Below are 57,671 nucleotides of genomic sequence, written 5' to 3' on the forward strand. Positions count from 1 at the left end.
AATAGTGAGTCCAGTTAGTAATAAGACTTGTAGGATTTTTCCGCCGTTGTCCTGAAAGATATCATTTATACCATGCTTAACAGCAAACTCCTGATACTTCCGTATATGAGGAAATATATCTTTCAGACATTTTCTGTCTTGATCCTGATTTAGAAGTGCAGTAGGTTCAACACCAAGGGCATCTGCTATGCGCTCAACATTATCTATAGAGATATTTCTCTCACCACGTTCAACGGAGCCTATATATGTTCTGTGTAATTCACATAAATCAGCAAGAGTTTCTTGGGAAAGCCCTTTATATTTCTTATCTTTCGTATATTCTGGGAAAGAAGTAACCGCAAAGATTGTTTTTTTATTTTTGTCATCTTTGTAAGATAATAGTTGACAATTATAAGTCTACAGACTATAAGTATCTTTCATATGGCACATATATTGGAAAAATTTAAATTTAATAATAAACCCACATATACTACAGACAGGGGAGCTGCATATTGTGGAGACTCTCTTAACCTATTGCCGCAATTACCAGATAATAGCTTAGATCTCGTAATCACCAGTCCACCGTTTGCTTTGCAAAGAAAAAAAGAATACGGAAATGAATCCCAAGCCGAATATGTTGCATGGCTTAGTCAATTTGCAAAATTAGTACATAGCAAACTCAAAGATACAGGCAGTTTTGTACTTGATCTAGGTGGGGCTTATGAAAAAGGCGTGCCATCCAGAAGTTTATATAATTTTAGAGTGCTTATACATTTCTGTGATGACATAGGCTTCTTCCTTGCAAAAGATTTCTATTGGTATAATCCTTCTAAATTGCCAAGTCCAATTGAATGGGTAAATAAGAGAAAAATCAGAGCAAAAGATTCTGTTAATACAGTATGGTGGTTCAGCAAAACTGAGTGGCCTAAAGCAGATGTCACAAAGGTGCTAGTGGAATACAGTGGCCGCATGAAAAAACTTATCGAGAACCCAAAGGCTTATTATACTCCAAAAGAACGACCATCAGGACATAATATTGGTAGTAGCTTTGGTAAAGATAATGGAGGAGCTATTCCATCAAATCTTTTGCAGATTCCCAATTCAGAATCTAACAGCCAGTATCTTGCTGCATGTAAGGAACTAGGTGTAAAAGAGCATCCAGCTCGATTCCCTGCTAAATTACCTCAATTTTTTATTCAGTTTCTAACACAACCAGGAGATGTTGTTTTAGATATTTTTGCTGGTTCTAACACAACAGGTTTTGTATGTGAGCAAGAAGACCGTTACTGGTTAGCATTTGAAGAAAATAGAGAATATCTTGCTGCATCTGCTTTTAGGTTCTTAAAAAAAGAATGCTCAAAAGAAACTATTTATCAACGCATTGTTCATGGTGAAGAGCAAGTGTTAAAGGCTAAGCAGTCTGTATTGGATCTTAAGTTCACTCAGCAGTCATTAGTAGTTTAGTTATGCTCTTTGTTCATGGTTTTCCCGTTTTTAGCAATAATTTTTTATATAAGCATTTTTGTTGCCTATCCTCAACACTTTCCACATTAGCGTTACTAGTAGAAGTTACTCTTAAATATTTGTTCATGTTAGCTATAAACATTAAGAAATTTACCAAATGAAAAAAAAGGCAAAAGAAGCCCCGGTTAACATCTATTTAAAAACATTGGCGTTTTTTTATGTTTTAAACGTTTAATAACCGCGACTCAGCTGCTTTTAAATGCAACTCACCTTAGTTTAAATGTTTAAGAAATTTACTAAGCGAAAAAAAAGGCAAAAGAAACCCCGTGTTAGCTAGTTGTCACTCTCTAATCCTGTAAATCGGCGTTCTATACTGTCTTAAACGACTTATAAGCGCGTTTCAGCTTGTGTAGGTAAAAACCCAGAAATGTTGTGAAGACATAAGGTGCACATAGTGCAAAAAATTAAAAATAAGACGCCAACTACGTTGTTTTTTGCTGTTTAATCTGCACAGATGAAGATAACTGAATACCTTCAGTATCATGATAAGGGGACTGGGGGAATTTGTCAAGTAGTTTCTACCTGAAACCACAATATTCGCACAGTTGGAAAATGGTTGCGGGAGTAGGATTTGAACCTACGGCCTTCAGGTTATGAGCCTGACGAGCTACCGAGCTGCTCCATCCCGCGTCGTTGTTTATTTAGCTATTATACTTGCAATTATAGGATATACAAGGATAAAATCCGCTATGGGTCGTATATTAGTATATTTATTAACTTTTTTTGACATAATAGTTAGCTATATACGTCATAACCTACATAATGAAAAATATAACTTGATACTGTGGTTTCCTGTGTGCCAGTGTGTAGGGATTTTAACCTATTTTTCCCTAAGTTTTGAACCAAGCTGCATTTTCACTATATCTATTTTTCTTTTGCTTCCACCTACACTAACTCTGATTGCGATACTGCACAAAAGGTATACAATACTATGCATTGCTTTAATTGCAGTGCTCATAGGATTTACAGCTAGTAAATTAAGAACAGCTTTAGTTGATACTCAAATTCTTGATAAAGAGAGATACGTAAAAGATATAATTGCCACAGTGAAGGACATTAATGACAGGGGCTCATACAAACAATTTCTGCTTTCTGTCTCTACTATCTCAAAATCCTCTCCTGTCATCCCAGCACCCCCTTTTGTCATCCCAGCACCCCCTTTTGTCATCCCAGTACTTGATACTGGGATCCAGAAAAAAAAGATATGGATTCCAGCGTTACGCGCTGGAATGACACCGGATAGAGCTCTAGATAACATCAGAATATCAGTTAGAACCAAAGTGGAAAAAGGCATTAAAATAGGCGATCAAGTAAAATTATCAGCAAAACTCTTCCCTCTAAAGATTGCGCCCTCGGAGCATGCATATGATTTTGCAAGAATAGCATATTATCAGAAAATAAGTGCAACAGGTTTTGCAACAAGCAAAATAGCTTTGCACAAAAAGGCTGAAGCAAGGAAATTTCAAGAATATATAGAATCTTTCCGTCAATACATTTATGAAAACCTGCAGCAAAATATTAAAAAACCACATGCAGACATAATTTCTGCATTACTAATCGGCAAAAAGGACGGAATAGACCAAAAAACTATGGATGCGATAAGAGATTCAGGTATAGCACATTTGTTTGCCATATCTGGTTTGCATTTATCATTTGTTGCTGGCCTGTTTTTTATAGTGTTTCGTAATTTATTCGCAATATCTGAAACTTTGACTCTTAAGTATAACACCAAGAAAATATCTGCATTCCTTACTATCTTGCCAACCACGTTTTATTTGTTGATTACCGGTATGCAAATTTCTGCTCAGCGTGCCTACATCATGGTGATTTTAGTACTCGTTGCAATAATGATAGAGAGAAAATATCGAGGGTTAATAGCAATTGCGTTTGCTGCTGCAGTGATACTCTCAGTAGAACCAGAAGCAATTTTAAAGCCAGGCTTTCAGATGTCATTTTCTGCGGTTTTGGCACTGGTTGCCAGTTATCAAATTAATGCTAATAAATTGTTCAAAATAAAAATAATGAAATATTTTGTGTCGATAATGATCAGCTCAGTAATAGCAAGTTTAGCAACTGTTCCGTACACGATATACAATTTTAATTATTTTTCAATTAGTGGTATTATCACAAATTTAGTTGCTATATCAATAGTTACATTAATTATTATTCCACTTGGAATAATTTATGTCTTATTGATTCCTTTAGGTATTGAATGGATTATAGCGCCATTTATAGAGCGCCCAATTGACAGTATCTTGTATATAACAAATGCAATCGCTAGTCTTCAGTATTTGGTTATTCCCATTCGTACTTTTCCTGCCTCATCAATTATTATCATAACACTTGGTTTATTGTGGCTGTGCTTGTGGGAAAGAAATTGGCGTTTCTTCGGAATTTTCTTTATTGTACTAGGTATTTGCTTTAGCAACGCATATCAAACCCCCGACATCCTAATAAATGCTGATAATGTTGCTGCAAAGGAGAGTGATAACTTACTATATTCTCTCACCAGAAAAAATAGGAACTTTGTTGTCAAAACATGGGCGAAACAAAATGGGCAGAACCAAATTTTGAATCATACAAAATATAGCAATCCAGAAAAAAGACTAAAGTGCAACGATTATGGCTGTATATATAATAAAGGAAATAATAAATCAGTACTGCTTGCTTATAAAAAAGAAGATATTTCAGAAAATTGTGATAAAGTTGATTTAATAATTCAATTAAGTGAATTCGACTATTCAGTTTGTAATACTAGAACTATTAAATACACCAATCTAAAAACATATGGCACACATTCAATTTGGTTAACAAATCGTTACGTAAAGATTAATACAGTGCGCTCTAACCGGCCTTGGCACATGTTGAAAAATTAAGAAACTTGATTTTAAGGTTTGGTTAATGTATACCTAAATAAATTAAAACTAGAAAAATGTTATGGTTATAGACACTAAAGATCCTTTCAAAGACTATTTTGATTTTTTAGGATTTAGAAAACTTGCTGACCAGCCCAGTAGAATTTTGAGCTCTATAAGAAAGTATTCTGGTACTATATCGATAGCAAGTACCATTGCTACTCTTATAGCATTTACTGCCTTTTCTATTCAGCCTGTTACAGTAAGTATTGCTGGGTTTACGTTCACGCCAGCACCTCTTGCCTTTATTCCTCTTGCAGTTCTCTTATTTACTGCTGTTATAAACTTTATAAATACACAAAAAATAAAAGAGAATGAGATAGATAAAAAAGTAGGAAACTATCAAGTTGATGAACAGTACAGCCAGATTGTTCAAGAAGCCGAAAAAATTGAAATTGTAACAAATTTAGATCGTAAGAGGAAAAAGCTTTCAATAGTTTTACCAATTTCTAAGATGCAGAGAGAAATACTAGAAGATATAAAAGCAGAAAATAGAAATAGGATTTTCTTGTTTACTGGATCATATGTATTTGGTGCTATTATAGTAGTTTCAGCAATATCACAATCCATTAATGTTTCAATAACATTAATATCTTTATTAGTTGTTATTCTTGTATGCATCATATCAACACTTAGCAATCTAATAAGTAATAGCGTAGATTATGAAAATCATACTATTAGAAACCACAGTACTTTAGGTCTTCTACTTCCATACTGGTCTGGAAAGGGCATGGTTGTATCAGTAATAGAAAATAAGCTTGGTAAAAAGGAAAATGAACTAATATCTCTAATGAAAGAACTGTTTGGTCCGTTTTGCGACTCATTTCGCAGTAACCTTAAAAAAGCTTGCGATTTACTTGATAATAGTCTTTTAAAGCCTGCAAATATTAACATTAAAGAAACGCTTGGCAGTATAGGGAAGAATTTCAAAGCTTTACTTGATAAATTAGAAAAAGATATAAAGAAAAATGTGGATGAGGTGAAAACAACTGCTAGTAAAGAAATAACTGACTGCCTGAAAGATATTAGTAAAAGTGTGGATGTTCTGTGTAAAAAAGTTAGCGGAGACGTAAAAGGTAAACTGAGTGAAGTGGATGTAAAGGAGGTAATGGACACAATAAATGTTATTAAGAGTGCAGTAGAGACTATTGACGATAGAGTAGCTAGACTTAAACCTGGAGCCCGTATGGGATTATCCGGAGCAACTTTTGCAGATGAAAGACTGCCTAACGCACCTAATAACCCCAACCCTCAACAAAATGGGCAAGGAAGCAGTAGTCAATCTAATACTGATCGATCTGCAAATAAAGATATGCAAACTAGTACTAATGAATCTGCAGATCAAGAGATACAGACACAGTTATTAGAAGAACACAACCGACCAAGTGAGCCTGATAATGAAGATAATACTGATCAATTAGTAGATGAAGAGAAGAAGCTACAAGAAAAAATGGCAGTCTTAGAAAAACAAGACAGAGTAAGGCAGCTGAAAAAAGATTTATTTGAACGAGAAAGAACAGATGAATGGAAAGAAAAAATCAACGGCAAACCAAGTGACTTTCTATATTATTTATTAGAATCTATTAAGCTAGAAGAAAAAGATAATAAAGAAAAAAAGGTTGAGGCAACATTACGGAATTTTGATAACAAGATAATAATTCACTGGAAAGATGGCTCTCAAACAATTTGCCATATTAAAAAACAAGGTGATCTCCAAATTGAGTCTAGTGCAACAATGTTTACAGACCCAAATGTTCAAGCAGCATGGAAAATGGCGCGGGGTAAATCACTATAGATCACTCAGTAATAACCTTAAGTGTTAATAATGATAAGGAGAAATTAAGGCTAGATATCTACGTAGCTGAAAAGTGCAACATATCACGCAGTAAAGCGCAAAGATTGATACAAAATGAGCAGGTGAAATTACTTGGCATACCGATAATTAATAATGATCACATAGTAAAACCAGGTGAAGAGTATATAGTACATCTCGTTCAACCTGACATATCCACATCAATTGAGCCTAATTATGACATAAAACTTGATATCGTCTATGAAGATGAGGACATTATAGTTCTGAGTAAACAAAGTGGATTAACAGTGCACCCTGGTGCTGGGACAAACAATGATACGCTCTTGAACGCAGTTATCGCTCACCTTGATGTAAGACCAGGAATTGTTCATAGACTCGATAAAGATACTAGTGGGCTGATGGTAATTGCAAAAAATGAGGAAGCCCATAGTTTTTTGTCTGAATTGTTATCAAATCGTAAAATAAAGCGAGAATATTTAGCAGTAGTTTGGGGAGCATTATCTTCCCAGCAGGGAACTATAAAAACTAACATTGCTCCCAAACGCGGTAATAAAGAAATGATGTGTGTAACAAAAATCACAGGCAAATTAGCAATCACTTACTACTTAGTGCAAAAAGTTATAGGACAAGCAAGCCTGGTTAAATGCACTTTAGAGACAGGCAGAACACACCAAATTCGAGTCCACATGAGCCACATAGGACATTCCATAGTTGGTGATCAAGTTTACGGAAAAAATAGTAGTAAAAGCACAAAATATGCTAAAAACTCTAGTTTTATTCGTAATTTCAATAGGCAAGCACTACATGCTTACAAATTAGGATTACACCACCCAAAAAGTAAGGAATACATGGAATTTGTCTCTGATTTACCGCAAGATATAAAAACTTTAATTGGTGAGTTTGAAAATATACCTAAGAAAGGTTTACCTGATTTTTGAAGTATAAACCGACAATTTGAAAAACCGTCATTCCGCTATTAGTTAGCGGATGAGATACCGCGGGTGTTGCTTGGGTCAGCATAAATTGGCTATAACATTTTTATCATTTGTTCACCCTATTGGTTTTGAAATTAAGATTTATTGCAACTACAATTAGTACTCTTATCATCACATTTTGGTGTTAAGTCGGGATAGAACGTGAGTATAGCATCATTCTTTCTTACAAACACTGATTGATAATTGTCATCTTCCATTTCATATAGGCACATTCCATCTTTTCCTAATTCCTTGAACGCCTTAGTTGCAGAAATTAAAATATCATCGGCATGAAGGTTATATGCGTATCCATTTGGGCATTTAACTTTCACTTCCCCATCCTTACCCAAATATTTCATTCCAAATGTATAAATTGGTGGCTTAATATCTGATTTATTGCATAGGGACTTATCATTCCAAATTGCACCTGCCCATTTATCTTCTTGAGCTTCAACATATCTGCCTACAAAATGCATACCACCTAATTTATCGTTTGGCTCACCACAAAAAATATGTCCAAACCCTATAGTTTCTTTTTCACTTTCACTATTTGTAAACCAAATGTTAGCCAGTTCATCTTTAAATAACTCCAAATCCGCATCTGGCGTAATCACTTGATGATCAAGCTTATCATATATTCCTTTCACTACTTCTTGATGCTGCGGACAACTAAGTAAAATTTTGAAATCTTCTTTATCTGGATGTGCTCCCCAATCTCCACAAACTTTCAACACTCCTCTATCGAAGTCAGTTAATTCTGGAAACGGTGGTATATAACCTGGTTGTGAACTGAAAAATGGTTCAAAATTGACCTTAACATTTTCTTCTACATAACTGGTGTGAAAATAATGATCCCTAATATAAAAAATAAATCCTATTATTGGTATTATTAAACACAAAATTAGTTTAACTGTCTTCGACATAATCACGTTCACAAAAAAGCTAGCTTATAAGAAACAATTTAAAAAAGTTTTAATCTAATGTTGAGTGCATTTTTGCAGAGCAGCAACTCCCGGCATTTCATCACCACCCAGCCAACTTAAAAACGCTCCTCCACCAGTGGAAACATATGTAAAATCCTTATCGGTAAGGCCTGCAGCGCTTATTGCAGATAGACTATCACCTCCCCCTATTATGCTGGTTAACTTTCCTTTGTGCGTTAAGTCACTTACGACTTTCATTACCCCTATTGTACCACTTGCAAAAGCTGAATGTTCAAAAACACCAATAGGTCCATTCCACAGCAGAGTCTTACTGCTTGCTATTATACTGCTTATTGTACTCAAAGTTTGTGGTCCGATATCCAAAATTATATCACCGTCCAAAATGGACTCAGTTCTTCTTGAAATACTAGTGCTGTAATCAGAGTTTACTGCAACCAGAACGTCTTCTGGCACAACTATTTTGCAATTGTTTTTATTTGCTGTTTCAACAATATTATGTAGAAGGTCGTCAACACCATTTTGAAAGAAAGATTTTCCTATATTTACTTTGCTAAATAACAAAAAATTATTAGCAATTGCACCTCCGAGAACTAGGTAATCAACCTTTTCTGTTAGCTTTATAAGCATTTTTATCTTAGTTGACATTTTGGCTCCCCCAACTATCGCAGTAATAGGTTTAGCTTTAAACGATACAGCTTTTTCAAGATACTTTAGCTCATCTTGTAAGCAAAATCCCGCGTAGGAAGGTAAAAACTCTGTAATGCGTGAAATAGAAGCGTGAGCTCTGTGAGAGCAAGAAAATGCATCATTTACATATATATCCGCTAGAGATGCTAGTTGTTTGGCAAAATTTGAGTCACTCTGCTCTTCCTCTTTATAAAATCTTAGATTCTCTAGTAATATTATATCTCTTGCATCCATAGCACTCACTGCTTTTTGCACTTTTTCACCAACGCAATCATCAATGAATTTCACTTTTTTATTTAGTAACTGCGATAAAGTGTCAATTACATTTTTTAGCGACAGATTATTGTCTCTGGTCTTTGGGCGTCCGAAATGCGATATAATAATAATCTTTGCACTTGCATTCACTAAATACTCAATAGTAGGCAATGCTCTCAAAATACGAGTGACGTCACGAATTTCTCCATCTTTTATAGGAACATTGAAGTCAACTCTGAGTAAGACGGTTTTATTGTGAAGATCACAATTTTCTATACTAGGTATATTCATTGTAAAACTAAAGCTATAAAGCCACTATACAGCAGTTTGACCTAAAGTAAAGTTTTAAGTTTACGAACGTTTAAGGAAATTTGCATCCAGATGGTGTCATGAAAGTAGCTGACACTGGTTCACTCTATAATGGTGTCATCCAAGTAGCCGACACTGGGATCCAGGTTGCTTACAAGCAAATTAGCATAGAAAGTGGTTACAACGTTTTCGATGAGATTGCAGGAACCAGTGTCAGCTACTTGGATGACACCATTCTTTTTTCTGGATCTCAGTGTCAGCTACTTTCATCTGCCACCTGCAAATTGCAATGTTCGTACAGTTATGTGTCACGCTACTTGGATGACACCGTTGAAAGAAATGAACCGCCTTTTCAAAATTGTTTTGAATAGAGGAATAACATTCACAAGTAAAATTTCATATTACCATTTTTTAATTTATGTATTATAATAAGCTTAATCTATAAGAAAAACAAAGTTGGAAAAGTTGGAAGAACTAAGCAAAAACTGGGTGATAAGAACGGGAAGATTTTTATCTTCATTGTTTTTTTTACTGTTGATTGCGCTATCAATACGTAGTTTTTTATTCGAGCCATTTCATATACCTTCTGGTTCAATGAAAAGCACCCTACTTGAAGGGGATTACATTTTTACTAGTAAATATTCATACGGTTACAGTAAACACTCATTTCCATTTTCTCCAAACATTTTTAGCGGCAGGATTTTTTATACCCCTCCAAAGCGTGGCGACATAGTAGTTTTCAAACCCACAAGAAATGACAGCATCAGGTTTGTTAAGCGAGTAATAGGAACACCAGGTGACAAAGTGCAAATGATAGAGGGAGAATTATACCTAAATGATCAGAAAGTAGAGCGAAGGCAAATTGAAAGTTTTTTTGATTATGAGTCAAATCGTAACATACCAAGATATATAGAAACGCTTTTAAGTGGCAAGGAGCATGAGATTTTGGTAGATAACATTTCTAATAAGCTATCATATAACACTACGGTTTATTATGTACCTAACGATCAATTTTTTGTTATGGGAGACAATAGAAATAATTCTTTGGATAGCAGGTTTCCTGAAGTTGGTTTTGTACCAATGGAAAATATCATTGGGCGTGTAAGCATAGTTGGTTTATCGTTTAAATTGGGGAAGGTCGATTGGTTACCATTTAATTTCAGGTTACCTGTTGCTCTGAGATTAAATAGAGTATTGCACAAGGTTGTGTAAGCTTTTTCTACCTATCTGTTAATTCACACAACTCTAAAGAAGAATTTTCTAACTCGGCGATAGCGTTGTTAATTTCATTCAAGTCATTGCCTTGTAAAGCGTTTTTTGCGTTTTGTAATAGGTTTTTCAACTTTTGATCAGTGGAAACATTTTCAACTAGATGTATGAGCTTGTTACCGTTAATTTTAGCCTCTGCAAGGGAACGAGCCTTCATATCTTCATCAAAGCTGTTTATTGACTGGTTAACCATATTTTGAACATCAGCTTCACTCAAGCCAAAATTTGAATTTACTTCAACTGTCTGCTCAATTCCAGTAGCTTTTTCTCTTGCAGTAACAGTCAAGATTCCGTCAACGTTAACTGTAAATTCTATTTCAATTCTTGCAGAACCTGCAGGTAGTGGTGGTATACCTTTTAGTTCAAACTGTGCTAGAGATTTGTTATCCTCGATCATTTCACGTTCTCCCTGACAAACGTGAATTTTCATTGCTGGTTGCCCATCAACATAAGTTGTAAACTCTTTTATCTCTGAAACTGGTAGTGGTGTATTTCTTGGTATGATTTTTTCAACTATGCCTCCCATAGTTTCTATGCCAAGTGATAAAGGTAGAACATCAAGGAGAACAGAATGAGCCTGCAAAGCTGCTCCAATGACCACTGCTTTATCTGGATCTGCGTCACTTAGTACTTTATTTCCAAAGAGCTTGACTAGTGAATTTTGAACCAATGGTGTTCTAGTTGCACCACCAACTAAAATTACTCCTTTTATATCATCAATTTTAAGATCTATATCGCTTATAGTACGAGTGACTATATTGATAGTCTTATTAACTAAAGGACTTATTGCCTGTTCGAACTCTTCTCTGGTAATTTCACATTCAAATAATTCGCCACTAACAACTCGGTTAGATGTCATTTCAGCGCGTGACGCTGAAATCCACATATTTTTTTCTTCCTGGATCCCAGTGTCACGCACTGGGATGACAGGGTAAGGTCTAATGTTGAATTCAAAAGTACCTACAGTGTTTTTGCTCAGATATTCTTTCACAGAACGTGCTTCAATAAATGATGGCCCTGTCATTCCAGTGCTTGACACTGGAATCCACATATTTTTTTCTTCCTGGATCCCAGTGTCAGCTACTTGGATGACATCAAGGTAGGCTGATTCTTTACTTAAATATTGGTAGCCTACCTTTTCTCTATACTTATTAAGCACTATTGAACTTAATAAATGATCAAAATCATCACCGCCGAGTTTGGTGTCACCACCAACCGCAAGGACTTGAAACACTCCTTGATGTAATTTCAATATTGAAATATCAAATGTTCCTCCACCAAGGTCGTAAACTGCATATATTCCGCTGCTGTTGTTCTTTTCAATGGAGTAAGAAAGTGCAGCAGCAGTTGGTTCATTAACGAGACGAAGAACTTCTATGCCAGCTAATTTTGCTGCATATTTAGTTGCGTTACGTGCTGAATCGTCAAAGTAAGCTGGCACAGTGATCACTGCTTTTTTTACTTCCATTCCTGTAGACTTTTTCACCCTCTCGCATAAAGCTTTTAATATCTCAGCAGAAATCTCAACAGGAGTAAGATACTTTTCCTCTGAGCATTTTACTCTAATAACTTTTTCACTTTCGTTATCTATTTCAAAATTGAGGCCTTCTTTATTTAATTCTTCAACACTTTCACCCATTAAACGCTTTATTGAGTAGATTGCATTTTGACCGACGTCACAGCCAGTTTTCAATGTATTATTTTCATACGAAATAACAGAAGGCAGTAGCTCTCTTCCCTGCTCATCTTTAAATATCTCCACGTTGCCAGCTTTATTTACCATAGCAATTAAAGAGTTAGTAGTGCCAAGATCTATACCAAAAACTACTTCACTTGAATTTGGTTCAGAAATTTGAATTGGTTGCATTCTTTTTCACCTCCTCAAATGACTTATATAAATATTTCAATCTTAAGACTTGTGTAGCAGCTCCATCAAAATTCTTTACAGCAAAAGTGTTAATTAGGTTTTTAACGCAATCTTTTATTTTTTCATCAACCATCCTACTTGCAAATTGTAGATCATCGCAGTCCAGCAAATATTCTCTTATTTCCATTGATTCATTTAATATTTCAGAATTTGGATGATCCTTTGGGCTTTCCACACCAAAAAGATTCAACAAATGCTCGGCACGTTTTAGAGGTGACTTTAGCACCTGATAAGCTTTGTTAATATTAATTATATTTTTAGATTGTCCTTCGTTTATATCAGTCCTGCTTAGCTCAATATATTTTTTCTCTAACTCATCAAAGCTGATATTGAAAGTTGGTTCAATTTCAAACAATGTAAAATAGCTGCTAGACATGAAAACTCTCTCCACAACCACATTTTCCTTTCTCATTAGGATTTTTGAAAACAAAACCCGATGAAAATTTTTCTTCTACATAATCCATTTCAGAGCCAAGAATAAACATGACAGATTTTGGATCGATCAACACTTTAACTTTTTGGTCATCACTGCAGTTTTCCTCAATTATCGACTCTAAAGGACGAGTATCATACGCATATTCAATATCATATTTTAAACCAGAACATCCTTTTTGTTTAATTAGCACTCTTATTCCTATTGCTTCTTCCGGTTTCTCAAGGTTAATATGCTTCTTTTGGTCCAATAAATACCTTATCCTTTCTACTGCTTTCGCAGTTATAGTAATAAGTTTTTTATCTTTCTTTATAGCGTTTACTCCTTGATATTCACTCATGCTTTAGTTCTCAATGTCCACCTTTACTTTGTTTGCTTTGATAATCATGAATAGCAGCCTTTATAGCATCTTCAGCAAGCACCGAGCAGTGTATCTTCACTGGAGGTAAAGACAACTCTTCCACTATTTGAGTATTCTTTATCTGTGTAACGTCACTGATGGTTCTTCCCTTTATCATCTCTGTTAACAAGGAACTTGAAGCAATGGCAGAACCACAACCAAAAGTTTTAAATTTTGCATCTTCAATAACACCTTTGTCATTGACCTTTATCTGCAATTTCATTACATCACCGCACGATGGTGCACCAACTAAACCAGTACCAACATTTGGATCATTTTTATCCAGAGAACCAACATTCCTTGGATTTTCGTAATGATCTAAAATTTTTTCATTATAACTCATAAAATTACCTATAAACCACTGTCCTATATTATAACATATTTAGGTTAAAAACTAAAGTGAAATACACTAGCAAACGGTATATTTTACTCACAGAATAACACAAAAGTGAGTGTATTTAACTTTACAAATACACGTAGTGCATGTCATTCTTTATATTGTCATTAAGTTTATAATTTAAAAAGGAGTATTCCCTTGAGTTTGTTTAGTAACCTTTATAAAGGCTTGTTAAAAACTTCTTCTCGCTTTAGCGACGGGGTGAAAAGTATTTTTTCTGGCAAAAAAAAATTAGATCAGTCGCTTTTAGATGAGCTGGAAGAATTGCTAATTAGCATGGATATTGGTCATAAAACTTCTAAATTAATTATTGACAGGCTCGCAAGCATCAAATTTGACAAGGAAGTTGAGCATAATATCATCACACAGCAGTTAATGAACGAAATAGAAGCTATATTAAACCCTGTCGTGCAACCGTTAATTTTAAACAGAAAACCACATATAATAATGGTATGTGGAGTAAATGGTAATGGTAAAACCACAACTATAGGTAAGCTCGCATATAAATATAAGGAGATGGGAAAATCCGTTATGCTTGTTGCATGTGATACATTTAGAGCTGCTGCTAGTGAACAATTAAACATTTGGGCAGAACGTTCTGATTGCTTGATTGTTACTGGAGAGCATGGTAGCGATTCTGCGAGTGTGGCATATAGAGCTGTAAGTCAAGCTATAAAAGATAATGTTGATGTTGTTCTAATTGACACAGCAGGAAGGCTGCAAAATAATGTGAACCTTATGGAGGAGTTATCAAAAATATATAGAACGATAAAGAAATTGGATGACACTGCCCCTCATGATGTTATTTTAGTTCTTGACGCAACTACCGGCCAAAATGCTTATAGCCAATTAGAGGCATTTAGTAAGATGGTTAGTGTTACAGGGTTAATCATAACAAAGCTAGATGGCACTGCTAAGGGCGGAGTAGTAATTGGACTTGCAGAAGCTTATAAGGTAAAGTTACATGCTATAGGAATTGGTGAAAGTATAGAGGACTTAAAGGAGTTTACTAGTAAAGAGTTTGCTGAAGCATTATTTAATTGTAATTAAAAATTTCTCTTAATTCCCTTACGTGACCAAGCTTGATTATCTCAATATCATGAGAAGAGTAATTACCATTTTTAGGCATAATTGCTTTTTTGAATCCTAACTTTTGTGCTTCTTTTAGTCTAAGATCAGCATGCGAGACATTCCTAATTTCTCCAGAAAGTGCAACTTCACCGCAGATTATTGAAGAAGTTGGCAGCGGTAAATTTACTACACTTGAAATAAGGGAAGCAGCAACAGCAAGATCAGCCGATGGTTCCTGTATTTTGAGTCCCCCTGCAATGTTTAGGTATACCTCTTTATCATGCAAAAACATTTTACAGCGAGCATTTAGCACCGCGATGATCATAGCCAATCGATTAATATCCCACCCAACTACTGCCCTTCTTGGGGTTGCCATATTAGTTCCTGCTATTAACGCTTGAACTTCCATTAAAATTGGTCTTGAGCCTTCAATTCCTGCAAATACGGCGCTGCCAACTACTTCTCTGTCATGGGCCATCAGAAACAATGATGATGGATTATCAACAGGCACAAGTCCTGCTTCAGACATCTCAAAAACACCAATTTCATTTGCAGGGCCAAATCTATTTTTAATAGTGCGTAAAATGCGATATTGATTACTATTTTCACCTTCAAAATATAATACCGTATCTACCATATGCTCCAAAGTTTTAGGTCCAGCTATTTGCCCATCCTTAGTTATATGACCAACTATTAAAAGAGAAACACCATATTGTTTCGCAAGAATGGTTAATTCATGGGCACAAGTACGAACCTGAGTTACAGTTCCTGGTGCCGATGTAATTCTGCTATCATACATTGTTTGTATAGAGTCAATTACTAAAAATTTAATACTTTTATTTTCCTTTATTGTTGCTACTACATCAGTTAAAGACACTGTAGATAAAAGCTTAATTTTAGGTTCATTTATCTTAAGACGCTTTGCTCTGAGGCTCACCTGCTCTAAAGATTCCTCGCCAGATACATAAAGACATTCAAAAGAGGAAAGTTGCACAACATTAGCTGCAATTCTAAGCAAAAGGGTAGATTTTCCAATACCAGGTTCGCCTCCAATTAGAATGCTAGCACCTTGAACGATACCCCCACCAAAAACTCTATCTAATTCTTCTACTCCTGTTAGAAAACGACTTGGAGTGATAATTTCGCTACCCGATAACGCCTTTATTAAAATTGGCGCAGATATACTTCTTTTGCCCGTTTTTACTGCTATTTCTTCAACAACTGTATCCCAATTGTCACATGCAATACACTTTCCTACCCACCTACCAGTGCTATGACCACAGGATTGACATACATATACAGTTTTCATCAAAGCCAAAATTATTTTGTTATAATTGTAATAAAAATTAGCTGAATAGGCGAAGTAAATCTAACCACTGAGTCTCACAAACGTTTTGGTGCGAAGATAATTGTCATAAGTTGTGCCATTTAAATTCATGCACAATAATTGCACGAACGCTTCCCTCTAGGATCCAAGTAGCCCATTCTCCTGTCATTCCAGTAGCATCCTTTTTTTGTCATCCGAGTACCCCTTTTTTGTCATCCCAGTGCCCTGACTACTTGGATCCAGGAAAAAGAATGGTGTCATCCCAGTGCCCCGACACTGGGATCCAGAAAAGTTTGCTTGTAAGCAAGCAAACTAGCATAGAAAGTGGTTACAACATTTTCGATGAGATTATATGGAAAACTGGATCCCAGTGTCTGGGCACTGGGATGACAGCAGTCCTACGTCATACCGCGATTCATTCCTACGTCATACCGCGATTCATTCGCGGTATCTCTTAACATAGATCCCGCTAACAAGCAGCGGGATGACGGTTGTCAGGGTGTCATCCGAGTAGCCTCTTTCTTGTTATCCGAGTAGCCCCTTCTCCTGTCATCCCAGTGCTCTTTTTTTGTCATCCGAGTAGCCCCTTTTTTGTCATCCGAGTAGCCCCTTTTTTGTCATCCCAGTGCCCCGACACTGGGATCCAGGAATTTTATTAAGTTGGTAAGCATAAAAATAGATGTTTTACGTTAAAATACAACGTTTTCGATGAGGTTATATGGAAAACTGGATCCCAGTGTCTGGGCACTGGGATGACAGCAGTCCTACGTCATACCGCGATTCATTCGCGGTATCTCTTAACATAGATCCCGCTAACAAGCAGCGGGATGACACCTCTCTTGGGCTCTTTTAGCTACAAACGTTAAGAAATTTACCAAACGAAAAAAAAGGCAAAAGAAGCCCTAGTCATTGTCTATTTTCAGTATTGGCGTTTTTTAAGTCTTAAACACCGCAATTTAGCTGCTTTTAAATGCAACTCACCTTAGTTTAAATATTTAAGAAATTTACTAAGCAGAAAAAAAGGCAAAAGAAACCCCGTGTTAGCTAGTTGTCACTCTCTAATCCTGCAAATTGGCGTACTATACTGTCTTAAACGACTTATAAGCGCGTTTCAGCTTATATAGGTAAAAACCCAGAAACGTTGTGAAGACATAAGGTGCACATAGTGCAAAAAATTAAAAATAAGACGCCAACTACGTTGTTTTCTTGCTGTTTAATCTGCACAGATGAAGATAACTGAATACCTTCACTATCATGATAAGGGGGCTGGCGGAGTTTGTCAAGTAGGTTTTTTCTTTTCTAACGGTTGTTGCCAAAAACTATACAAAAAGTCTAATGAGTTAACTTCCATATATCCTGAGTAGTTCTTGTGCATTAGCTTTGATTAGGATAGGGCATTTTCTGTCATTTAATAGGGAACGCAATATTTCAGTTGCACCTTTAATGTCGTTATTATGTATCTTTACTACAGCGATAGCTTCTTGGCTTGAATAAGGATACACTGCACTTGATTCTAAATTATCAATTTTATCTTTATTTATTTTTTCACCGTTGGAGTGAAGTAAGCTCATTACCTCTAAGTATTGTGCTAACTCACGCAAAACATTAGGAGCATCTTTATCATCTGCCAAATCATTATAAATAGATGCTGTGTTTGTTGGCATTGAATCTGAGATATGATTGAATGCGTGTTCAAAATTTGCTAAATACCCCCAATTTGAATCTATTTCTTCTAGCAGCGGCTTATTATCTTTTTTAAAGAATAATACTTCGTAAAACTTGTCACCCGCAGTTATAGATTGTTTTGTGTTATCAATGTTGCGCAATAAGTATAATGTGATGCCAACTAACATTGGTGCGAGTGCAAGCAGAAAGATGTATTTTTTCACGGTAATATTCCAAATAGTTATATATTTATACATTAATGCTTTTGATTTGCAAAAACATATTGACATAGTGATTATATCACATAATAATATTCTCAAAGTTGTTTGAATAGTTGGAGATTAAAATATTTCTAAAGTAGAAATAAAGACAGCAGTATTAAGCTAAATTATTTTTTGTCGGATTTATCCGATGTACCCTCAACCTTTTATAGGTTGAAGTCTAAATTTGAGAGTTTGATCCTGGCTCAGAATGAATGCTGGCGGCAGGCCTAACACATGCAAGTCGAACGGAGTTATATTGTAGCTTGCTATGGTATAACTTAGTGGCAGACGGGTGAGTAATATATAGGAATCTACCTAGTAGTACGGAATAATTGTTGGAAACGGCAACTAATACCGTATACGCCCTACGGGGGAAAAATTTATTGCTATTAGATGAGCCTATATTAGATTAGCTAGTTGGTGGGGTAATAGCCTACCAAGGCAATGATCTATAGCTGATCTGAGAGGATGATCAGCCACACTGGAACTGAGATACGGTCCAGACTCCTACGGGAGGCAGCAGTGGGGAATATTGGACAATGGGCGAAAGCCTGATCCAGCCATGCCGCATGAGTGAAGAAGGCCTTTGGGTTGTAAAGCTCTTTTAGTGAGGAAGATAATGACGGTACTCACAGAAGAAGTCCTGGCTAACTCCGTGCCAGCAGCCGCGGTAATACGGAGAGGGCTAGCGTTATTCGGAATTATTGGGCGTAAAGGGCGCGTAGGCTGGTTAGTAAGTTAAAAGTGAAATCCCGAGGCTTAACCTTGGAACTGCTTTTAAAACTGCTAACCTAGAGATTGAAAGAGGATAGAGGAATTCCTAGTGTAGAGGTGAAATTCGTAAATATTAGGAGGAACACCAGTGGCGAAGGCGTCTATCTGGTTCAAATCTGACGCTGAGGCGCGAAGGCGTGGGGAGCAAACAGGATTAGATACCCTGGTAGTCCACGCTGTAAACGATGAATGTTAAATATGGGAAGTTTACTTTCTGTATTACAGCTAACGCGTTAAACATTCCGCCTGGGGACTACGGTCGCAAGATTAAAACTCAAAGGAATTGACGGGGACCCGCACAAGCGGTGGAGCATGTGGTTTAATTCGATGCAACGCGAAAAACCTTACCACTCCTTGACATGGAAATTATACCTATTCGAAGGGATAGGGTCGGTTCGGCCGGATTTCACACAGGTGTTGCATGGCTGTCGTCAGCTCGTGTCGTGAGATGTTGGGTTAAGTCCCGCAACGAGCGCAACCCTCATCCTTAGTTACCATCAGGTAATGCTGGGGACTTTAAGGAAACTGCCAGTGATAAACTGGAGGAAGGTGGGGATGATGTCAAGTCATCATGGCCCTTATGGAGTGGGCTACACACGTGCTACAATGGTGGCTACAATGGGCTGCAAAGTCGCGAGGCTAAGCTAATCCCTTAAAAGCCATCTCAGTTCGGATTGTACTCTGCAACTCGAGTACATGAAGTTGGAATCGCTAGTAATCGTGGATCAGCATGCCACGGTGAATACGTTCTCGGGTCTTGTACACACTGCCCGTCACGCCATGGGAATTGGTTTCACTCGAAGCTAACGACCTAACCGCAAGGAGGGAGTTATTTAAAGTGGGATCGGTGACTGGGGTGAAGTCGTAACAAGGTAGCAGTAGGGGAATCTGCAGCTGGATTACCTCCTTGGGCCTTGCGCATAACTTACCATTTTTAATGATGGTGTTGTTATGTGCTATACTGCTGTCTTTACTTCTACTTTATTTTAATTTCCCAATAACGGAATTTTATGAGTGATAGGCCTCTTTCTCCACATTTACAAATATATAAAGTACAAGTTACTAGTTTTTTCTCTATTATGCACAGATTGACTGGTATCTTGCTATTCCTTTTATTAATGATACTTTCTTGGTATTTCATATTACATGTTTACTTTCCTGAGTTACTTATAGTAAGGTACTTAAATGCATTATTATTCACTCCTGTTGCTAAATTAGCTTATGTCTTATGTTTTATAAGTTTTGTATATCATTTTCTTAATGGTATTCGTCATTTATTGTGGGATGTTGGGCTTAATTTAGAAATTACTGGCGTTTCAAGGAGTGCTATACTGCTGACAGTAACGCTACTTCTTTCTACTATTGCTTTTTTATTTATGTTTATATGAGTCAATCTGGAAATTCAGTACATCATTGGTGGGTCCAGCGTGTTTCTGCGGTAATTTTACTGCTCCTGTTTCCTTGGTTTATCTATTCATTTTCTTGCGCATTTTATACTGATAGCTCTTTGTCTTTTAGTGAAAAATTTATTAATCACCCTCTAGAGCTTTTATTTTTTGTTGTATTGTTGTTTTGCATTTTTTGGCACGCAGTTCTTGGAATGCAGGTAGTGTGTGAAGATTATATACACAGCGTATCTCTAAGGATTTTCACAATTACATGCATAAAGTACTTATCAAGCATTACTTATATAACCCTCGCTTTTACAATCTTTGTCTTCTACAGGCATATTTTCTTGTAAAATTGCCAATTCTGTGTTAATATATTATTAGTGTACTAGTTTTATCATTGAACTATAGCGATTTTGGTTTAGCAATATGTTAGAGACATTGAAAAAGTGGGGAATAGACCTTACGCTAAAGGTGAAGGATCTATTTAGTTCATCTGAGTCTCAAGTTTATGTCAAAGACCTTAGAAAGGTAATGATATATGAGGATGGACGAAAGTGTCAATATCCAAAAAATTATGATCAGATTGTAGATTCTGGGAGAGTTGTAAAAAATAAAGACGGAAATCCAGAGTACCAGCTTATATATAATGAATACAAATTTGATCTAGCCTTGGTTAAGGAAATTGATAAAAAATCTTACTTTACTATTGACTTTTTAGTTAGTAAAGGTAGGCGTGAGGTTAATGATTATAGTAAATTTTATAAGCCATTTAAGTTTTCAAAAATAGATCTTGAAAAACACTTGCCGGTCTTTGAGGTTGATACTAAGTTACTTAGATTAACTAATTCTTCTTTTCTTGCTAAAAAAGGTTGCTTCATCAATGATGACACGGGAGAAGTTGATGAGAAAGATAGAGATGAAAAAGGAAGAAATGGAAAATTACTATACGCTAGTGATTACAAGAAGCTAAGCACCCATTTTTCAGAAATTAGAGATCAGGATGGTAATCTAGAGCTAGATAAAAGTCTTATATCTGTTCCTATCGTTTTTGCTACAAGCTTGGCTAAAGTTTGTACTAAATTGTTGACCTCTCTTCCTATAAAGTTAGGGGAGTATTTAATAAGCGAACAAAACCCAATTGCAAAGTCTTTTGGCTATCTTTTGTTCACCCCTGCAATGGCAGTAAAAAATTTAGTGAATATGGGAGCTACCATACTTAAGGCTCCAATTTTATTATTTGTAGCAGATAAGAAGAAGTATGGTGATGCTTACTTCACTATGTGGAAACACCAATTGAAAGGATGTTGGGAAGAAGCAAGAAGTGACTTTAATGTTATTAAAGGTGGAGAAAGGCTAAAGCCAGGGCAAAAGGATCATAAGCCACTTAGTATAGTGGGCACATGGGATGAGCTTAACGCTAGAAGGCCAGGTATTGAAAAAGACTTAGAGAAGCCGTCAAATAAAAGTAGTGAAAGTATAGATAAATCTAGAGAACCAGATATTGGAAAAAGCTTAAAGAAGGAGAAGTTGCAAAACAAAAGTAATGAGAAAATAGCTGCGTCTAAAAAAGCAGATGTTGAAAAAGTGAGTGATACTCCTCATGTTAATGAAGTACTAAGCAGACGGAGTTCATTGCAAGACGAAAAATTTCAATTACCTCCTCGCTAACCGGCCACTACTTTAAATTAACATTTACTTTCTTTATTAACTATTCCACAACAAAAACTTGCATGCATTTTACTATTAGCATAAGATGTTAATTATTTAATTAATTTTCTTAACCGAGGTAGTCTAAATGACTCCATCAATGATTTGACCGTTCCTTCCAAAACCATGCTTGCATACGGGCACTTAGGCACCATTGAAAATGTCGGTCATAACTGCAGAGGCGCTCCCTGTACAACTATACTTGAAAACTACTAAAAACTTAAATTTGTGTGTTTCTTTCTGATTTGACAGATTTCGTCTGTTCGATGCTTGCATACTTTACCTTTATGCACTAACCTCTACATGCACGCTAAGAAGGGGCATACTGGTAGAGCACTTTCATGCCTCACCACTTTTGTAGTTGCTCTACCAGTATTGTTATGCTGCAACGACTTTGATTAATATTCCTGGGCGATGGCACATTGGTAAAGGATTTGACTGAGTATGTAAATCGGTCCCTCTATCAAACCTTCTTGGCTCTTGTTTTGCATATAACGGTTGTCCTAGTGTATTTACCGTCTCATTAAAGTCTGCTGGCGCAAAGTAAGTAGTAAATGTGCTTGCTGTACCAAGTGGAAAACAATGTCCGGTATTTCCTTCAATAAATCTTCTTACGTTTCCTTCAGGATCAGTTGCTTGCCCTCTATATTCCTCAAATGTTATTCCACAGAATGTAAATCCTGACCTCATGTCGTTCCGGAGTGCTGCTCCTTCTTGCCATCTCTCGTATGCTTCTTTTACTTTGGCATGAGAAGTTAAAGCATCAAAAAACTCAGGACTATGAATCCCCGTCATATATTCACCACTTAAGTTGTCCTCAACATGGCGCAATACTTCCAGACACTTACGCTTGACATCGGTGGTTGCTGTTCCCAGTGCAAAATTTACTACTTTCGGTGTAATTTCAAATTCGTTATACAGATTTAATAACTCACTGCCATCTGCGTCCAAAATTATTCCTTTGAGCGCCCCCATTCGCAAATGTTCTAACGTTATTGCGTGTTTGTTTCTCATCAACTCCAGATGATCTGTTACTACACTCGCCAGTGCCGTAAGTTCGCTTTCTGACCCAAATGCCCTTATCCCTTGTACTTCCTCAGGCAACACTACGTCATCATGAGGAATATGCGGAATGGTAAAAGTTCTTATTTTCCTTTTTCCTCGTTTTCCTACTGTTGCTGGTGCTCCCGGAACTTGCGTTGGTAATAAACTCAATACCCCGTTTTGCTCTTCTATGGTAATATGACGAACTTTTACTGATTTACTTGGAAATAATTTTAAATTTTCGACGCGACCATAATTTATCGGCAATATGTTTATTGCTTTAGTTAATTCCGTCATACTAAATGCTGGATTTGTAAATGGATTTTGCATTCTTTCCCCCTTTCCCTTTAATGCTGTGTGTTTTAAGTTGTTTCTATGTAATACCAATTCCTAAAAATAAATAGACGAATAAAGAAAAATTTCTAAAATAGAATAATTTAAGAATTAGTGGGGAGTTATGGCAGGAAAAAGTAAAGCAATAGGAGAAGAATTATATAATAAGTGTAACCTGGAATTAAAGAAGCACGGCATAAGAGGAGAGATAGGAAGAAGATTACAGGCAATAATATCTGCAAAAGAATATGGAATAACAAAAGTTGTTCAAATATACCGAATTACTAGAACTACATTGATGAAGTGGATTACAAGATTTAAGGAAGGAGGAGTCAATGCGTTTAAAATACAACCAGGACGTGGAGTAAAGCCGAAGTTGAGCTACAAGCAGCAAGAAGAAATTAAAAATGTCATAGCAGAAGAAGGAGCCAACCTAACGGCTAAGAAATTAAAAATCATAATTGAGAAAATGTTTTCTATTGAGGTAAGTAAGTCTACAGCACATAGACTGATGCAAAAGTTAGGTTTTTCGTATATTACTCCAAGGCCTGTGCACAATAAACAGGATAAAAATAAACAAGAAGAGTTTAAAAAAAAATCTTAATGAAACTATTGTCACGTATCCCGAAAAAGAGCTATTTTTCTTCGATGAGTCGCGGTTTGGCACACATTCAAAGATTGGACACGGGTGGTTTAAAAAAGGCATTAGGACACAGGTTAAGGTAAAATTAGGTAGGCAAAACTTTTATCTCTATAGTGCAGTTAATCCTAGAAATGGAGAGAGTTCTAGCTTATTCGTACCAAACGTCAATACTGATTGTATGAATATATTCCTTGAGCAGATGTCACAATATTTAGGAACAAGGGAGGCATTTCTTGTTGTGGATTGTGCAGGATGGCATAGATCCAAAGGTTTAAAAATACCACAAAATATTACCTTAATCTATTTACCTCCATATTCACCAGAGTTAAATCCAGTAGAGCGTTTATGGCAATATTTGAAAGACAATCTCATTAAAAATAGAATATATGACTCTGTTAGTTTATTGGAGGATACTGTATGTGCATTCATTCGTAATATTACGGAAAGTTCGATCAAAACCATTTGTTCTGTGAGTTATTTGCCTACTTATTTATGAGATTTGGTATAAGTTGCTGAGTCTGGTAGCTCGTTAAACTCCCTTGCGGATGATAACGCCTCGTGCTTCAAGTTGCTTTATTGCTGCAGCTTTCTGCTCTTCGATGATATTTGCTGGCCACACAACTGCATGATCTGCTAACATTGCAATACGAGTAATGATTACTGCTTTGATGGTTTCCGTTGCGTTTACATCACTTGTTATTACACCTATCGCTGTTTGCGTCCCATCCGTGGCTGTCGGATTTATTATCTTAATCATGTTATCTTTATCATAGCCAACAACTGTTCCAAGTTTGAGGTTTTGTCCTTTGGCTACGGTTATTTCCTCTCTTGTATAATCTCTATATACTTCATATTTCAGAAGATCACCTTATATGTTAAAAACAAGTTCATAAATATTACAAAGTGGTAATATTAAGAACATGCAGAGAAGAGGAACCGTAGATCGCCTTGGTCATAAAGGACCGTAATTTAGCAAGGTTCTCTTCCCTGATTATTTATACTGAAAAGTTCCGAACAACTGATTGAGCTAAATTATTTGTTTCAGTTATACTTGTCATGTTTTTTCTCCTATATTTGTTACTTAAAAAAACTGCTTAAGTTTTTCTAAAATTTTGATGTTAAGTTAAAATAAATCTTCTAACGTAATCACTTTGTTGATTATATCTTTCAAGTGCTGGTTTTCAGTCGCTCCATTTGCAGCAATAAGTACCCAAAATATTTGTTTCTTTGACCTAGTTTTCTCTTTATAAATTGCCTCTTTTTTTCTTAACTGTTCTATATATTCTTTTGTTATCGTATAAGGCTTATCACTGTATTTTATTTCACAAAGTGTCGTACATCCATCCTCTCGATCAAACACCAAGTCTATCTGAGCACCACTTTCTTCGCTGTCTTTCTCTGGGTGATATTGCCACTCACCACATACAGTTAGTATATGTTCCATCTCTAGTTTTCTTTTAATCGTATTGGCATGTTTAAAACACACTGCTTCAAATGCTTGTCCTGTCCATGTTAGCCAAGCTGGTTTTTTTATTGCTAACTCCCAATAATGAACATCACTTGTTATTGCCTTTTTCATTACTTCTCTGAATGGTTCAATCCACGTTAGATAAAATAACACATATTCGTCCATTACCCTGTAATATACTCCTCTCTTTGCCTTATTCAGTGGTAAAAAACCTCCAATAAATCCTGCTGCTTCTAAGCTCCTTAGTTTAGTAGTTAAGTACCCACCTTCAGTGATTTTAGTTGCTTTTATAAGTTCTTTCCTGCTGATCCCTTTTGGCTTTCTTGCAATCGCACGAATAATATTTATATATATTTCTGGTTCTTCATACAACGAGTGGAACAACATATCAAATTCATCAAATAACAAACCTTCCTTCTGAAAACAGATCGCATTAATATTTTGTGCTGCTGATAATCCTTGACTTACTTCCTTAAGGTAGTGTGGTATCCCTCCCATGGCCATATAGATCTGTAATATCTGCTGGTGATTAAGATTGACTCCTGAATACCTTAGATACTCTTTAGTTTCACTTAAGTTAAAAGGCTGCAAAGGTATTCTTGCAGTAATACGGTTATGTAATCCTCCTTTATTATAGATTAAATTTTCTAACATCCATGATGCTGCTGAACCACACACGATCAATATAAGCCTTTTTCGATATGTCCAATATACATTCCAGTAGTGTTCCAGTGCTACTAAAAATCCAGATTTTCTTGCAGCAAGCCATGGCAACTCATCAAAAAATAAAACAACCTGCTCATTTCTATGAATATCAATCGAAAGAGTTAATTGATGCAATGCATCCATCCAGTTTTTAGGCAAAGCCATTCTTACACCATTGTAAAAAGATCTAGATAATGATTCTGCAAAGATCTCAAGCTGCTCCTTCAAAGCACCTTTGTTGAGACCTGTCTGCTCAAATAGGATTACATCACGTTTGTTGAAAAATTGTTTTATTAAATATGTTTTTCCTACACGACGTCGACCATACACTGCGATAAACTCGGCTGATTGGGAAAGAAGCTTATTTTCTAGGATGGCTATTTCTTTTTCTCTACCAATTATTGGTTCACTCATACAATTTACCGCGGCGTATGTTAGCATTATATACCGCGGTTATAAGATGATCAACTTTATTTTACCGCGGCGTATGTTAGCATTATATACCGCGGTTAAGAGTAGACCACCATCAAATGCCCGATTTTGCTCGACTTTTCGCTACCTGCATCATCAAGTCTTCTGGTGTATTTTGCGGTATTGTACTCAAAATCTCTGTCTTCTTCGTTCTCTCCGCCAGTATCGACATTAATATTTCTTGGGCTTGTTTTGCATTTACACCTTGCTCAATAAATTCTCCTATTTTCTCTGGCATCTTTGATAAATTACATAATCTTATCACCTCTAATACTTCCGTGCGGCAGCTCTCGTACCCTAAACATCTTCCTTGCTCAATTAGATCATCAATATCTATTGCTTGTTCTTTTATCTCAGTTTTAGTCATATTATTTCTCCTATAATTATCTATAAATTCAGAAAACGTTGTGATTCCATCAGCAAGACCTATTTCTATTGCTTTCTCACCAAAATATAGCCCTGCTTCTGTTGATCTGATCTTTTCCGTTGAAAGACCTCTATTTCTTGCTATAAGCTGCAAAAACATTTCATATAGACGATCTACTTCTTTTTGTAAGCTTTCCACACTTTCTGATGTTATTGGCTCATGCGGATTTAAATCGTTCTTTCGACTTCCTGCAAATACTGTGGTATATTTTATCCCTTGTTTTTCATCGAACCCACTTTGATCTATATGACTTGCTATTACTCCTATACTTCCAACTCCTGATGTTCTTGTTACCAATACTTTTTCAGCACTTGACGCTATCGCATACGCCGCAGAATATGCATCGTCATTTGCTATTGCTACGATCTTTTTTAATGCCCTTGCTTCGTAAATAAAGTCAGAAAGGTCGAATAAACCGTTTACTTCCCCTCCGGGGCTGTCTATGTCCAGTAAAATTGTCTCTATACTACTATTTGCTAATGCTTGTTTAATTTGTTCTTCTATTTGCTCATACGATGTCATTCCCAACATGTCATCAAAAGCTCCTGGTTTCTTGGTCAAAATTCCATGTATTGGTATTATTGCTATTTTTTCTACGTTGTTTTCTGCAGTGTGTTTTATGTTTTTAAACGTAGGGTGTTTTCCAGCATGTAATGACAATAATTCAAAACTCCTTTGCTCTATCATCATCGGCTTATTCATCCAATTTATTTGTGTCGTCATATGTTTTTAAAATTTTTTATTTGTGTCTGGGGCAATAAAAACCCATTTGTCATAGAAATAGAATTTTATATCATTTCAGCATTAGAATTCACATCAGAATCAAAATTTAAGCCCAGTTCACTAGCACGTCTTTGATCTTCGGCAATTTCTTGGTCCGACTTCTTCTACATCATAACCAAGTTCTGATACTACTTCTGACCTGCTCTTAAATCCATTTCTTACTGCCATTTGCTGTGCTTGCTGGTCTTTTAGCGGATCCACCCAATCAAATCCTTGTGCTATCCATTTTACTTCTTCTTTTCCCCCTTTTTTCGTCCATTCTTTGCCTATATCAAGTTCTTCTGAGAGTAGGGCTAATTCTAGCCACCTATTCCATACTGGTCGGCAAAGCTGAAATACTACCACGTTATGCTGTAACATTCCGCACCTTCGGCGAAACTCTATTAACCCAGCTCGGATTGATGAATAATTGACACCACTTAGATCTCCTGTTAGCTGCTCATAAGTTATTCCCATGCCTACTGCTATTGCCCTGAGCTGCTGTTTCATGAATGCTTCATAACTTCCTCCAACATCTGATGGTTCTGAAAATTTTATATCCTCTCCCGGGTCTAAAAGCTGCATAGTCCCAGGTTCTAAACCTGATAGTGCTACTCCATGCTCATTTGCTTGCGCCTCACCTAAAATATTTGCTTCTGGATCAAGTCTCGTAATAAACCCCGCAAACATCGCTGCTGTCCTCTTTCTCACCAACTCTGCATCATCATATTGATCAAGTTCATAGAGCTTTAACAGTACACTGGACAACCATGGTACTCCTCGAATCTGCCCAGGTCTTAGCGGTCTATAGATATGCAAAACATCGTTTGCTGGCACTCTCACTGATTCTCCAAATGATCCTTCACCAGGGTGCTCTCGAAAAAGGTAATACGCCTCTCGTTGTCCAAGTCTGTTAAACTCAATGCCACTGCGAATAATATTACCATTTGCAAGGGTTTGATTGCTCTTATTGCCTAAATGCTCTGATTCCAGTACTTGCAGTTGCAACGGCACACAAAGTCCATCTTCTCGTTTTCTTGTTCGGAGTCTTACAAAACATTCTCCTCCTTCTATCATGCTCCTACAAACCAAAGCTTGTAATCCATAAAAATCACTCACTCCGCTACTGTCTGCTTCATCTGTCCATCTCAGCCATAATTCTTGAACTCTTTTGCGAAACTCTGCATCTTTGGCTTTTGACTGCGGTTTTATTCCTGTCCCAACAGAGTTACTTACTATCGTATCGATTATGTTTGCTGCATAGGAGTTCTTTCTTACCATATCACGAGACCGACTGCGTAAGTGTTCAAGGCTTTGGGAAAGTAAGCTATTTATACTTCCTGACTCTGGTTGAAAGTGCAATAATCTCCTTCCTGAACCTGATGCATCCCAGGCTGAGCTCTTGATTTTTGGTTTGCGGAATAATTGTTTGAATGATTTTAGTAGCATCATGATATCTACCGTATTAAACATCAAGATAAAAATTATTGTTTTTTATCATAGCATTTAAACAAATGATGATTTTTCTCATTATAGCAACTAGAGCGACTTTGGCGGCTTTACCAGAGTCAACTAAACGCTGGTAAAGTACTTTCATTTTTCTGTTATGACGCATTGCAACCACAGCAGACATGTATAATGCTTTTCGAGCATAAAATCTGCCACCTATGATCTGGGCTTTGCTCATTTTCCTTCCGCTTTCATTAGTTTTTGGTGCAACCCCAACTAAACATGCTATTTCCTTATTATCTAATCTGCCAAGTTCAGGTACTTCTACAAGAAGAATACTTGCAATTTTTTGTCCAACACCTTTGTAACTAGTTAGCAGTTTGCTTTTTTCCTTCAAATCAGGGTCAGAGTTTATTATGCCTTCTATATCTTTCCTAACTTGCTCTGATTGCTTTTTTGCAAATTCTATTTGCTTTCCTAGATATTCTCTGGCTTTTCCTGTAGCAGTGTGTAAGCGGCACTTGTTTGCGTGAATCTCATCGCCTAGATTTCGCTCAATTGTTCTTAGCTCTTTTAATTCCTCTTGCTTTTGTGAAACCATACACTCTTTTACCCCATCGTTTTTTGCGATGAATTCAACATATTTTTCCAACAGTTTTGCATCTAATTTATCGGTCTTTGCAAAGTGATTGCAGGCTTTTGCAAATGCATATACCCGATTTGGATGAGCTCTATGGACAGCTATGTTATGCTCTTGCAACAGTTTTACGACAAGTCTTTCATAACCGCCTGTTTACACATAACTTAACAAATACGTTAGCCATTTTTGACTTTATAAACTCAGATATAGCTGTCTCTACATTTTCTATACGCTGATGTTTATTGTTGATTGAGATATCAAGTGTTTCTTTTGAAACATCAATACCCATAAAAACTGTTCTAGCCATTTTTGTACCTATAAATATAATCAAATAATAATGTAAATGCTGTACAGGATTGTGATTCGATCTTTTAGATCCCCCTACCGTTCGTACTACATTTCTTAAAGCTAGGAGTGTACTGAGATACCTACGATTTCTATCAATCAATCCAATTGACAGTATCACTCCTTGCTCATTATAGCCTTGCGGCTTTGATTTAATATACAATCTAAAAGAGAAGAAAGAGAAGTTTTTGCTTTTAGTAAATTACTTGATAGCTTTGAGAGAAAGTTAGGTTCTTCTACAAGTAGCCTACCTTCAGACTTAATCCATACCAAGGGCTACAAAACACTTAGTGATTTATCAAATTACATAATTGAAGTTAAGGGCGATTTTGCTATTCACTTAGTAACAAGTAATCATGTTGTTGCTATTTATAGAACTGGTAATAATTATGCTTATTTTGATAGTAATACGGCATTTGTTCCTGGATTAAAAAGCGTTGATCAGCTTATGAAAGTTGTAGAAAAAGCAGTAGAGTCTGCTGGCTATGAAGTAGAAGAAAAAGGCTTTCTTGTTGAGCATTTTGATGTTGAGCGAGCTAACGAGCTATTATCGAGTGGAGATAAGCAAATTCTAACAAAAGAAATTAAAACAGAACGTCAACTTTTAGCAGAGCAAGATAAGGAGTTTGGTCTTATAAAAGTTAATGGTCAAGAAGTATCCAGAGTACAGTTATATGACTTTGGAATTAAAATTAATGTGGAAGGTAGTGTACCGTTACTTATTAACGCTGATATGAATTTAAGTAGCAAAAAGTTCCAAGATTATCTAGGTAAAAAAGAAGTAAGTATGACAGCTAGAGAATATCTTGATAGCTTGAAAAATAGTAAAAATATAGAAGAAGTGATACGAGCAACTAAAGTAATTCCTTTCATGGGTTCAAAACGTGAAATAGAAGAAGCAGAGCAAACACGCAAGCCGAAACAACCTTTATTAGAACAGTTGGTTAAAGGAACAATTAATTCTATACTTGCTGCTGTTTCTCTTACTAGCGCTAGTCGGTCAAAGAGTCAGTTACCAGAAAAAGCAGGCAATGAACCTCAAACTTATTTAAATGATCCAACAGTAGACAAGCAGCTACAAAGATCTTGTTTAGGCTAATTCTTCCTGAAGTTGCTCTATTTCAGCTTTAGGAAGGCCAGTAGATTCAGCTATTAAGTCGACAGATACGCCAGCTTTGAGCAGGTTTTTAGCCACAGCAATTTTAGCTTGTTTTTCGCCCTCTTCCCTTCCTTCCGCTCTGCCTTTTTCATGTCCGATTAGGATGCCTTCATTAAGTTTTTCTTCAAGGGTAGATAAATAATCATCGGTACGTTTCTTAGCTTGATCATATGCAAGACGTTCTTCTTTACTCCAATTATATTGGTATAACTCATCATAAGCCCTACCAATAATTACATCACTACCTATTATTTTTTTTAGATCCTCTTCGCTCGTTTCATCTGCGTGCTGTTGTCTAAGTGAAGAAGGTCGCCCCTCTTCACTCGACTTCAAAACCGTACGTGAGACTTTGCGCCTCATACGGCTTCTCTCTAATTTGGTGCTTGTCATGCACACCTCCTGTGTAATTCATCGTGACAATGCCCATGTAACAAAGATAAATTTTTGATCATATTGTTTCGTCTATTCCGGTCTTTATGATGTATTTCTATTATATCATCACTTTCAAACCATAGTCTACAATTACCGCATTTACTTTGTTGTAACTTCAATAGTTTTATTACTCTTGATGGCTTATCTGGTATTTCTCTAAGACGATTACCCCAATAAACCCAATCACCATCATATGGAGATCTGGTTTTTTGCACTTTGATATGTCGTTTAATAACATGATCGCTGTGTATAATAAGATGTATCTTGTTACTTGTCATAAAACGCCAGTTATCGTTATTATACTTTTTAAAGTATTTTCTTTTTATCCAGCATTTCCCTTTGTTTGGGTGCCTAAAGACTGCCCACTTCCAGAGCTTTCTATGTATAGTATTATCCAATGAGCTAAAGATTTTACATGAAACTACTGAAGAGTAATATTGACTCCACCCTCTAATGATTGGATTGAGATTCCTTATTACTACTTCCTGTGGCGCCCCACGCATTTCTCTAAGTTTATGTTTAATAGCAAATATATGCTGCTTTATAGAATTACGACTTGGTTTTATTAATAATTTGTAACCTTTCTTACTTTCTTTTGTTGGATATTGTCTTATTGAAAATCCAAGAAAATCAAATCCTGGTTTTATTCCATTAATGATTTTTAATGTATGAGAAACTTTTGTCTTAGAAGGCTTTAATTCTAATCCAATGGTTTTTAACCATTCTTCAACTAGAACTTTTGCCCTAAGAATAATTTCTTCACTTTCATGTATGACGACAAAATCATCACAGTAGAAAATTACACTAATAGACTTTTGCGCATTTTTATGCGATATCCTACCATATTTTCTTTTCATGCATTGAAAGAGTTCGTTTGTTAATGCTTTTTTGATATGTTGCTCTAATCCGTGTAATGCAACACAAGCTAGCAACGGTGAGATCGTCCCTCCTTGAATTGTACCACGTTTTGTGGATTGAAACTTTCCATCTTCCATAACGCCTGCCCTTAACCATCCTCTTATGATTTTCTTTAACGTTGGTGTGGTATTGAGCTTTTCAAGCAGTTTATTATGGTTAATATTGTCAAAACATCCAGAAATATCAGCATCTAATACATATGCTGTTTTCTGTTTTAGCACATCAAATATGGCTTCAATTGCATCATGACATGATCTACCAGGTCTAAAACCATAAGTGTTTGGCTCAAGTTTTGCCTCCCATTCTGGTTCTAAAGCCATTTTTACAAGTGTTTGTTTTGCTCGACACGATATAGTAGGTATACCAAGCGGGCGATGCTCCGATGGCTTACCAGGTTTTGGGATCCAGACGCGTCTTGATGGCTTTGCTTTTTCTTTTATATCTAAAGAATATGATAGTTGTAATCTTTCTTTTTGATTAAGATTAGCCTTTCCATCAATACCTGCAGTCTTCTTCCCCCTATTGTCCTGTGTTACTTTCCTAACAGCGAGTGTTTTTGCACTTGTTGATTTGAGTAATAATCTCTGAAGATTATGCATCTTTCTGATATCATTACATTTAGAAGCTTGGTAAATTCGTTTTTGTAGCTTAAATGAAGATTTCTTCAGCTTTCGCCAAGGAATTCCATTCCATTCATACCTAGCTTTTTGCTGGTCCATAACATATTCACTACTATTCACCACTTTACCTTCCAAATTAAAGTGTTTACGTCTGCGTATCCCAGATATTACTTTGGGCATTAGCTTCTTAAACAATCCTTCCACATAGCAGCTTGTGGTTGGCTACCTACTTATATTTTTATGAATATAAGAGCTTTTATGTGGTTACTCCGTTCCATGGCTTCGTTTCACGTTAAACTTAGATTCCTACTATTTGCCGGAAGCTGGGAACATCAATAACTAAAGTCTTCAATCTTTAGTTCCCCTTTTGCTTCGTACCATTTTGGTCTATGCGTAGTTCAACCTCTTTTCGCATACTATGCTTTGACGACAATTCAAACATAGGTTCCTCTCGTAATCATATCTAACTCTGTTTGCAGGGATTCACCATGAGGTTTAGTGTTACCTGCTTTTATCTCATGCTTGCATCCCAAAGGTTGCCACCCTTTAAAATGTGAGATATACATTATCCCCGATGTCTAGGGAAAGTGGAATTTAACCACCACAAAACCACGACTTTCAGGGTCGCACTAAAAAAATAGATCCATTTTTCAACAATATTTTCTAATTGATCTTCTTTTGTTTTGTTAAACTTTGGTAGCTCTATGAAAGTGAAACTAAAGTCTTTGAGATCATGTTCAAAGGTCATCTTATCAAAAGTCACGTGATCAGACTTATAAGCCAGCTTATTAGGAAATAGGATAAAATCAGCAATAGCAATAAAGATAACCCCTTTAAGGTCATGATACTGGTCACCTACATCAGCTTGACTTGAATAAGCTTTGGCAGCGTAGTATTGGGCACATACTGTAATTGCTGTTGAATGATGGAGAGACATACTCCATTATTTTAACACGAAGTAACAAATTCAGTAGAATAAGTTCTTCAAAAACAATTTAAACTTTTACAGTAGGAGTAGTCTCATGAAATATTATAGCGGATTAGATGTCTCACTCAAAGAAACTTTCATTAGTATCGTTGATGAGAAAGGAAAGATTGTTAAAGAAGGAGTTGTTGCAAGCGAAAGCAAGGCAATAGCAGAGTACTTGCTTGAACAAGGCAAAAATTACGAAACTATAGGAGTAGAAAGTAGACAACTTTCAATATCAATGTGCAAAAAATTAAGGAGTTTTGGCTTGCCAGTAGTTTGTGTAGATGCAAGACATATGGCAGCAGCTTTGTCTGCAAGAATCAATAAAAATGATAAGAATGATGCAAGAGGTATAGCTCAAATGATGAGGGCTGGGCTATATAAAGAAGTACTAGTAAAATCGGATGAATCTTGTCAAATTAAAATAGCACTTGGAAGTAGAAGACAGTTAACATGCAGCTACCAGCAGATTGTTGGGACAATAAGAGGGTTATTAAAAATATACGGGATAAAGCTCGGTCAAGGGTCAAAATTTGAAAGCTTGTCTTTAAGAATAGAAAAAGCAATTAAAGATTTGGATGAAATAAGTAAGGCTTCAATTGGAGCATTAGTTTGTAGTTTAGAGGCAATAGAGAAGTCATTGGAAAAACTTGACAAGATGCTCTTAGAACAAGGCAAAAAAGATGAGGATTGTAAATTATTAACTACTGCTCCAGGTGTTGGTACTATAGTAGCAATGACATATAAAGCAACAGTGGATAACCCAAATAGATTTGAAAGATCTAGTACAGTTGGAGCGTATATGGGGTTAACACCAAGACAATATGCTTCTGGAGAAATTGATCGGCATGGTAGTATATCAAAAATGGGGCCCATGGAATGTCGAAGTATGTTATATGAAGCTGCACAAGTCTTACTTACAGTTAGTAAGAAAAATTTTAAGTTGAAAAGCTGGGGGTTAAAACTTACAAGGAAAAAAGGGATGAAGAAAGCAATTGTAGCAGTAGCAAGAAAATTGGCTGTAATTATGCACAGGATGTTGGTCAATAAAACAGAATTTTGTTATTACAATTAAGAGGAGCATAAACAATAATTTTACTCGAGGTAGTAATGCCGATGGAAGGGATAAGCAAGAAAAAACCTTGAAGCCTAGACTTCGTTGGGCACATGTTGCCGTCCACTTCCACCTAACAAGTATAGTGCGGCTTGACAAGTTTGTTGTCATATCAGACCGCGGAGAGAACCATGGAAGCACACTGCTCTTGTATGTAAAATTATTAAAGATTATGTAGGAAATATGTTATTTTGGTTTATATAAAAATTATTGTTGACTTATGTGCAATTAGAGAACGTTTTTCAAAACCTCTTGTTTTAGCGACTTGCATCTCAATTATGGTTTTGACCCCTGTAGAATCAACACAGAGAACATCAACAATACTTTGCTTTTGAGAGGCAATAACAGGGTCTTGAATGGGACTGAGAAAGGAGACATCTTTAATCTGGTTGTCATCAGTAAGATCTAATATATCATTAAGAAAGTGAATAAGAATGTCTTTGTTCTTTTCAGTACCAAATATTCTCTTAAATGCATAATCATTTCGCACATTGAGAAATTTAGAGAGAGCCATGAGAAAGTAAGTTAAAAAGCATTAATAATTATACACAATTCTGAAGAAATATTCAACGTTTTTATGCTGAGGTCTATTAAAGTGGTAAATTTAGCTAAATTTCAAGAGTTGGCAAAAAAACTACCTTCATAGATGACCCTAGAATGCTACTACGCACCTTAGATCCTTTTGTACATCTTTTTATAACCCCCTCATAAAGTGCCTAAAACCCCCAGCAAATGGATATCATGAATTTGGAGCTGTAGGAGACATCAAAGATACGCTTTTTGGTGTGTAAAAATACGAATCTACAACGACATCACCACCTTGGTAAACCATCTGAAGCTTATGACCAAGAATTTAGCTTTAATAGCGTGGGTATCAAGTTATACCAAATCTCATAAATAAGTAGGCAAATAACTCACAGAACAAATGGTTTTGATCGAACTTTCCGTAATATTACGAATGAATGCACATACAGTATCCTCCAATAAACTAACAGAGTCATATATTCTATTTTTAATGAGATTGTCTTTCAAATATTGCCATAAACGCTCTACTGGATTTAACTCTGGTGAATATGGAGGTAAATAGATTAAGGTAATATTTTGTGGTATTTTTAAACCTTTGGATCTATGCCATCCTGCACAATCCACAACAAGAAATGCCTCCCTTGTTCCTAAATATTGTGACATCTGCTCAAGGAATATATTCATACAATCAGTATTGACGTTTGGTACGAATAAGCTAGAACTCTCTCCATTTCTAGGATTAACTGCACTATAGAGATAAAAGTTTTGCCTACCTAATTTTACCTTAACCTGTGTCCTAATGCCTTTTTTAAACCACCCGTGTCCAATCTTTGAATGTGTGCCAAACCGCGACTCATCGAAGAAAAATAGCTCTTTTTCGGGATACGTGACAATAGTTTCATTAAGATTTTTTTTTAAACTCTTCTTGTTTATTTTTATCCTGTTTATTGTGCACAGGCCTTGGAGTAATACCAATTCCTAAAAATAAATAGACGAATAAAGAAAAATTTCTAAAATAGAATAATTTAAGAATTAGTGGGGAGTTATGGCAGGAAAAAGTAAAGCAATAGGAGAAGAATTATATAATAAGTGTAACCTGGAATTAAAGAAGCACGGCATAAGAGGAGAGATAGGAAGAAGATTACAGGCAATAATATCTGCAAAAGAATATGGAATAACAAAAGTTGTTCAAATATACCGAATTACTAGAACTACATTGATGAAGTGGATTACAAGATTTAAGGAAGGAGGAGTCAATGCGTTTAAAATACAACCAGGACGTGGAGTAAAGCCGAAGTTGAGCTACAAGCAGCAAGAAGAAATTAAAAATGTCATAGCAGAAGAAGGAGCCAACCTAACGGCTAAGAAATTAAAAATCATAATTGAGAAAATGTTTTCTATTGAGGTAAGTAAGTCTACAGCACATAGACTGATGCAAAAGTTAGGTTTTTCGTATATTACTCCAAGGCCTGTGCACAATAAACAGGATAAAAATAAACAAGAAGAGTTTAAAAAAAAATCTTAATGAAACTATTGTCACGTATCCCGAAAAAGAGCTATTTTTCTTCGATGAGTCGCGGTTTGGCACACATTCAAAGATTGGACACGGGTGGTTTAAAAAAGGCATTAGGACACAGGTTAAGGTAAAATTAGGTAGGCAAAACTTTTATCTCTATAGTGCAGTTAATCCTAGAAATGGAGAGAGTTCTAGCTTATTCGTACCAAACGTCAATACTGATTGTATGAATATATTCCTTGAGCAGATGTCACAATATTTAGGAACAAGGGAGGCATTTCTTGTTGTGGATTGTGCAGGATGGCATAGATCCAAAGGTTTAAAAATACCACAAAATATTACCTTAATCTATTTACCTCCATATTCACCAGAGTTAAATCCAGTAGAGCGTTTATGGCAATATTTGAAAGACAATCTCATTAAAAATAGAATATATGACTCTGTTAGTTTATTGGAGGATACTGTATGTGCATTCATTCGTAATATTACGGAAAGTTCGATCAAAACCATTTGTTCTGTGAGTTATTTGCCTACTTATTTATGAGATTTGGTATTACAGGCTCAATCTTTAGTTGAGAAGCAAGATTCTTTACCATTTCAACATTATCCTTTTCAGAGAAGAAAGATATTAATGAATCTATAATCTTTTCGCCCACACCGATTATGCTCATTAATTTATTAGGAGCTTCCTTATCGTAAGGTAATTGAGCCATCCAATTTTCATATGAGCCATAATGTTTTGCTAGTAATTTTGCTACGTGTGGTCCGACGTATCGAATCCCTAGAGAAGATATAAATCTGTCAAGGGTTATGGTTTTTCTACTATTGATAGAATTCAATAAATTAGATATTAATTTTTCACCCCACCCTTCTTGTTCACTTAAGTTGAAATTTTTTAGTTTTTCTTCGAGAGCAAAAATATCAGATATTTTCCTTATCAAACCAAGGTCATAAAAGAACTCCTCTTGTTTACCACCAAAACCTTTAATGTCAAGAACTTCCACAAAATGTTTTAACTTTCCTATTTGCTGTGCTGGGCAAACGTTTTCTCCGGTACATCTAATCGTAGCTTCCCAGTCATCAACTCTACTGCCACATTCCGGGCAAATATCAGGAAAAACAAACTTTGGTGCTTTTCGAGAACGAGCACTTTTATCTACATCTATAATTTTAGGAATCACATCTCCTGCCCTTTTGATTGTTACAATATCTCCTTCCCTTATGTCCTTACGCTTAATTTCATCTTTATTATACAGATTTGCCCTGCTAATGAGTACCCCCCCTATATTTATTGGAACTACTTTTGCAACCGGATTCAATTTACCCGTTTTGCCTACTTGTATTAATATTTCAACTATCTTAGTTTTTGCATGAGCTGCTGGAAATTTGTGTGCTATGGCCCAACGTGGTGCCTTGTTAGTGCTTCCAAGACGTTCTTGCAATTGTAAGTTATTGATTTTATGCACTACCCCATCAATATCATAACCTAATTCATGACGATTATCATAAATCCTGTTATAAAACTTCAGCATCTCGTCCACATTGTTTGCTAAGCATTGGTGCTCATTTACACAGAACCCTAGCTTTTTCAGCTTATTCAATACTTCAGATTGGGTGTTTTCTGTACCACCAATTAAAGAATATGCGAAATACCTAAGTGGCCTGCTGGCAGTAACTTTTGGATTTAGTTGTCTTAATGAACCGGATTGTATATTAAATCAAAGCCGCAAGGCTATAATGAGCAAGGAGTGATACTGTCAATTGGATTGATGTCTATTTTAACACTCGACCTCGGCAAACAAACCGGCTGGGCAATTCTTACAGATGGAGTAATCCAAAGTGGCAGTGAGAGTTTTCACTCTAGCCGTTTCAGCGGAGGTGGCATGTGCTTTTTAAATTTTAGTAATTGGCTTAATTCCTTGAAAGACATTTCTACAGTGTACTTTGAGGAGGTAAGGAGACACATACTGTAATTGCTATTGAATGATGGAGAGACATACTCCATTATTTTAGCACGAAGTAACAAGTTCAATAGAATTAGTTCTTCAAAAATAATTTAAACTTTTACAGTAGGAGCAGTCTTATGAAATATTATAGTGGATTAGATGTCTCACTCAAGGAAACTTTTATCAGTATCGTTGATGAGAAAGGAAAAATTGTTAAAGAAGAAGTTATTGTAAGTGAAAGCAGTACAATAGCGGAGTATTTGCTTAGTCAAAGCAAAAAATATGAAGCAATAGGGATAGAAAGTGGACAACTATCAATATCAATGTGCAAAGAATTGAGGAGATTTGGATTGCCAGTAACTTGTGTAGATGCAAGGCATATGGCAGCAGCATTGTCTGCAAGAATCAATAAGAATGATAAAAATGATGCAAGAGGTATAGCACAAATGATGAGAGTTGGGCTATTTAAAGAGGTATTAGTAAAGTCAGATGAAGCTTGTCAGATTAAAATAATGCTTGGAAGCAGAAGACAATTAACACGTAGCAGAGAGAAAATTGAGGGAACAATAAGAGGATTATTAAAAATATACGGGATAAAAATTGATCAGCGTGCCAGATCTACAAGTTTCATTTTAAAAGTGCAAGAAATAATTAATGAGCTAGATGAAATTAGCAAGAACTCAATTGAAGCATTAGTACATAGCTTAGAAACAATAGAAGAATCGATAAGAAAACTTGACAAAATGCTCTCAGAGCAAGGTAAAAAAGATGAGGATTGTAAATTATTAACTACTGTTCCAGGAGTTGGTATTATAGTAGCAATGACATACAAAGCTGCGATAGATGATGCATATAGGTTTGAAACATCTTATGCAGTTGGAGCCTATATGGGATTGAGCCCAAGACAGTACGCTTCTGGAGAGATTGATCGGCATGGAAGTATATCAAAAATGGGACCAGTAGAATGTAGGAATGTGTTGTACGAAGCAGCACAAGTCTTACTGGTAAAATGTAAAAGGAAATTTAAATTGAGAAGCTGGGGATTGAGGCTTGCAAAAAAGAAGGGTATGAAGAAAGCAATTGTTGCCGTAGCGCGGAAGTTGTCTGTAATTATGCATAGGATGTTGGTTAGTAAAACAGAATTCTGTTATCAATAAATGCAAAAAGTAGATAATTTGATGTAAAGTAAAGATAGCAATGCCGATGGAAGGGATAAGCAAGATCCTAGGTTGAAGCATAGACTTCGTAAGACACATGTTGCCGTCCACTTCCGCCTAACAAGTATAGTGCGGCTTGGCTAAAATACAAATTAGCCATATCAGACCGCGGAGAGGACTCCGCCAACAATATTGCAATAAACCTGAAACTTGAGAAGACTATTTCTCGAAAGCTTCTACAAAAAGAACGGAGAGTTGAATTTATTTATAGAGCTAATGATCAAATAACCATATGTCTCGATGAATAATATATGGTAGAGCTCATGGGCAACAAAAAATTAATAGTTCGGATTAGTTGTAGTTATGAAGTAAATCGATTAGCAGAGTTGTATCTATTAGATGCATATGAAAAATTAGTGTTAAGTAAACCAATAAAAGCGAGCAAAAAGGAAGAAAACTCTGAATATAAGAAAGTAGATTTGAGGACGGTAAAATGGTAACAGTTAGTTTATATGCAAGAGTTTCTTCAGGTAGGCAAGCACAAGAAGATACAATAGCAAGCCAAATTGCTGCTATAGAGAATCAAATTAGTATGGATGGACATAAATTATTAAATGAATATAAATTTATTGATAATGGTTATAGTGGTTCTAACATAATCCGTCCTGGTTTGGAAAAATTACGTGATAAAATAGCAGAAGGTAACATTGATAAGGTTTATATTCATTCTCCTGATCGTTTATCTCGTAAGTATGCATATCAGATGATATTACTTGAAGAGTTTAAGAAATTAGGAGTGGAAGTCATTTTTTTAAATTATCAAATTAGCGATAATCCAGAATCTCAATTACTATTACAAATGCAAGGTATGATAGCAGAATACGAACGTGCAAAAATCATGGAACGAAGTCGTCGAGGAAAGATTTATGCAGCAAATAAGGGTTGTATAAGTGTAATGAGTGCTGCTCCTTATGGCTATCGTTATATAAACAAAAATACAGAAACAGGACAGGCCTTATTTGAGATTTATGAAGAAGAAGCTGAAGTTGTTCGTAAAGTATTTTCTTTGGTAGGAAGAGAAAGAGCCAGTATAGGAGAAGTATGTCGTAGGCTAAGTGCTATGTCCATTATGACGAGAACTGGAAAAGAGTATTGGGATAGGGCTGTAGTTTTGAGTATGTTAAAAAACTCTGCTTATAAAGGACAAGCAGCTTTTGGTAAAACAAGGTTTGGCGTAAAACTAAAACATATAAGACCGAAAAAAAACTCCTGCGAGCATCCAAAAGATAATTATTCTACTTATCCTGTTCCAAAAGAGGATTGGATTTATATTAAAGTACCTAGTATAGTAAGCGAAGATTTATTTGAAATCGTTCAAGAACAATTAGCTGAGAATAGAAAAATAGCAAGAACAAGACAAAGAGGAGCAAGACATTTATTGCAAGGTTTAGTAGTATGTAAGCTTTGCAATTATGCATATTATGGTACTAGCACTGCAAGGAATAAGGAGGGGAAAAAAACTAATAATCAGGTATATTATCGTTGTGTTGGCACGGATTCATACCGTTTTGGCGGTAATAAAATGTGTAACAACAAATTAATTCGTACAGATACATTAGACATGGCTGTGTGGGAAGAGGTGAAACATCTATTAAAAAATCCGAATAGAATATTAGAGGAGTATAAACGTAGACTTTCAGAACTTACCACTAGATCAAAAAAGCGCTTTGCTTGAAACACAAGAAGATAAATTAAAACGAGGTATTGCAAGGTTAATTGATAGTTATACTCAAGAATATATTGATCAAGAAGAATTTGAGCCAAGAATTAAAGCAATGAAACAAAACTTAAAAATGGTTGAAGAACAAAAGAAAAAGATATTTGATCAGAAAAAACTCACACAAGAGTTAACTCTAGTAGTAACAAATTTAGAGGGGTTTTCCTCTAGTATTAACTCAAGTCTTAATAATGCAGACTGGCTAACTAAACGTGATATTATTAGAACGTTAGTTAAGCGAATTGAGATTAATTTTGAGGATGTAAACATCGTGTTTAGAGTAAAAGAGCTTCCAGACTCTTTTCATATGGAGAAAAATCAATGCTTGCAATGTTGTTGTAGGGGTAGGTATGACGGTTCGTGGCGGTATGACGGTTCGCGGTGGCATCTCGTCATCCCGCTACGTGTTAGCGGGATCTATGTGAGATACCGCGGCGGTATGACGTAGGACCGCTGTCATTCCAGTCTGGAATCTAGTTCTTATTGTACATTTACTTAGTGTAGAGTTAAGTTTCCTGGATCCAAGTAGTCTGGGCACTGGGACGACACCCTTTTGGATGGAAACCAGTGTCAGCTACTTGAATGACATCATAGAGGTTACTTGCATGACATCATAGGGACACTGCCGTCATAAAGGAACCAGTGTCAAGCTACTTTGATGACACCTTGTATCTTTTTTCTGCTTAGTTTGGGTTATGCAAGAAGTCTAATGTTCGTATAGTTGTGTGTCAGCTACTCGGATGACAGAGAAGTCCAATCACAGAATAAACTAGTGAATTTTTTAAAAAGTATATAAAATTCAAGTGATTATTTTAAGTAAATAGCATGGCACTTAGACTCATTCCAGATAACCTCAATATCAAGTTTAGTAAATATAGGGATTTGACTGCACTCGTTAGCATTATTTTTATCATCTTTTCAATGCTCACTGTTGTGCTGCGTGGAGTGAACTTAGGCATAGACTTTGCAGGCGGAATTTTGATAGAGATAAAATCTTCAGATGAGAATCACTCTATTCTCGATGCATTAAAAGAAAATGGTTTTACAGTGCAGAGTTCAAAAGCGGGTGATAATTTAGTCATGCGTTTTAAAGATGAAGGAGATGAAGATAAAATCAAAAAGATAAAAAGCATACTAGAAGAAAAGCTAGGTAGCTCAATAAGCTATCGTAAAATAGACTATGTTGGCCCACAAATAAGCTCAACACAAATATTTGAAGGAATGTTATCCATGTTGATCGCGATTGTTGGAATATTTTTTTACGTTTGGTTTAGATTTAATTGGCAATGTGGATTCAGTGGAATAACAGCACTGATTCATGACGTGATTTTAACTGTTGGTTTTATTAGCCTAACTGGCATTGAGTTTAATATTTCATCAGTTGCAGCTCTCCTCACTGTCATTGGTTATTCAATCAATAACTCAGTAATTATATACGATCGGATTCGAGAGTATTGCAAGAGTGGTAAAAGTGGGCGGATGAGTGAGATAGTAGATGCAAGTATCAACGCTACATTATTTCGCACTATATTAACCTCGGGTACAACCCTTCTTGCTGCTCTTCCTTTGACATTAATCTGCACAGATGCAGTGAGAGACTTCAGCTTGATCATTTTTTTTGGTATTTTGATTGGCACTTGTTCTGCAATATTTATTTCTGCTCCTATATTAACCTACAGAGCTTTGATAAGTAGATTGTAGAAGTGTTTAGTCGCGGTATAATATCAACTTATTATCTCTTATAGTGAAATGAAAATACCTTAAAAAGCTCATTCCAAGTAGTGAATGAGACATAGAATGAGTGTTAACGCTCGCCTGTACATCATTAACTAAAAAATTCCCTATTTTAACCTGAGGGATGTGAACAACACCAGCTTTTATTTGACCTTTAGCAGTTTCATATATTTTAAAATCCTGAACGTTTTGTAAGTTAATACCAACATGTAATGCGTCTTTTTGTGATAGAACAATATCGGTTGCTCCGGTATCAAGCAAAAACGTTATATTGCGATCATTGACCTGAGCCTGAATATAAAAGTGTCCATCGTATGATTTCGTAAATTCGATACTTCCACTATTCTGACCACTATTCTGAATTCTCCCTTTATATGGTAAAAAAGTACTGAGAAATCTGTCGCTTAGTTTGTCCCTTTGTGAATCAATAAGCATTGAAGTGGCAGCTATTATTAGTAACCAAATAACTAGATTTTTCACCGCGTTCATATTGTTAAAATTTGAAGCTATTAAAATAAATTTTAAAGATTAGCGTTAAAAGTTATTATTAAAAATAAGTAAATTTTATTGTTTTAGTACAATATTTAATATACACTTTAAGAAGATATGTTTGATTTAATTTCATGTCAGAAGCAAAAAGTTTAATTTTAGCAGCTATCCTTTCCATGTTGATCATGGTATCTTGGCGCATTATTTATGATAATTTTTTTAGTGCAAACCAAAACCAGCCATTGATTGAAAATATTGAACATATCGAATCTTTTAACGACCTTGCTCCTATAATACAACAAAATCGTTCTGAAATTATTAATTCCACTCGAGAACAGAGGGTTAGTTTAACCAATAACATGATTAAAGGATCAATTTCTTTGAAAGGTGCAAGGTTTGATGACTTAATCTTAACTAACTACCACTTAGAACCGAGTTCTTCTTCTCCACAAGTGGTGTTACTGTCACCTGCAGAATCAAAAGATGTATATTTCGCAGAATTTGGGTGGCTCGATCCGAATGAAAAGATTAAAGTTCCAGATTCTAAAACAGTCTGGCAAGCAGATAAACTCAATCAAAAAGAGGTCAATTTATTTTGGGATAATGAAAATGGCATTTTATTTAGAATGAAAATTAGCCTTGACGATAACTACATGTTTAAAGTTGAGCAAATTATTGAAAACAATACAAAAGATAATGTAGTTTTGGTTCCTTATGGTAGAATTAACCGTAAACGTGACAATATCAACGAATCTTATTGGATATCCCATGAAGGAGTACTGGGTGCATTTGATAATAAACTAGAGGAGTGGACATATAAGGATATTTCCAAAAAACATTTAATAAAAGCAAGCACGAGTGAAAAAAATTGGTTTGGTTTTGCTGATAAATACTGGCTTACAGCCATCATACCTGAGAAATCCGATAAAATAAATGTAAGCATTAAGCATACTAACACTAATGATATTGATAAATTTCAAGTAGATTTTGTCAAACCTTATAAGAGCATACTTCCTGGCGCAAGTGTTTCTAATGTGAATTATTTTTTTGCTGGAGCAAAAAAGTTGAATTTACTGGATTCTTATAAGGATACTCTCAATATACCTTTGTTTGATAAAGCTGTAGATTTTGGTGTTCTTTATTTTATAACCAAGCCAGTGTTTTTACTGCTTGAATATTTTAACTTCGTTTTAAAAAATTTTGGCTTAGCAATATTATTGCTGACTTTAGTAATCAAACTTTTGATGCTTCCCTTATCTAATAGATCATATATTTCGATGTTCAAGGTGAAAAGCCTGCAGCCTGAATTAACTCGTATAAAAGAGTTGTATAAAAATGACAGCTTAAAGCAGCACAAAGAGACAATTGCGTTGTTCAAGAGAAACAATGTAAACCCAATGTCGAGCATTTTTCCCATGCTAATACAAATACCGGTATTTTTTGCTCTATATAAAGTATTATTTGTTACTATAGAGATGAGACATGCTCCTTTTTTTTTATGGATTAAGGATCTTTCAGCTCCTGACCCAACGAACATCTTTACATTATTTGGGTTGTTTAATTATAACTTTCCTATTTCTATAGGCATTTTACCTATAATTTTCGGTGCCACCATGATAATTCAGCAGAGGCTAAGTGAGAAAGATCAAACCAATAAAGATGATATTCAAGTAAATGTTATGAAGTTTTTACCTTACATTTCTGTCTTTATTTTTTCTTCTTTTCCTGCCGGCCTGGTAATATATTGGATATTTAGTAATATTATAACTTTAATTCAACAATCATTAATAAAGTTGTTTTTAACGAAAAAAGTGGTAGTAAATGTCGAAAATACTAATAGTTAATTCAATTTATTATGCTGAAATAGCAAACCTTTTGCTTGAAGGTGCAGTCGATAGATTAAAAGAAAGTCATGCAAGCTATGACATAATTGAAGTTCCTGGTGCATTTGAGATACCAGCTACAATTCTCTTTGCAGTAAAAAGCAAGAATGCTAATTATGACGGTTATTTAGCTCTTGGGTGCGTGATTCGCGGTGAAACCGATCACTATCAATATGTTTGTAAAGGAGTAATCGAAGGTTTAAATGAAGTTATTATGCATTATGCAATGCCCCTTGGTATGGGCGTAATTACCGCTGACAGCAAAGATAAAGCACTAGTTAGAGCTGATAAAAACAAAAAGAACGTTGGTGGCCATGCAGCCTCAACTGTTTTGCATATGATAGATTTACACAATAAATTAAAATAATGGAGGAAAAACCAGTAGATAAAAAGTGGCGCATAAAAAGAAGTACGGCAAGATTTCTTGCTGTACAAGTTGCTTATTCAAATATTTTCGTAGGTTACAACAAAAGCACTTTTAAACTGGAAAATTGTGAGCTTAAGAACTACATAAGTAAGTTGAAAGATATATTTGAATGTGAAGAATTTGAACATCAGTTCTTAGAAAACTTGTTATATAAGGTTATAAAAAGCAGTGAAGAATATGATAAAATAATAGAGTCTTACTTACACCCAAGCTGGTCCCTTTCACGGTTAAATCTTATAAGCTTATCTATTTTGCGTGTTGCAATATGTGAGTTAGCTAATTGTGATACGCCAGTTCCAGTTGTCATTAATGAATATACTAACATTGCATCTGATTTACTTGATAAACCAAGCGAAATTGGTTTTATTAATGGGTTATTGGATAAGGCAAAAGATGCAGTTAAATTAAATAAAAATCCTTAGCAGCTTCTCACAACTATATAAAAGTTAAGGCAATTCCCGTAATAAATTTAAGTAACTGACATTAAAAAAACGGTAGACTTAGTCTACCATTTTTATTTCGCTTAATTATTTATTTCTTCCGTTTTTCCCTTGCTCAGCTGCTGGTTTTTGCATAACTGTGCTTGGCATAAATGTAATGCTTAATTCCTTAGGATACTGATCCCCTAAGCCTAAACCTAATGTTTCCAATTGCTTACTTCTATCATTTATTGAAACATATTTACCCTCACCATCTTTCACGTCTAGTGAAGACACACGGAAGAGATAAGTGCTGCCAAGCAAAATCGGATGATTATTATTTTTGTACTTGACGTGACCATCAAGGGTAATACGGTATACTTCACCTTTTTAGTTGGCACAATCTATACGATGTTTGTCATCTACTTTATAATTCTCTTCAATAAACTTACTATCTTCGCTTAATACTTGTAGCACTAGATATGCATAATCACTACTAACACTGAGCTTCCAAGCTTTCAACTCAGATATTTCGTTATTTTTGCTGATGGCATATACTGCTAAACAAATCAGTGCAACAGCAACAAATGCTAAAACACTCATTCCAAGAGGTGTAGCTGCAAAAGCTGCAAGTGGAGCTAGCATGGAAGTTGAAGACACCCAATATGGTGCTGAAAGTGCTACTGCTGCGCCTATGACATACAAAGAAGTAAGTGCAACAAGTGCAGTGTTTGTTTTGTGGAACTGACCTCGATGATTTTTGAAAGTTAGCATAAACGACCTCATTTAATAAAATATTAATATGCTTAAATTGTATATAAAAGAACTGTCATAGTCAAGCTTTTTCGCAAATTACCTGCCACTTGAGCCAAAGCCCCCTGCATTGCGACCGGTTTCTTCTGTGCAGAATTCTTCTCTGTCATCCCAAATTACCTGAGATACAGGAGAAATAAGGATTTGTGCAATTCTATCTCCTCTTTTTATCTCATACGACTGATTACTTAGATTAATCAGGCAAATTTTAACCTCACCTCGATAATCAGAGTCTATAGTGCCCGGAGAATTTAAGACAGTGATTCCATGTTTTGCAGCAAGACCAGAACGTGAGCGGATTTGCCCCTCAAAACCGTTTGGTATTGCAATCACAATTCCAGTTGGAACAAGTAATCTCTCAAGTGGATTTAAAACAGCAGAGTCATTCAATGCAGCATAAAGATCCATACCAGCACTCTGCGTAGTTGCATAACATGGAAGAGACAAGTCTTCTCCGTGTGATAATCTTTTTATTTCTACTTTAATTTTACTTCTTTGCACTCCAATTTACCAACTATGAAGATTCAATTATAGCATGTAAATTGTATCTGTAAAAGTAATAAATGTTACATCGTAAATGATGTCATTCTAGTGCGTGACGCTAGGCCATAAAATAAGTTTTTCGTTTCTATATGCGCTACCTTAAGACTTTAATTATACAACGTCTTAACGCACTTAACCCCATCGACATATAAATTTGCATGACTTTTTTGAGTATTAAGCAATGCAAGTCCAATGTTGTCTACACTAGAGCGCAGTTCCCCTATTTCCTCATTATTTTCATTTGTCACTTTAGTGCCAATATCTGGAAGTGCGTTATCCCCCTCAACAAGATAAAGTTTTCTTCTGAATATTTCTTGTCTGCTCATTCGATTTACGACTTCCTGACCTACGTAACACCCCTTATTAAAGCTTATACCGTTTGCCTTATCGATTAAATATTGCAATGGGAACGATGAATTTTGTACCATATCTTTTGCTCCATCTGGGACAAGGTTTTTAATTCTAACTTTTTCATACTGAATAAAATCTCCAACCGGTTCTTTTATTTCATCTTTATGTATGATCCTCATTCCTAGCAGCTTGTGCCTTGGATCTTGAAAAATAACTTGTGACTTACTACTACACTCCGCCAACTTAGTATCAAACAAAACTCCAACCTTATATAGTGCACTAATGTCTTTAATTTTCACTCTCAAATAAGTTTTAAGTAAATCTAGTTTCTCGATTATTTGCTGTAAGTGCACATTTTCGCACTCTAAGAAAATATATCTACCATATTCAATAAGAAAAAAATCATATAGGTATTTTCCCTGAGGGCTAAGCAATAAAGAGTAAATAGCTTTTTGGCTATCTAGCTTATTAATATCATTGGTTATAATGCCCTGCAGAAAATCTCTAGTGTCAGGCCCATATAGCACTATCACACCACGACTTAAGAATGGTATATAACTCATGAAATCTCTATAAATAAACCTAAATTTTATTATACAACATTAGGCTCTTTTAGAAACTGCTTTTGGCGTGCATATTTTATATGGTGTGCATATTTTACAAGCTCCAGCCCTTGAAATCTAACTTACGAGTATATATATAAAGTTATAGGTTAATTTGTTGAGAGGAAAAGCAAATGTCAAGTATAAGTTTAAATGTATTGGATGATAGCGTGCTGATCAAGCCTATTAGCGAGGAAAAGCAGGGTGGAATTATGCTTCCATCAAGTGCTGAAAAGAAACCTACTAAAGGTGAAATTGTAGCAACTGGTGAAGGTTCACGCAACTCAAATGGCGAACGCATAGCTTTAACTGTAAAGGCTGGTGATAAAGTGTTCTATCGTCAATGGGCTGGTACAGAAATAGAACATAATGATGAAAAGCTTATCGTGATGAAAGAGTCCGATATACTTGCTGTCATTAAATAGCAGTCTTTATTTTACTAAATTGAAACAAAGCGCAACATGGCGCATTGAAAATGGTTTTATTATAGTTTTCTAAATTTTTTATTAACAAGAGGTGATAAAAATGACTAATGTAGTAGTATCAGGTGAGCAGTTACAAGAAGCCTTTCGTGAAGTCGCAGCAATAGTGGATTCAACGGTAGCAATAACTGCGGGACCTAGAGGAAAAACAGTAGGGATTAATAAGCCCTATGGAGCACCAGAAATTACAAAAGATGGTTATAAGGTGATGAAGGGTATCAAGCCTGAAAAACCACTAAATGCTACAATAGCAAGCATCTTTGCCCAAAGTTGTTCTCAATGTAACGACAAAGTTGGTGATGGTACAACAACGTGCTCAATATTAACTAGCAGCATGATCATGGAAGCTTCAAAATCAATTGCTGCTGGAAACGATCGTGTTGGTATTAAAAACGGAATACAGAAGGCAAAAGATGTAATATTAAAGGAAATTGCATCAATGTCTCGTACAATTTCTCTAGAGAAAATGGATGAAGTAGCGCAAGTTGCGATAATCTCTGCAAATGGTGATAAGGATATAGGTAACAGTATCGCTGATTCCGTGAAAAAAGTTGGAAAAGAGGGTGTAATCACTGTTGAAGAAAGTAAAGGTTCAAAAGAGTTAGAAGTTGAGCTGACTACTGGCATGCAATTTGATCGCGGTTATCTCTCTCCGTATTTTATTACAAATAATGAAAAAATGATCGTGGAGCTTGATAATCCTTATCTATTAATTACAGAGAAAAAATTAAATATTATTCAACCTTTACTTCCTATTCTTGAAGCTGTTGTTAAATCTGGTAAACCTTTGGTTATTATTGCAGAGGATATCGAAGGTGAAGCATTAAGCACTTTAGTTATCAATAAATTGCGTGGTGGTTTAAAAGTTGCTGCAGTAAAAGCTCCAGGTTTTGGTGACAGAAGAAAGGAAATGCTCGAAGATATAGCAACTTTGACTGGTGCTAAGTACGTCATAAAAGATGAACTTGGAATCAAGATGGAAGATCTGACACTTGATGATCTTGGTACTGCTAAAAATGTTAAAATTACTAAAGATAATACCACAGTTGTCAGCGAAAATAGCGATTCTGACAGTGTGAAAGCTAGAATCGAGCAGATCAAATCTCAAATTGAAACTTCAACTTCTGATTATGATAAAGAAAAGCTAAGAGAACGTTTAGCGAAATTATCAGGTGGTGTTGCTGTGCTAAAAGTTGGTGGAGCAACTGAAGTGGAAGTTAAAGAACGTAGAGATAGAGTTGAAGATGCGCTGCATGCAACAAGAGCTGCAATTGAAGAAGGCATAGTTCCAGGTGGTGGAGTTGCACTTCTTTATGCTTCATCTGTTCTCGACAAATTAAAAGGTGCAAGTGACGAAGAGCAAATAGGCATAAACATTATCAAGAAAGTTCTCAGTGCTCCAATTAGAAGGTTAGTTAAAAATGCTGGTCTTGAATCTGCTGTTATCATTGACTATTTGATTAAGCAGAATGATAAAGAGCTTATATACAACGTTGAGGCTATGAATTACGCTAATGCATTTACAGCTGGTGTGATTGATCCAGCAAAAGTGGTGCGTATTGCTTTTGAAACAGCGATATCTGTTGCGAGTGTGCTGATTACTACTGAATCTATGATAGTTGATGTACCAAGCAAAGAAAATGCTTCATCTCCTATGGGCGCAGGAGAAATGGGTGGCATGGGTGGATTCTGAGTAGAGTGAAGCCGTGGAGCAATTGCTCCACGGTAGTTCCAAAAAATCTCACATTTTACTATTCGTTAAAGGTAATACGTTTGGTGCAGAAAGGCACTACTGTTTGCATCCGTTTCACTCTTTTATATTATGGTTGTCTATAGCTAACCCAAGAAAGGTTTTCCTACGTCATACCGCCGCGGATAGATTCCGCTAACAAGTAGCGGAATGACGAATTTTTGTTTTTCAAATTGTCGGTAAATCTAAGTCAGTTTAGCTATATGTGTTTTCCACAATGACTTATTCTTTTCACCCATTTATATTACAGTTGTATATATTAGAATAATGCTATATTAATAAATAATCTATATAATGCTATTAAATATAACACTTAAAATCTAAATCACTTTCTCTATAAAAGGAGAAATTTGCCTTAATGAAAATACATATATATTTAATATTGTTTTTATTTTTTTCTTGCACCCAACTATATGCTGACGAGGAAATTGCAAAATTTGATTTACTTATTGGCGAGATAAATGAAGCAAACCTCACTCTTAAAGGTGCAATAAAGGTTACAGTAGAACCAGGCTGGCACATATATTATAAAGATCCTGGAGATTTCGGTCTTCCCACTTCTTTTGATTGTAAGGGTAACACATTAAACATAGATATTTACTGGCCTACTCCAAAGGAACATAGAGATAAAGTAGGAAGAGAGATATTTATCAGTAACGTATATAAGGATATGGTATTATTTCCCTTTAAGATGAATGTGTTTTCAAATCAAGGGTATATTGACCTTAACTTCCATATAAATTATGTGATATGTAAAGATAGGTGCATCCCTAAAAATGTTGAGATAAAAACCAGGCAACCACTAAAGGATTTTATAGATTCTGATATCAATAAACTTATAAATGAGTGGTATGAAAAATAGGGTTCTCATGGGGTAGGTGTCATTCCAGTGCGTGACACTGGAATCTAGCTATGGTCAAACCCACATCTGTACGAACTTGTGGTATAAGGGAATTCCTCTAAAATGGCGTCATCCAAGTAGCTGACACTGGGATCTATAATAAAAAAATTTAGATCCCAGTGTCACGCACTAACTGTACGAACATTGAGATATAAGAGTAATTTGTACCAAGAAAAAAGATGTCATCCCAGTGCCCAGACACTGGGATCCAGATTGGACACTAAGTTGGTGAGTATAAAAGTAGCTAACCTTATGTTAAAACACAATATTTTTGGTGAGGGGTTGCATTAAAAGCTGGATTCCAGTGTCAAGCACTGGAATGACATCGTCTTAACATTGTACCATATTACAATGTTCGTACAGTTATGTGTCACGCACTGGGATGACAAGAAAAGGTTTCTAGAATGACGGAAACGAAGTCATACATAGAAAATAGGTTAGGTATTCTCAATTTTTGTTGTATACTTAAATAAAAATCTCACTTTTACAGATGGATACAGTAAAGTTTGTTTTATTACTGCCAACAATATTACTCATGCTAGTTGCTGGTGTTTACCTATCGGTTAAACTAAAATGGCTACAGATATTTAGATTGCCGTACGCCCTTTCACTCATTGGAGTTAAAAGAGGGGAAAATAAATTTTCTTCTATAGCCGCCCTGTTTACAATCTTAGGGGGAAATTTAGGAGTAGGAAACATTTCAGGAACTGCTGTTGCTCTAAAAACCGGAGGACCGGGCTCTATTTTATGGATGGCAATAATTATTGTTATCACTTCTGTGATAAAATATGTCACTTGTTATCTAAGTATAAAAACCAGAAAGGAAAAGAACGGACGGTTTATAGGTGGCCCTGTAGCCTACATGGCTGATGCATTTAATTCTAGAAAAGCTACAATTGTGTTTCTGGTTGTTATGATGATGGTTTCAATAATAGCTGGTAACCTTGTTCAGGTAAATTCTCTATCAATACCACTTAACATGATAGATGTGCCTGTAGTCATTGGTGGCATTGTAATGGCCATAATATTTTTTGTTGTTGCAGTTCTCAGCTTAAAAAAAATTAAAATTTTTATATCGGCTATGATACCGATAATGACGGTAAGTTACCTCACACTTTGCGGTATCATATTATTTAAGTTTAGTGAAAATATCCCTCCTTCTCTAAAATTAATAACAAGCAATTTTTTGACAGCTAGTAGCTTTAACTCTGGTTTATCTCTAGGTTTGATTTTAGAAATGTTGACTATTATTCAAGTCGGAACTTTGCGAGGTATTTTTGCAACAGATATAGGGCTTGGCCTCGAAGGAATCGTACATTCTTCAATTGTTCCTAAGAAAAATAATAATAAATTTATTATTGAGCAGAGTCTAATTACAATAATATCGCCTTTTATAGTTGCATTTATAGTGTTTATTACAACAATGGTACTGCTTGTCACAGATTCTTGGGTCACTGATTTAGAGAGTACTAACATGTGCATATTTGCTTTTAGAAAAGCTATGAATTGGCCCTATATTGACTATTTAATTATGGCCATAATGTTTTGTTTTGCCTTTACTACTATTTTTACTTGGTTTTTTTGCTCAAAACAGACAATACGCTATGTGTCTATGGATAATAAATACACTAAAATCTGGATTGTAATTTTTACCATGATCATTCCGCTTGGTGCGATAGGTAAAGTCCGATTGCTATGGGATGTCGCTGATATCTCGATTGCTGCTTTGTTATTTATCAACATACTCGCTATACTCAAGCTAACTTCTAAAGATCCAGAAGTGTTTACTGTGAGCAACAGATATTTAAAATTAGGCGCCAACTAAAAGTTGCCATCTGAGTAACAACACAACCTTCCTTAATAAAAATTCAACCAATGCTCGTGATAATTATATTAGCTAGTATTAGCTAGAACTAAAGGCAGAGGGTTATTAGTGAGGGGTATATGAATACTAACAATATACAACAAAAACACATTTATAATGAGCGCGTTCAAGAATTTTTTCCTTTATTTGATGAAATAAAAAAGGAAGACGACCTAATTTATAATGTTAGAGTTGATTTTAACACAGTAAAGTTTTTAACAGAACACGCCGACTGGAATTGGGACGAAGATGAAAACAAAAATAAAGCATGTGGAGTTATTCTTCAGGAATGCGACAAGACAGCTAGACAAGAGCTTGAAGATAAAGCTAAAGAAGAGTTGAATAAATATATTACTAGTGCTAATAACATTAATGATGATGTTGAAGATAAAAAAGTTTCAATATACGGTAATCATGCCAGTATTACACTGGAGGATAACAAGAAAGAGTTCAAAATCAGCGAATTTTTAAACAGTGATTTTTGTCAGAAGAATGGAATCTCGGGATTTTCAACGTTGCATAGTGATGGAAAGAGCGGAATGCATGGTTTTGTTGCCGAGGAAGGAGGGAAAAAAATAAGACATTATGTCGTAACCGATGGTTCATATGAGATGACTCTGAAATGGTACGCGAAAGGGGAAGAATGCAAGATCAAAATTAAGATTGATGCTAACGGTGTAGACCTTGTTAAAGGTGATGATTTTTCTCTAGAACGGTTAGAAGCGAATCAAGATGTAAAAATAGGTGGTTTATTCTTGCGTGAAATAAAATTCAGGGAAAAAGGAAAAGTGAATGAGGTGCAACATGACGGAAAAGACAATCAAGCCCTTAACAAATCATCTGAAATCGCAATAAAAAGTAACAGTAGAGATATTGAACAAGAGGTCAAAAAACCTGTTCAAAAACACCAAGCTACTCATATGAATCGAGAAATTGGGTCTCAGACCCCTTCGCTGCCACCACTTAGAATTACACCTGAAAAAGATGTTTTCAATGAGCAAGGGAGTGGAAGCCAAAAACCAGATGGCTTGCGCGGAAATGAGCAAACACCTAATAATCAGCAAAAAGGTGCAACTTCTGATCCTTCGGACAGTTCTACTTTCACCAAGTCTGTAAGCCACAATCAAGATAATAGACAAGAAGATGAACGGTATGACAATCCTACATTTGGACATGCTGTACCTGGAAGCCAAAAACCAGATAGAAGTGAGCAAACACCTAATAATCAGCAACAACCTAAAACCCAGCAACAAGAAGGAAATAGCAAAGGCGATCTATTACAAGACATCAGAAATTTCAAGAGAAACAGCTTACGGCGCACTGGTGTTGTTGATGGTAGCGGAGCATCAATGGAAGGAGGCAGGAAAAATGAATCAACGTCTTCTATATTAGAAACATTAAAGGACAAAGTTCCTTACTTGCCTTATTCAAATATACATGAACATGACAGTGATAACCGTGGTGCTAGTGATGCTGAGTGGGAAGAAAGTAAACAGCCACTTTCTGTTCCAAAACCCAATAGCAAAAGTGACTCGGGCTATTCACCTCAAATTCATGCTCAACCTCAAGTAGATCCTGAGCAGCCAAAGAGGAGCTTAGAGAACATTGAACAAAGTGACCAAACTCCACCTGAAAATCTTCTTAAAGAAATCAGAGATAGATCACAGCAAGATAATAGAGGATTAAGGCAAGTTGATCCTACTGATAAACTGTCACAAGATAAAGAAGATGGGTTGCTAAAAGACAGTTCAACAGATGTAAAAACAAACGATTCGGGCTATTCATCTCCAACTCATGCCAATCATGGACAATCTCAAGTAAATCCTGGACAGTTAAAAGCGAGCCTAATGAATGTTGAACAAAGAGATGACACTCTACTTACGGAATTTATCAGTAAGTTGGATAAAGAAACTCAGAAGTTCCCACTAAAACCGGTGGATCAAAAAGGAATTAGTGAACAAACCAAAGAACATTTATTAGCAGCAGGATTGCTAAAAGACAGTTCAACAGACATAAAAACAGTGGCAGAACAAGAAAACAATGACACTAATTCAATTGTAGATAAAAATAGTAATCTATATAAATTACTAGAGAAAGATGAAGCACAACTGAAAATTGGAGTAATAGAAGAAGAAAGAAAAGATACTTTAACAGAACACACTGATAGTTATGATCGCAATAGAATTGCATTAGGTAACAGAAATAAAAGGCCACTGGATTGGACTAAACGTATTGCTGAGTCACAACAAGAAAAAGATACCAATAAAGGTATTTCAATATAAATTGAGGTTAGGGAATGTTCAAAAAAGCATACGCGTCAAGTTAAGGCCCAATATAGCACCATTCTGATACAATGTTGAACATTTTTTTTTGCATTTTGAATTCTATGGTATTTTGTTTAACATTGAAGCAAGAGTCCAGGCACTGCCTTTGTGTTTGAGGCAAAACCGGCTATAACACTTAACACACTGGCTTTGCAAACAAATGTTCGTACAGCTATATGCTGCACACTAGAATAACAGAAAGCAGAAACCTTACTTAATTGGTTTAAGTTGATTCGTACCCCTTCCTTTTTGAAGAAAAGTGCTCAATTATAGGTGATATAATATAATCTTCCACTTTATCAGCTACAAACAACTCTGCAATCGGCGCTATTACTCCTATTGCCGCACCTGTTAAAGCTGCAGAGCCCATTCCAAGCATTGCACCAGGAAAAATAGCAGTTGCGGCTGCAGCAAGGCCAACTCCAATTGCAGCGCTTGCAACGCATGAAACGGCCATCAAGAAAAGATCTTTCTTGGAGCATTTTCCTTTGCATATAACACATGCAGCCAATAATATTACAGGAACGGCAGCAACAATTCCACCTATAACCAAAGGTGACAAAGCTGTGAAACTCAATCCCAAACCTGTAAGTGCACCTATTACTGATGCTACACCTAAAAGTATTAAATTTTCTTTCTCCATA

Annotated in this window: 50 protein-coding genes, 1 tRNA gene, 1 rRNA gene and 6 pseudogenes (1 of these 58 running past the window's edge); 28 read left to right on the top strand and 30 right to left on the bottom strand. The window is 35.8% G+C overall.

The window, feature by feature from the left end; all coding sequences use genetic code 11:
* A protein-coding gene (locus tag AAGD99_RS04435) for a helix-turn-helix domain-containing protein (RefSeq protein ID WP_341823207.1) crosses the window boundary here: on the bottom strand, window positions 1-345 show its start. It extends 354 nt beyond the left edge of the window; only the first 345 of its 699 coding nucleotides appear in the window; the start codon lies at window positions 343-345; its stop codon lies beyond the left edge, outside the window.
* A gap of 87 nt (window positions 346-432) precedes the next feature.
* On the opposite strand from AAGD99_RS04435, the gene AAGD99_RS04440 reads away from it, so the two are divergent.
* Window positions 433-1,443 carry a site-specific DNA-methyltransferase gene (locus tag AAGD99_RS04440; RefSeq protein WP_341822704.1) on the top strand — a complete coding sequence of 337 codons (1,011 nt, stop codon included), beginning with the start codon at window positions 433-435 and terminating at the stop codon, window positions 1,441-1,443.
* 613 nt (window positions 1,444-2,056) lie between these two features.
* Here the strand turns inward: AAGD99_RS04440 and AAGD99_RS04445 are convergent.
* A tRNA-Met gene (locus AAGD99_RS04445) sits at window positions 2,057-2,133 on the bottom strand.
* 190 nt (window positions 2,134-2,323) lie between these two features.
* A complete protein-coding gene (locus AAGD99_RS04450) occupies window positions 2,324-2,461 on the bottom strand; it encodes a hypothetical protein (RefSeq protein ID WP_179945548.1) in 138 nt (45 codons plus the stop codon).
* Between AAGD99_RS04450 and AAGD99_RS04455 the strand changes: the two genes are divergently transcribed.
* From AAGD99_RS04455 to AAGD99_RS04465, 3 genes are all read left to right on the top strand, one after another.
* Window positions 2,454-4,379, top strand: a complete 1,926-nt coding sequence (locus AAGD99_RS04455) for a ComEC/Rec2 family competence protein (protein WP_341822705.1) — start codon at window positions 2,454-2,456, stop codon at window positions 4,377-4,379. The genes AAGD99_RS04450 and AAGD99_RS04455 overlap by 8 nt on opposite strands.
* Window positions 4,380-4,440: 61 nt before the next feature.
* Window positions 4,441-6,213 (top strand): hypothetical protein, encoded by a 1,773-nt coding sequence (locus AAGD99_RS04460; protein ID WP_341822706.1) that lies wholly within the window; start codon window positions 4,441-4,443, stop codon window positions 6,211-6,213.
* Window positions 6,204-7,169, top strand: a complete 966-nt coding sequence (locus AAGD99_RS04465; protein WP_341823208.1) for an RluA family pseudouridine synthase — start codon at window positions 6,204-6,206, stop codon at window positions 7,167-7,169. Before AAGD99_RS04460 ends, AAGD99_RS04465 begins: the two co-directional genes overlap by 10 nt.
* A 131-nt stretch (window positions 7,170-7,300) precedes the next feature.
* Here the strand turns inward: AAGD99_RS04465 and AAGD99_RS04470 are convergent, their stop codons facing one another.
* Window positions 7,301-8,128, bottom strand: a complete 828-nt coding sequence (locus AAGD99_RS04470; protein ID WP_341822707.1) for an EndoU domain-containing protein — start codon at window positions 8,126-8,128, stop codon at window positions 7,301-7,303.
* 54 nt (window positions 8,129-8,182) lie between these two features.
* Entirely contained in the window at window positions 8,183-9,382 is a 1,200-nt protein-coding gene (locus AAGD99_RS04475) for a phosphoglycerate kinase (RefSeq protein ID WP_341822708.1), read from the bottom strand.
* A gap of 483 nt (window positions 9,383-9,865) precedes the next feature.
* On the opposite strand from AAGD99_RS04475, the gene lepB reads away from it, so the two are divergent.
* On the top strand, window positions 9,866-10,612 hold the full coding sequence (lepB, locus tag AAGD99_RS04480; protein ID WP_253309972.1) for a signal peptidase I: 747 nt from the start codon (window positions 9,866-9,868) through the stop codon (window positions 10,610-10,612).
* Window positions 10,613-10,619: 7 nt separating this feature from the next.
* On the opposite strand, the gene AAGD99_RS04485 is transcribed toward lepB, so the two are convergent.
* The 4 genes from AAGD99_RS04485 to iscU are packed head-to-tail and all read right to left on the bottom strand — an operon-like array spanning window position 10,620 to window position 13,772.
* Window positions 10,620-12,536 (bottom strand): Hsp70 family protein, encoded by a 1,917-nt coding sequence (locus AAGD99_RS04485; RefSeq protein WP_341822709.1) that lies wholly within the window; start codon window positions 12,534-12,536, stop codon window positions 10,620-10,622.
* The gene (locus tag AAGD99_RS04490; RefSeq protein ID WP_253309542.1) at window positions 12,514-12,972 is read right to left on the bottom strand and encodes an iron-sulfur cluster co-chaperone HscB C-terminal domain-containing protein; all 459 of its coding nucleotides are present in this window, start codon (window positions 12,970-12,972) and stop codon (window positions 12,514-12,516) included. Before AAGD99_RS04490 ends, AAGD99_RS04485 begins: the two co-directional genes overlap by 23 nt.
* A complete protein-coding gene (locus AAGD99_RS04495) occupies window positions 12,965-13,369 on the bottom strand; it encodes an iron-sulfur cluster assembly accessory protein (protein WP_341822710.1) in 405 nt (134 codons plus the stop codon). Before AAGD99_RS04495 ends, AAGD99_RS04490 begins: the two co-directional genes overlap by 8 nt.
* Window positions 13,370-13,379: 10 nt before the next feature.
* Window positions 13,380-13,772, bottom strand: coding sequence for a Fe-S cluster assembly scaffold IscU (gene iscU, locus AAGD99_RS04500; protein ID WP_114516867.1), 393 nt, complete (start codon window positions 13,770-13,772; stop codon window positions 13,380-13,382).
* A 192-nt stretch (window positions 13,773-13,964) separates the two neighbouring features.
* Here iscU and ftsY point away from each other — a divergent pair, with 192 nt between their 5' ends.
* Window positions 13,965-14,876: a signal recognition particle-docking protein FtsY gene (gene ftsY / locus AAGD99_RS04505; RefSeq protein WP_265033421.1), complete on the top strand. Its 912-nt coding sequence runs from the start codon at window positions 13,965-13,967 to the stop codon at window positions 14,874-14,876.
* On the opposite strand, the gene radA is transcribed toward ftsY, so the two are convergent.
* Window positions 14,863-16,206, bottom strand: coding sequence for a DNA repair protein RadA (gene radA, locus AAGD99_RS04510; RefSeq protein ID WP_264732599.1), 1,344 nt, complete (start codon window positions 16,204-16,206; stop codon window positions 14,863-14,865). The genes ftsY and radA overlap by 14 nt on opposite strands.
* Window positions 16,207-17,564: 1,358 nt before the next feature.
* Entirely contained in the window at window positions 17,565-18,179 is a 615-nt protein-coding gene (locus AAGD99_RS04515; protein WP_341823209.1) for a hypothetical protein, read from the bottom strand.
* Window positions 18,180-18,332: 153 nt separating this feature from the next.
* On the opposite strand from AAGD99_RS04515, the gene AAGD99_RS04520 reads away from it, so the two are divergent.
* The 4 genes from AAGD99_RS04520 to AAGD99_RS04535 all read left to right on the top strand — a co-directional run bounded on the left by AAGD99_RS04520 (window position 18,333) and on the right by AAGD99_RS04535 (window position 21,985).
* Window positions 18,333-19,836: ribosomal RNA gene (locus AAGD99_RS04520) — 16S ribosomal RNA — on the top strand.
* Between the two features lie 100 nt (window positions 19,837-19,936).
* Entirely contained in the window at window positions 19,937-20,314 is a 378-nt protein-coding gene (gene sdhC / locus AAGD99_RS04525) for a succinate dehydrogenase, cytochrome b556 subunit (protein ID WP_265033417.1), read from the top strand.
* Complete coding sequence (gene sdhD, locus AAGD99_RS04530; protein ID WP_253309857.1) at window positions 20,311-20,667, top strand: succinate dehydrogenase, hydrophobic membrane anchor protein; 357 nt, start codon at window positions 20,311-20,313, stop codon at window positions 20,665-20,667. The genes sdhC and sdhD overlap by 4 nt, the downstream gene beginning before the upstream one ends.
* Window positions 20,668-20,743: 76 nt before the next feature.
* Entirely contained in the window at window positions 20,744-21,985 is a 1,242-nt protein-coding gene (locus AAGD99_RS04535) for a hypothetical protein (RefSeq protein WP_341822711.1), read from the top strand.
* A 417-nt stretch (window positions 21,986-22,402) separates the two neighbouring features.
* Here AAGD99_RS04535 and AAGD99_RS04540 read toward each other — a convergent pair whose 3' ends face one another.
* Window positions 22,403-23,398 carry a major capsid protein gene (locus AAGD99_RS04540; protein WP_341822712.1) on the bottom strand — a complete coding sequence of 332 codons (996 nt, stop codon included), beginning with the start codon at window positions 23,396-23,398 and terminating at the stop codon, window positions 22,403-22,405.
* Window positions 23,399-23,525: 127 nt separating this feature from the next.
* On the opposite strand from AAGD99_RS04540, the gene AAGD99_RS04545 reads away from it, so the two are divergent.
* A protein-coding gene (locus tag AAGD99_RS04545; protein WP_341822251.1) for an IS630 family transposase occupies window positions 23,526-24,540 on the top strand; the annotation gives its coding sequence in 2 pieces (ribosomal slippage) (window positions 23,526-23,990 and window positions 23,992-24,540; 1,014 coding nt in all).
* 33 nt (window positions 24,541-24,573) lie between these two features.
* Here AAGD99_RS04545 and AAGD99_RS04550 read toward each other — a convergent pair.
* The 6 genes and pseudogenes from AAGD99_RS04550 to AAGD99_RS04575 form a co-directional block, all read right to left on the bottom strand.
* Entirely contained in the window at window positions 24,574-24,903 is a 330-nt protein-coding gene (locus AAGD99_RS04550) for a head decoration protein (RefSeq protein ID WP_341823210.1), read from the bottom strand.
* 264 nt (window positions 24,904-25,167) lie between these two features.
* Window positions 25,168-26,631: an AAA family ATPase gene (locus AAGD99_RS04555; protein WP_341822713.1), complete on the bottom strand. Its 1,464-nt coding sequence runs from the start codon at window positions 26,629-26,631 to the stop codon at window positions 25,168-25,170.
* A 112-nt stretch (window positions 26,632-26,743) separates the two neighbouring features.
* A complete protein-coding gene (locus AAGD99_RS04560) occupies window positions 26,744-27,838 on the bottom strand; it encodes a S49 family peptidase (protein ID WP_341822714.1) in 1,095 nt (364 codons plus the stop codon).
* A gap of 65 nt (window positions 27,839-27,903) precedes the next feature.
* Window positions 27,904-29,326, bottom strand: a pseudogene (locus tag AAGD99_RS04565) (phage portal protein).
* A gap of 16 nt (window positions 29,327-29,342) precedes the next feature.
* Entirely contained in the window at window positions 29,343-30,086 is a 744-nt protein-coding gene (locus AAGD99_RS04570) for a transposase (RefSeq protein WP_341822715.1), read from the bottom strand.
* A gap of 19 nt (window positions 30,087-30,105) precedes the next feature.
* Window positions 30,106-30,273: a hypothetical protein gene (locus AAGD99_RS04575; RefSeq protein WP_341811913.1), complete on the bottom strand. Its 168-nt coding sequence runs from the start codon at window positions 30,271-30,273 to the stop codon at window positions 30,106-30,108.
* A 486-nt stretch (window positions 30,274-30,759) separates the two neighbouring features.
* On the opposite strand from AAGD99_RS04575, the gene AAGD99_RS04580 reads away from it, so the two are divergent.
* The gene (locus AAGD99_RS04580) at window positions 30,760-31,410 is read left to right on the top strand and encodes a hypothetical protein (protein WP_341822716.1); all 651 of its coding nucleotides are present in this window, start codon (window positions 30,760-30,762) and stop codon (window positions 31,408-31,410) included.
* Here AAGD99_RS04580 and AAGD99_RS04585 read toward each other — a convergent pair.
* The 3 genes and pseudogenes from AAGD99_RS04585 to AAGD99_RS04595 form a co-directional block, all read right to left on the bottom strand.
* Entirely contained in the window at window positions 31,402-31,860 is a 459-nt protein-coding gene (locus AAGD99_RS04585) for a hypothetical protein (RefSeq protein ID WP_341822717.1), read from the bottom strand. The genes AAGD99_RS04580 and AAGD99_RS04585 overlap by 9 nt on opposite strands.
* A complete protein-coding gene (ltrA, locus tag AAGD99_RS04590) occupies window positions 31,857-33,644 on the bottom strand; it encodes a group II intron reverse transcriptase/maturase (RefSeq protein WP_341822236.1) in 1,788 nt (595 codons plus the stop codon). The genes AAGD99_RS04585 and ltrA overlap by 4 nt, the downstream gene beginning before the upstream one ends.
* A gap of 427 nt (window positions 33,645-34,071) precedes the next feature.
* Window positions 34,072-34,341: pseudogene (locus tag AAGD99_RS04595) on the bottom strand (PD-(D/E)XK nuclease family transposase); the annotation flags it as partial.
* Between the two features lie 121 nt (window positions 34,342-34,462).
* Between AAGD99_RS04595 and AAGD99_RS04600 the strand changes: the two are divergent.
* Window positions 34,463-35,485, top strand: a complete 1,023-nt coding sequence (locus tag AAGD99_RS04600) for an IS110 family transposase (RefSeq protein WP_341822718.1) — start codon at window positions 34,463-34,465, stop codon at window positions 35,483-35,485.
* Window positions 35,486-35,756: 271 nt separating this feature from the next.
* On the opposite strand, the pseudogene AAGD99_RS04605 reads toward AAGD99_RS04600, so the two are convergent.
* Both AAGD99_RS04605 and AAGD99_RS04610 read right to left on the bottom strand, forming a co-directional pair.
* Window positions 35,757-36,038 (bottom strand): annotated as a pseudogene (locus AAGD99_RS04605) (Rpn family recombination-promoting nuclease/putative transposase); the annotation flags it as partial.
* Between the two features lie 377 nt (window positions 36,039-36,415).
* Window positions 36,416-37,019: pseudogene (locus AAGD99_RS04610) on the bottom strand (IS630 family transposase); the annotation flags it as partial.
* A 75-nt stretch (window positions 37,020-37,094) separates the two neighbouring features.
* Between AAGD99_RS04610 and AAGD99_RS04615 the strand changes: the two are divergent.
* Window positions 37,095-38,109 (top strand): IS630 family transposase gene (locus tag AAGD99_RS04615; RefSeq protein WP_341822251.1). Its coding sequence is split into 2 segments (ribosomal slippage): window positions 37,095-37,559 and window positions 37,561-38,109, totalling 1,014 coding nucleotides; the frame shifts between segments, so codons are not numbered across the junction.
* Between the two features lies 1 nt (window position 38,110).
* Here the strand turns inward: AAGD99_RS04615 and ligA are convergent.
* Window positions 38,111-39,280, bottom strand: a pseudogene (gene ligA, locus AAGD99_RS04620) (NAD-dependent DNA ligase LigA); the annotation flags it as partial.
* A gap of 54 nt (window positions 39,281-39,334) precedes the next feature.
* On the opposite strand from ligA, the pseudogene AAGD99_RS04625 reads away from it, so the two are divergent.
* The 6 genes and pseudogenes from AAGD99_RS04625 to secF all read left to right on the top strand — a co-directional run.
* Window positions 39,335-39,532: pseudogene (locus tag AAGD99_RS04625) on the top strand (Holliday junction resolvase); the annotation flags it as partial.
* A 116-nt stretch (window positions 39,533-39,648) separates the two neighbouring features.
* On the top strand, window positions 39,649-40,668 hold the full coding sequence (locus AAGD99_RS04630; protein ID WP_341822222.1) for an IS110 family transposase: 1,020 nt from the start codon (window positions 39,649-39,651) through the stop codon (window positions 40,666-40,668).
* Window positions 40,669-40,991: 323 nt separating this feature from the next.
* Window positions 40,992-41,168, top strand: coding sequence for a hypothetical protein (locus AAGD99_RS04635; protein ID WP_182319925.1), 177 nt, complete (start codon window positions 40,992-40,994; stop codon window positions 41,166-41,168).
* On the top strand, window positions 41,162-42,403 hold the full coding sequence (locus tag AAGD99_RS04640; protein ID WP_341822336.1) for a recombinase family protein: 1,242 nt from the start codon (window positions 41,162-41,164) through the stop codon (window positions 42,401-42,403). The genes AAGD99_RS04635 and AAGD99_RS04640 overlap by 7 nt, the downstream gene beginning before the upstream one ends.
* The gene (locus AAGD99_RS04645; protein ID WP_341822719.1) at window positions 42,396-42,893 is read left to right on the top strand and encodes a hypothetical protein; all 498 of its coding nucleotides are present in this window, start codon (window positions 42,396-42,398) and stop codon (window positions 42,891-42,893) included. The genes AAGD99_RS04640 and AAGD99_RS04645 overlap by 8 nt, the downstream gene beginning before the upstream one ends.
* A gap of 377 nt (window positions 42,894-43,270) precedes the next feature.
* Entirely contained in the window at window positions 43,271-44,146 is an 876-nt protein-coding gene (gene secF, locus AAGD99_RS04650) for a protein translocase subunit SecF (RefSeq protein WP_265044950.1), read from the top strand.
* 6 nt (window positions 44,147-44,152) lie between these two features.
* Here secF and AAGD99_RS04655 read toward each other — a convergent pair whose 3' ends face one another.
* Entirely contained in the window at window positions 44,153-44,668 is a 516-nt protein-coding gene (locus AAGD99_RS04655; protein WP_182182693.1) for a TIGR02281 family clan AA aspartic protease, read from the bottom strand.
* Between the two features lie 134 nt (window positions 44,669-44,802).
* Between AAGD99_RS04655 and yidC the strand changes: the two genes are divergently transcribed.
* Genes yidC through nusB form a run of 3 tightly spaced genes read left to right on the top strand, consistent with a single transcriptional unit; the run spans window position 44,803 to window position 47,400 of the window.
* The gene (gene yidC / locus AAGD99_RS04660) at window positions 44,803-46,512 is read left to right on the top strand and encodes a membrane protein insertase YidC (RefSeq protein WP_341822720.1); all 1,710 of its coding nucleotides are present in this window, start codon (window positions 44,803-44,805) and stop codon (window positions 46,510-46,512) included.
* Window positions 46,490-46,918, top strand: coding sequence for a 6,7-dimethyl-8-ribityllumazine synthase (locus tag AAGD99_RS04665; RefSeq protein WP_341822721.1), 429 nt, complete (start codon window positions 46,490-46,492; stop codon window positions 46,916-46,918). The genes yidC and AAGD99_RS04665 overlap by 23 nt, the downstream gene beginning before the upstream one ends.
* On the top strand, window positions 46,918-47,400 hold the full coding sequence (nusB, locus tag AAGD99_RS04670) for a transcription antitermination factor NusB (protein ID WP_264732067.1): 483 nt from the start codon (window positions 46,918-46,920) through the stop codon (window positions 47,398-47,400). The genes AAGD99_RS04665 and nusB overlap by 1 nt, the downstream gene beginning before the upstream one ends.
* A 105-nt stretch (window positions 47,401-47,505) precedes the next feature.
* Here the strand turns inward: nusB and AAGD99_RS04675 are convergent, their stop codons facing one another.
* From AAGD99_RS04675 to AAGD99_RS04690, 4 genes are all read right to left on the bottom strand, one after another.
* On the bottom strand, window positions 47,506-47,679 hold the full coding sequence (locus AAGD99_RS04675; RefSeq protein WP_341822722.1) for a hypothetical protein: 174 nt from the start codon (window positions 47,677-47,679) through the stop codon (window positions 47,506-47,508).
* A 108-nt stretch (window positions 47,680-47,787) separates the two neighbouring features.
* Entirely contained in the window at window positions 47,788-48,171 is a 384-nt protein-coding gene (locus tag AAGD99_RS04680) for a hypothetical protein (protein ID WP_341822723.1), read from the bottom strand.
* A 78-nt stretch (window positions 48,172-48,249) separates the two neighbouring features.
* Window positions 48,250-48,711: a dUTP diphosphatase gene (gene dut / locus AAGD99_RS04685; RefSeq protein ID WP_341822724.1), complete on the bottom strand. Its 462-nt coding sequence runs from the start codon at window positions 48,709-48,711 to the stop codon at window positions 48,250-48,252.
* A 149-nt stretch (window positions 48,712-48,860) separates the two neighbouring features.
* Window positions 48,861-49,667, bottom strand: a complete 807-nt coding sequence (locus AAGD99_RS04690) for a YgfZ/GcvT domain-containing protein (RefSeq protein WP_253309649.1) — start codon at window positions 49,665-49,667, stop codon at window positions 48,861-48,863.
* A gap of 173 nt (window positions 49,668-49,840) precedes the next feature.
* Here AAGD99_RS04690 and AAGD99_RS04695 point away from each other — a divergent pair, with 173 nt between their 5' ends.
* The 5 genes from AAGD99_RS04695 to AAGD99_RS04715 all read left to right on the top strand — a co-directional run bounded on the left by AAGD99_RS04695 (window position 49,841) and on the right by AAGD99_RS04715 (window position 56,985).
* Window positions 49,841-50,131, top strand: coding sequence for a co-chaperone GroES (locus tag AAGD99_RS04695; protein ID WP_373457551.1), 291 nt, complete (start codon window positions 49,841-49,843; stop codon window positions 50,129-50,131).
* Window positions 50,132-50,231: 100 nt separating this feature from the next.
* The gene (gene groL / locus AAGD99_RS04700) at window positions 50,232-51,881 is read left to right on the top strand and encodes a chaperonin GroEL (protein WP_341822725.1); all 1,650 of its coding nucleotides are present in this window, start codon (window positions 50,232-50,234) and stop codon (window positions 51,879-51,881) included.
* Between the two features lie 415 nt (window positions 51,882-52,296).
* The gene (locus AAGD99_RS04705) at window positions 52,297-52,800 is read left to right on the top strand and encodes a protein-disulfide reductase DsbD domain-containing protein (RefSeq protein WP_341822726.1); all 504 of its coding nucleotides are present in this window, start codon (window positions 52,297-52,299) and stop codon (window positions 52,798-52,800) included.
* Window positions 52,801-53,329: 529 nt separating this feature from the next.
* Window positions 53,330-54,664 carry an alanine/glycine:cation symporter family protein gene (locus AAGD99_RS04710; RefSeq protein WP_341822727.1) on the top strand — a complete coding sequence of 445 codons (1,335 nt, stop codon included), beginning with the start codon at window positions 53,330-53,332 and terminating at the stop codon, window positions 54,662-54,664.
* A gap of 119 nt (window positions 54,665-54,783) precedes the next feature.
* The gene (locus AAGD99_RS04715) at window positions 54,784-56,985 is read left to right on the top strand and encodes a hypothetical protein (RefSeq protein ID WP_341822728.1); all 2,202 of its coding nucleotides are present in this window, start codon (window positions 54,784-54,786) and stop codon (window positions 56,983-56,985) included.
* A 265-nt stretch (window positions 56,986-57,250) separates the two neighbouring features.
* Here the strand turns inward: AAGD99_RS04715 and AAGD99_RS04720 are convergent, their stop codons facing one another.
* Window positions 57,251-57,670, bottom strand: a complete 420-nt coding sequence (locus AAGD99_RS04720; RefSeq protein WP_341822729.1) for a hypothetical protein — start codon at window positions 57,668-57,670, stop codon at window positions 57,251-57,253.
* Window position 57,671 lies beyond the last annotated feature (1 nt).

It is taken from the genome of Wolbachia endosymbiont (group A) of Clivina fossor (assembly GCF_964026865.1).
GTDB lineage: Bacteria > Pseudomonadota > Alphaproteobacteria > Rickettsiales > Anaplasmataceae > Wolbachia.

Coding starts and splice junctions, on each gene's coding strand:
- AAGD99_RS04690 (WP_253309649.1), bottom strand. CDS start 49,667: ATGAGTTATATACCATTCTTAAGTCGTGGTGTGATAGTGCTATATGGG.
- AAGD99_RS04535 (WP_341822711.1), top strand. CDS start 20,744: ATGTTAGAGACATTGAAAAAGTGGGGAATAGACCTTACGCTAAAGGTG.
- AAGD99_RS04600 (WP_341822718.1), top strand. CDS start 34,463: ATGAAATATTATAGCGGATTAGATGTCTCACTCAAAGAAACTTTCATT.
- AAGD99_RS04515 (WP_341823209.1), bottom strand. CDS start 18,179: ATGTCAATATGTTTTTGCAAATCAAAAGCATTAATGTATAAATATATA.
- radA (WP_264732599.1), bottom strand. CDS start 16,206: ATGAAAACTGTATATGTATGTCAATCCTGTGGTCATAGCACTGGTAGG.
- AAGD99_RS04630 (WP_341822222.1), top strand. CDS start 39,649: ATGAAATATTATAGTGGATTAGATGTCTCACTCAAGGAAACTTTTATC.
- AAGD99_RS04705 (WP_341822726.1), top strand. CDS start 52,297: ATGAAAATACATATATATTTAATATTGTTTTTATTTTTTTCTTGCACC.
- AAGD99_RS04695 (WP_373457551.1), top strand. CDS start 49,841: ATGTCAAGTATAAGTTTAAATGTATTGGATGATAGCGTGCTGATCAAG.
- AAGD99_RS04460 (WP_341822706.1), top strand. CDS start 4,441: ATGGTTATAGACACTAAAGATCCTTTCAAAGACTATTTTGATTTTTTA.
- AAGD99_RS04495 (WP_341822710.1), bottom strand. CDS start 13,369: ATGAGTGAATATCAAGGAGTAAACGCTATAAAGAAAGATAAAAAACTT.
- AAGD99_RS04710 (WP_341822727.1), top strand. CDS start 53,330: ATGGATACAGTAAAGTTTGTTTTATTACTGCCAACAATATTACTCATG.
- yidC (WP_341822720.1), top strand. CDS start 44,803: ATGTCAGAAGCAAAAAGTTTAATTTTAGCAGCTATCCTTTCCATGTTG.
- AAGD99_RS04490 (WP_253309542.1), bottom strand. CDS start 12,972: ATGTCTAGCAGCTATTTTACATTGTTTGAAATTGAACCAACTTTCAAT.
- AAGD99_RS04450 (WP_179945548.1), bottom strand. CDS start 2,461: ATGAGCACTGCAATTAAAGCAATGCATAGTATTGTATACCTTTTGTGC.
- AAGD99_RS04655 (WP_182182693.1), bottom strand. CDS start 44,668: ATGAACGCGGTGAAAAATCTAGTTATTTGGTTACTAATAATAGCTGCC.
- sdhC (WP_265033417.1), top strand. CDS start 19,937: ATGAGTGATAGGCCTCTTTCTCCACATTTACAAATATATAAAGTACAA.
- AAGD99_RS04715 (WP_341822728.1), top strand. CDS start 54,784: ATGAATACTAACAATATACAACAAAAACACATTTATAATGAGCGCGTT.
- sdhD (WP_253309857.1), top strand. CDS start 20,311: ATGAGTCAATCTGGAAATTCAGTACATCATTGGTGGGTCCAGCGTGTT.
- AAGD99_RS04665 (WP_341822721.1), top strand. CDS start 46,490: ATGTCGAAAATACTAATAGTTAATTCAATTTATTATGCTGAAATAGCA.
- AAGD99_RS04580 (WP_341822716.1), top strand. CDS start 30,760: ATGAAAGTTGTAGAAAAAGCAGTAGAGTCTGCTGGCTATGAAGTAGAA.
- AAGD99_RS04575 (WP_341811913.1), bottom strand. CDS start 30,273: ATGGCTAGAACAGTTTTTATGGGTATTGATGTTTCAAAAGAAACACTT.
- AAGD99_RS04720 (WP_341822729.1), bottom strand. CDS start 57,670: ATGGAGAAAGAAAATTTAATACTTTTAGGTGTAGCATCAGTAATAGGT.
- AAGD99_RS04475 (WP_341822708.1), bottom strand. CDS start 9,382: ATGAATATACCTAGTATAGAAAATTGTGATCTTCACAATAAAACCGTC.
- AAGD99_RS04640 (WP_341822336.1), top strand. CDS start 41,162: ATGGTAACAGTTAGTTTATATGCAAGAGTTTCTTCAGGTAGGCAAGCA.
- AAGD99_RS04585 (WP_341822717.1), bottom strand. CDS start 31,860: ATGACAAGCACCAAATTAGAGAGAAGCCGTATGAGGCGCAAAGTCTCA.
- AAGD99_RS04540 (WP_341822712.1), bottom strand. CDS start 23,398: ATGCAAAATCCATTTACAAATCCAGCATTTAGTATGACGGAATTAACT.
- AAGD99_RS04635 (WP_182319925.1), top strand. CDS start 40,992: ATGGGCAACAAAAAATTAATAGTTCGGATTAGTTGTAGTTATGAAGTA.
- AAGD99_RS04680 (WP_341822723.1), bottom strand. CDS start 48,171: ATGCTAACTTTCAAAAATCATCGAGGTCAGTTCCACAAAACAAACACT.
- nusB (WP_264732067.1), top strand. CDS start 46,918: ATGGAGGAAAAACCAGTAGATAAAAAGTGGCGCATAAAAAGAAGTACG.
- iscU (WP_114516867.1), bottom strand. CDS start 13,772: ATGAGTTATAATGAAAAAATTTTAGATCATTACGAAAATCCAAGGAAT.
- AAGD99_RS04560 (WP_341822714.1), bottom strand. CDS start 27,838: ATGACGACACAAATAAATTGGATGAATAAGCCGATGATGATAGAGCAA.
- groL (WP_341822725.1), top strand. CDS start 50,232: ATGACTAATGTAGTAGTATCAGGTGAGCAGTTACAAGAAGCCTTTCGT.
- AAGD99_RS04485 (WP_341822709.1), bottom strand. CDS start 12,536: ATGCAACCAATTCAAATTTCTGAACCAAATTCAAGTGAAGTAGTTTTT.
- secF (WP_265044950.1), top strand. CDS start 43,271: ATGGCACTTAGACTCATTCCAGATAACCTCAATATCAAGTTTAGTAAA.
- AAGD99_RS04555 (WP_341822713.1), bottom strand. CDS start 26,631: ATGAGTGAACCAATAATTGGTAGAGAAAAAGAAATAGCCATCCTAGAA.
- AAGD99_RS04470 (WP_341822707.1), bottom strand. CDS start 8,128: ATGTCGAAGACAGTTAAACTAATTTTGTGTTTAATAATACCAATAATA.